53 protein-coding genes, 3 tRNA genes, 1 pseudogene and 1 other annotated feature (2 of these 58 cut by a window edge) are annotated in these 56769 nt (G+C 72.6%); of the genes and pseudogenes, 25 read left to right on the top strand and 32 right to left on the bottom strand.

Features of this window, described 5'->3' with window-relative positions:
• A protein-coding gene (locus tag HDA33_RS09600) for a glycerophosphodiester phosphodiesterase family protein (protein WP_184172819.1) crosses the window boundary here: on the bottom strand, window positions 1–136 show its start. It extends 716 nt beyond the left edge of the window; the window shows 136 of its 852 coding nt (coding positions 1–136); the start codon lies at window positions 134–136; the stop codon falls past the left edge of the window.
• Window positions 137–597: 461 nt separating this feature from the next.
• Here HDA33_RS09600 and HDA33_RS09605 point away from each other — a divergent pair, with 461 nt between their 5' ends.
• From HDA33_RS09605 to HDA33_RS09620, 4 genes are all read left to right on the top strand, one after another.
• Window positions 598–1719: a hypothetical protein gene (locus HDA33_RS09605; protein WP_184172821.1), complete on the top strand. Its 1122-nt coding sequence runs from the start codon at window positions 598–600 to the stop codon at window positions 1717–1719.
• Between the two features lie 390 nt (window positions 1720–2109).
• Window positions 2110–3210, top strand: a complete 1101-nt coding sequence (locus HDA33_RS09610) for a hypothetical protein (protein WP_184172823.1) — start codon at window positions 2110–2112, stop codon at window positions 3208–3210.
• A gap of 149 nt (window positions 3211–3359) precedes the next feature.
• Window positions 3360–3908: an NYN domain-containing protein gene (locus tag HDA33_RS09615; protein ID WP_184172825.1), complete on the top strand. Its 549-nt coding sequence runs from the start codon at window positions 3360–3362 to the stop codon at window positions 3906–3908.
• A gap of 16 nt (window positions 3909–3924) precedes the next feature.
• Window positions 3925–4107, top strand: coding sequence for a VOC family protein (locus HDA33_RS09620; protein WP_184172827.1), 183 nt, complete (start codon window positions 3925–3927; stop codon window positions 4105–4107).
• Window positions 4108–4138: 31 nt separating this feature from the next.
• Here HDA33_RS09620 and HDA33_RS09625 read toward each other — a convergent pair whose 3' ends face one another.
• Window positions 4139–4600 carry an Lrp/AsnC family transcriptional regulator gene (locus tag HDA33_RS09625; RefSeq protein WP_184172829.1) on the bottom strand — a complete coding sequence of 154 codons (462 nt, stop codon included), beginning with the start codon at window positions 4598–4600 and terminating at the stop codon, window positions 4139–4141.
• Window positions 4601–4720: 120 nt separating this feature from the next.
• On the opposite strand from HDA33_RS09625, the gene HDA33_RS09630 reads away from it, so the two are divergent.
• The 3 genes from HDA33_RS09630 to HDA33_RS09640 are packed head-to-tail and all read left to right on the top strand — an operon-like array spanning window position 4721 to window position 7910.
• The gene (locus HDA33_RS09630; protein WP_184172831.1) at window positions 4721–6154 is read left to right on the top strand and encodes a DUF6421 family protein; all 1434 of its coding nucleotides are present in this window, start codon (window positions 4721–4723) and stop codon (window positions 6152–6154) included.
• 3 nt (window positions 6155–6157) lie between these two features.
• Window positions 6158–6835: an SDR family NAD(P)-dependent oxidoreductase gene (locus HDA33_RS09635; protein WP_184172833.1), complete on the top strand. Its 678-nt coding sequence runs from the start codon at window positions 6158–6160 to the stop codon at window positions 6833–6835.
• A 1-nt stretch (window position 6836) separates the two neighbouring features.
• Window positions 6837–7910, top strand: a complete 1074-nt coding sequence (locus HDA33_RS09640) for a threonine aldolase family protein (protein WP_184172835.1) — start codon at window positions 6837–6839, stop codon at window positions 7908–7910.
• A 74-nt stretch (window positions 7911–7984) separates the two neighbouring features.
• On the opposite strand, the gene HDA33_RS09645 is transcribed toward HDA33_RS09640, so the two are convergent.
• Window positions 7985–8833 (bottom strand): Cof-type HAD-IIB family hydrolase, encoded by an 849-nt coding sequence (locus HDA33_RS09645; RefSeq protein WP_184172837.1) that lies wholly within the window; start codon window positions 8831–8833, stop codon window positions 7985–7987.
• Between the two features lie 74 nt (window positions 8834–8907).
• On the opposite strand from HDA33_RS09645, the gene HDA33_RS09650 reads away from it, so the two are divergent.
• Window positions 8908–9996 (top strand): malate dehydrogenase, encoded by a 1089-nt coding sequence (locus tag HDA33_RS09650; protein WP_184172839.1) that lies wholly within the window; start codon window positions 8908–8910, stop codon window positions 9994–9996.
• A gap of 86 nt (window positions 9997–10082) precedes the next feature.
• On the opposite strand, the gene HDA33_RS09655 is transcribed toward HDA33_RS09650, so the two are convergent.
• On the bottom strand, window positions 10083–11003 hold the full coding sequence (locus HDA33_RS09655; RefSeq protein WP_017489016.1) for a carbohydrate kinase family protein: 921 nt from the start codon (window positions 11001–11003) through the stop codon (window positions 10083–10085).
• 126 nt (window positions 11004–11129) lie between these two features.
• Between HDA33_RS09655 and HDA33_RS09660 the strand changes: the two genes are divergently transcribed.
• Entirely contained in the window at window positions 11130–12467 is a 1338-nt protein-coding gene (locus tag HDA33_RS09660) for a solute carrier family 23 protein (RefSeq protein ID WP_184172841.1), read from the top strand.
• Window positions 12468–12587: 120 nt separating this feature from the next.
• On the opposite strand, the gene HDA33_RS09665 is transcribed toward HDA33_RS09660, so the two are convergent.
• The 3 genes from HDA33_RS09665 to HDA33_RS09675 form a co-directional block, all read right to left on the bottom strand.
• Window positions 12588–13616, bottom strand: a complete 1029-nt coding sequence (locus HDA33_RS09665) for a hypothetical protein (protein WP_338104324.1) — start codon at window positions 13614–13616, stop codon at window positions 12588–12590.
• Window positions 13574–14299, bottom strand: a complete 726-nt coding sequence (locus HDA33_RS09670) for a dienelactone hydrolase family protein (protein WP_184172843.1) — start codon at window positions 14297–14299, stop codon at window positions 13574–13576. The genes HDA33_RS09665 and HDA33_RS09670 overlap by 43 nt, the downstream gene beginning before the upstream one ends.
• Before the next feature lie 102 nt (window positions 14300–14401).
• A complete protein-coding gene (locus tag HDA33_RS09675) occupies window positions 14402–14953 on the bottom strand; it encodes a YceI family protein (protein WP_184172845.1) in 552 nt (183 codons plus the stop codon).
• A 338-nt stretch (window positions 14954–15291) separates the two neighbouring features.
• Here HDA33_RS09675 and HDA33_RS09680 point away from each other — a divergent pair, with 338 nt between their 5' ends.
• Both HDA33_RS09680 and HDA33_RS09685 read left to right on the top strand, forming a co-directional pair.
• Complete coding sequence (locus tag HDA33_RS09680) at window positions 15292–15957, top strand: phospholipase A2 family protein (RefSeq protein ID WP_184172847.1); 666 nt, start codon at window positions 15292–15294, stop codon at window positions 15955–15957.
• 8 nt (window positions 15958–15965) lie between these two features.
• Window positions 15966–16241, top strand: coding sequence for a hypothetical protein (locus tag HDA33_RS09685; protein ID WP_184172849.1), 276 nt, complete (start codon window positions 15966–15968; stop codon window positions 16239–16241).
• Window positions 16242–16334: 93 nt separating this feature from the next.
• On the opposite strand, the gene HDA33_RS09690 is transcribed toward HDA33_RS09685, so the two are convergent.
• The gene (locus HDA33_RS09690) at window positions 16335–17615 is read right to left on the bottom strand and encodes a Glu/Leu/Phe/Val family dehydrogenase (protein ID WP_158493174.1); all 1281 of its coding nucleotides are present in this window, start codon (window positions 17613–17615) and stop codon (window positions 16335–16337) included.
• A gap of 474 nt (window positions 17616–18089) precedes the next feature.
• Between HDA33_RS09690 and HDA33_RS09695 the strand changes: the two genes are divergently transcribed.
• Window positions 18090–19055, top strand: coding sequence for an HpcH/HpaI aldolase/citrate lyase family protein (locus HDA33_RS09695; protein WP_184172851.1), 966 nt, complete (start codon window positions 18090–18092; stop codon window positions 19053–19055).
• Window positions 19056–19166: 111 nt separating this feature from the next.
• On the opposite strand, the gene tctA is transcribed toward HDA33_RS09695, so the two are convergent.
• From tctA to HDA33_RS09710, 3 genes are read right to left on the bottom strand one after another with little or no spacing between them, the layout of a single operon-like run.
• Entirely contained in the window at window positions 19167–20672 is a 1506-nt protein-coding gene (gene tctA, locus HDA33_RS09700) for a tripartite tricarboxylate transporter permease TctA (protein WP_184172853.1), read from the bottom strand.
• A 1-nt stretch (window position 20673) separates the two neighbouring features.
• On the bottom strand, window positions 20674–21234 hold the full coding sequence (locus HDA33_RS09705; RefSeq protein ID WP_184172855.1) for a tripartite tricarboxylate transporter TctB family protein: 561 nt from the start codon (window positions 21232–21234) through the stop codon (window positions 20674–20676).
• Window positions 21231–22004 (bottom strand): tripartite tricarboxylate transporter substrate binding protein, encoded by a 774-nt coding sequence (locus HDA33_RS09710; RefSeq protein ID WP_338104326.1) that lies wholly within the window; start codon window positions 22002–22004, stop codon window positions 21231–21233. Before HDA33_RS09710 ends, HDA33_RS09705 begins: the two co-directional genes overlap by 4 nt.
• A 114-nt stretch (window positions 22005–22118) precedes the next feature.
• Between HDA33_RS09710 and HDA33_RS13100 the strand changes: the two genes are divergently transcribed.
• Window positions 22119–22424 (top strand): SdpI family protein, encoded by a 306-nt coding sequence (locus HDA33_RS13100; protein WP_420826927.1) that lies wholly within the window; start codon window positions 22119–22121, stop codon window positions 22422–22424.
• 378 nt (window positions 22425–22802) lie between these two features.
• Here HDA33_RS13100 and HDA33_RS09720 read toward each other — a convergent pair whose 3' ends face one another.
• Window positions 22803–23522 carry a TIGR02391 family protein gene (locus HDA33_RS09720; protein ID WP_184172859.1) on the bottom strand — a complete coding sequence of 240 codons (720 nt, stop codon included), beginning with the start codon at window positions 23520–23522 and terminating at the stop codon, window positions 22803–22805.
• A gap of 126 nt (window positions 23523–23648) precedes the next feature.
• On the opposite strand from HDA33_RS09720, the pseudogene HDA33_RS09725 reads away from it, so the two are divergent.
• Both HDA33_RS09725 and erm read left to right on the top strand, forming a co-directional pair.
• Window positions 23649–24901: pseudogene (locus tag HDA33_RS09725) on the top strand (IS3 family transposase).
• Window positions 23927–24057, top strand: a sequence feature (AL1L pseudoknot). (Overlaps the previous pseudogene by 131 nt.)
• 132 nt (window positions 24902–25033) lie before the next feature.
• Complete coding sequence (gene erm / locus HDA33_RS09730) at window positions 25034–25891, top strand: 23S ribosomal RNA methyltransferase Erm (RefSeq protein ID WP_184172861.1); 858 nt, start codon at window positions 25034–25036, stop codon at window positions 25889–25891.
• On the opposite strand, the gene HDA33_RS09735 is transcribed toward erm, so the two are convergent.
• Both HDA33_RS09735 and HDA33_RS09740 read right to left on the bottom strand, forming a co-directional pair.
• Window positions 25864–26682, bottom strand: coding sequence for a class I SAM-dependent methyltransferase (locus tag HDA33_RS09735; RefSeq protein ID WP_184172862.1), 819 nt, complete (start codon window positions 26680–26682; stop codon window positions 25864–25866). The two genes, erm and HDA33_RS09735, sit on opposite strands and share 28 nt — an antisense overlap.
• Before the next feature lie 201 nt (window positions 26683–26883).
• Window positions 26884–26967, bottom strand: a tRNA-Leu gene (locus tag HDA33_RS09740).
• A 251-nt stretch (window positions 26968–27218) separates the two neighbouring features.
• On the opposite strand from HDA33_RS09740, the gene HDA33_RS09745 reads away from it, so the two are divergent.
• Genes HDA33_RS09745 through HDA33_RS13035 form a run of 7 tightly spaced genes read left to right on the top strand, consistent with a single transcriptional unit; the run spans window position 27219 to window position 37822 of the window.
• Window positions 27219–28118 carry an FhaA domain-containing protein gene (locus tag HDA33_RS09745; protein WP_184172864.1) on the top strand — a complete coding sequence of 300 codons (900 nt, stop codon included), beginning with the start codon at window positions 27219–27221 and terminating at the stop codon, window positions 28116–28118.
• Window positions 28115–28711 carry an FHA domain-containing protein FhaB/FipA gene (locus tag HDA33_RS09750; RefSeq protein WP_184172866.1) on the top strand — a complete coding sequence of 199 codons (597 nt, stop codon included), beginning with the start codon at window positions 28115–28117 and terminating at the stop codon, window positions 28709–28711. Before HDA33_RS09745 ends, HDA33_RS09750 begins: the two co-directional genes overlap by 4 nt.
• A gap of 2 nt (window positions 28712–28713) precedes the next feature.
• Entirely contained in the window at window positions 28714–30594 is a 1881-nt protein-coding gene (locus HDA33_RS09755; protein WP_184172868.1) for a PP2C family protein-serine/threonine phosphatase, read from the top strand.
• Window positions 30591–32030, top strand: a complete 1440-nt coding sequence (locus HDA33_RS09760) for an FtsW/RodA/SpoVE family cell cycle protein (RefSeq protein WP_184172870.1) — start codon at window positions 30591–30593, stop codon at window positions 32028–32030. Before HDA33_RS09755 ends, HDA33_RS09760 begins: the two co-directional genes overlap by 4 nt.
• Entirely contained in the window at window positions 32027–33475 is a 1449-nt protein-coding gene (locus HDA33_RS09765) for a peptidoglycan D,D-transpeptidase FtsI family protein (RefSeq protein WP_184172872.1), read from the top strand. Before HDA33_RS09760 ends, HDA33_RS09765 begins: the two co-directional genes overlap by 4 nt.
• Window positions 33472–35478 (top strand): protein kinase domain-containing protein, encoded by a 2007-nt coding sequence (locus HDA33_RS09770; protein WP_184172874.1) that lies wholly within the window; start codon window positions 33472–33474, stop codon window positions 35476–35478. Before HDA33_RS09765 ends, HDA33_RS09770 begins: the two co-directional genes overlap by 4 nt.
• Window positions 35479–35512: 34 nt before the next feature.
• The gene (locus HDA33_RS13035; protein WP_184172876.1) at window positions 35513–37822 is read left to right on the top strand and encodes a protein kinase domain-containing protein; all 2310 of its coding nucleotides are present in this window, start codon (window positions 35513–35515) and stop codon (window positions 37820–37822) included.
• Between the two features lie 22 nt (window positions 37823–37844).
• Here HDA33_RS13035 and HDA33_RS09780 read toward each other — a convergent pair whose 3' ends face one another.
• The gene (locus HDA33_RS09780) at window positions 37845–38510 is read right to left on the bottom strand and encodes an anthranilate synthase component II (RefSeq protein ID WP_017488923.1); all 666 of its coding nucleotides are present in this window, start codon (window positions 38508–38510) and stop codon (window positions 37845–37847) included.
• A 150-nt stretch (window positions 38511–38660) separates the two neighbouring features.
• Between HDA33_RS09780 and HDA33_RS12765 the strand changes: the two genes are divergently transcribed.
• Window positions 38661–38978: a cell division protein CrgA gene (locus tag HDA33_RS12765; RefSeq protein WP_158493711.1), complete on the top strand. Its 318-nt coding sequence runs from the start codon at window positions 38661–38663 to the stop codon at window positions 38976–38978.
• A 576-nt stretch (window positions 38979–39554) separates the two neighbouring features.
• Here HDA33_RS12765 and HDA33_RS09790 read toward each other — a convergent pair.
• Entirely contained in the window at window positions 39555–40286 is a 732-nt protein-coding gene (locus tag HDA33_RS09790) for a rhomboid family intramembrane serine protease (RefSeq protein ID WP_221432993.1), read from the bottom strand.
• A 265-nt stretch (window positions 40287–40551) separates the two neighbouring features.
• Window positions 40552–41082: a peptidylprolyl isomerase gene (locus tag HDA33_RS09795; protein WP_026106995.1), complete on the bottom strand. Its 531-nt coding sequence runs from the start codon at window positions 41080–41082 to the stop codon at window positions 40552–40554.
• 218 nt (window positions 41083–41300) lie between these two features.
• Here HDA33_RS09795 and HDA33_RS09800 point away from each other — a divergent pair, with 218 nt between their 5' ends.
• On the top strand, window positions 41301–42533 hold the full coding sequence (locus HDA33_RS09800) for a hypothetical protein (protein ID WP_184172879.1): 1233 nt from the start codon (window positions 41301–41303) through the stop codon (window positions 42531–42533).
• A gap of 138 nt (window positions 42534–42671) precedes the next feature.
• Here HDA33_RS09800 and HDA33_RS09805 read toward each other — a convergent pair whose 3' ends face one another.
• Window positions 42672–42899 carry an amphi-Trp domain-containing protein gene (locus tag HDA33_RS09805; protein ID WP_184172881.1) on the bottom strand — a complete coding sequence of 76 codons (228 nt, stop codon included), beginning with the start codon at window positions 42897–42899 and terminating at the stop codon, window positions 42672–42674.
• Window positions 42900–43054: 155 nt separating this feature from the next.
• Between HDA33_RS09805 and HDA33_RS09810 the strand changes: the two genes are divergently transcribed.
• Entirely contained in the window at window positions 43055–44095 is a 1041-nt protein-coding gene (locus tag HDA33_RS09810; RefSeq protein ID WP_184172883.1) for a nucleoside hydrolase, read from the top strand.
• Here the strand turns inward: HDA33_RS09810 and HDA33_RS09815 are convergent.
• From HDA33_RS09815 to dnaA, 14 genes are all read right to left on the bottom strand, one after another.
• Window positions 44047–44811 carry a queuosine precursor transporter gene (locus HDA33_RS09815; RefSeq protein WP_338104329.1) on the bottom strand — a complete coding sequence of 255 codons (765 nt, stop codon included), beginning with the start codon at window positions 44809–44811 and terminating at the stop codon, window positions 44047–44049. The two genes, HDA33_RS09810 and HDA33_RS09815, sit on opposite strands and share 49 nt — an antisense overlap.
• Window positions 44812–44860: 49 nt before the next feature.
• Window positions 44861–45385, bottom strand: coding sequence for a hypothetical protein (locus HDA33_RS09820; RefSeq protein ID WP_184172887.1), 525 nt, complete (start codon window positions 45383–45385; stop codon window positions 44861–44863).
• Window positions 45386–45643: 258 nt separating this feature from the next.
• Entirely contained in the window at window positions 45644–45838 is a 195-nt protein-coding gene (locus HDA33_RS09825) for a hypothetical protein (protein WP_184172889.1), read from the bottom strand.
• Between the two features lie 267 nt (window positions 45839–46105).
• Window positions 46106–46315 (bottom strand): hypothetical protein, encoded by a 210-nt coding sequence (locus HDA33_RS09830; protein ID WP_184172891.1) that lies wholly within the window; start codon window positions 46313–46315, stop codon window positions 46106–46108.
• An 86-nt stretch (window positions 46316–46401) separates the two neighbouring features.
• A tRNA-Ala gene (locus HDA33_RS09835) sits at window positions 46402–46477 on the bottom strand.
• A 51-nt stretch (window positions 46478–46528) separates the two neighbouring features.
• A complete protein-coding gene (locus HDA33_RS09840; protein ID WP_184172893.1) occupies window positions 46529–46681 on the bottom strand; it encodes a hypothetical protein in 153 nt (50 codons plus the stop codon).
• Window positions 46682–46738: 57 nt separating this feature from the next.
• Window positions 46739–46812: transfer RNA gene (locus tag HDA33_RS09845), tRNA-Ile, on the bottom strand.
• Between the two features lie 149 nt (window positions 46813–46961).
• A complete protein-coding gene (locus HDA33_RS09850; protein WP_184172895.1) occupies window positions 46962–47459 on the bottom strand; it encodes a DUF3566 domain-containing protein in 498 nt (165 codons plus the stop codon).
• Entirely contained in the window at window positions 47456–50245 is a 2790-nt protein-coding gene (gene gyrA / locus HDA33_RS09855) for a DNA gyrase subunit A (RefSeq protein ID WP_184172897.1), read from the bottom strand. Before gyrA ends, HDA33_RS09850 begins: the two co-directional genes overlap by 4 nt.
• 121 nt (window positions 50246–50366) lie before the next feature.
• Window positions 50367–52511 carry a DNA topoisomerase (ATP-hydrolyzing) subunit B gene (gene gyrB / locus HDA33_RS09860; protein ID WP_420826919.1) on the bottom strand — a complete coding sequence of 715 codons (2145 nt, stop codon included), beginning with the start codon at window positions 52509–52511 and terminating at the stop codon, window positions 50367–50369.
• Window positions 52512–52872: 361 nt separating this feature from the next.
• On the bottom strand, window positions 52873–53436 hold the full coding sequence (locus HDA33_RS09865) for a DciA family protein (protein ID WP_158493154.1): 564 nt from the start codon (window positions 53434–53436) through the stop codon (window positions 52873–52875).
• The gene (gene recF, locus HDA33_RS09870; protein WP_338104330.1) at window positions 53429–54742 is read right to left on the bottom strand and encodes a DNA replication/repair protein RecF; all 1314 of its coding nucleotides are present in this window, start codon (window positions 54740–54742) and stop codon (window positions 53429–53431) included. Before recF ends, HDA33_RS09865 begins: the two co-directional genes overlap by 8 nt.
• 21 nt (window positions 54743–54763) lie before the next feature.
• Entirely contained in the window at window positions 54764–55879 is a 1116-nt protein-coding gene (gene dnaN / locus HDA33_RS09875) for a DNA polymerase III subunit beta (RefSeq protein ID WP_184173914.1), read from the bottom strand.
• A gap of 743 nt (window positions 55880–56622) precedes the next feature.
• On the bottom strand, window positions 56623–56769 hold the end of the coding sequence (gene dnaA / locus HDA33_RS09880) for a chromosomal replication initiator protein DnaA (RefSeq protein ID WP_184172900.1). The gene runs 1404 nt beyond the window's last position; 147 of the gene's 1551 nt are visible here — the last part of the coding sequence; its start codon lies off the right edge, out of view; its stop codon occupies window positions 56623–56625.

Below are 56769 nucleotides of genomic sequence, written 5' to 3' on the forward strand. Positions count from 1 at the left end.
CGGCGAGCGAGTTCTCCCGCCCGACGTCGGCGCCCCGGTGCGCGAACCCCAGCGGCCAGCCCTCGCGCCCGGGGACGGAGTCGGCGAGGTAGGCGGGGGCGGGGCGGTGCCGGGACGACGGCGGACGGCGGGTCACGGGGCCAGGGTAGCGGGGGCGGAGCGGGCCGGTGGAGGGGTGGGAGGAGGGTCGGTGGGGTGGTGGGAGGAGGGGTCAGAGAGTGATGGACGCCGCGGGAGATCCCGAGCTGTCCTGCATCTGGCCGTTATGAGGCCCGGAATCGCCCTCATCACGGCCCTTTGCAGGACAGCTCGGACACGAAGCGGCCATTTGCAGGACAGCTCCGGCACCATTCGGAGAACGCGCGGACCTTGCGCGCACCGGACGCGAGACGGACGGTTCCCTCGCGATGGCGCACGATGGGACGCATGGGGGATGACAACGCACGCATGATCCGACGCTTCCGCAGCAGCTCGACGAGGCGGCCGCTCCACAGGTCCCTGACCCGCCGCGGCAACCGATCGAGCAGGAGGCTCCACACTGACGATCGGGTGTCATTGCCTCCGAGTTCCGTCGCAGGGTTGTTCCTAGGACCCTTTTTGGCCACGCATCTCTTCGCTTGGGGACTCTTCGCTTTTGTCTATCTGATCGCACACCCGGGAGGCGGTTCCGTCTTCACCGCCTCCATGTGGAGATTCACCACCGATGTGGCGGTGAACACCGGTCTGGCCATGGAGGATTCGCTCCTGGCCCTGACCTCCACGGGCGTGACCGTGACGGTCGCCTTGTACATTCCGGTGGCAGCCGGGCAGTTGGTCAGCCCCCGAGGCGGCGGTGAAACCCAGCGTCGCCTCGGAAGCCTTGCTCTCGCGACGTCGGGTGTGTTCGCGGGTATCACGACGGGGGCGTACATCGCATCGATGACCCACGGGGCCCACCCGGCATCGATGATTCCCGAGCTCCTCCTCCAAGGGCTCATGATCGCCCTGTCGCTTCAGCTGGGAACGCATCTCTTCGACGATCGGGAAGAACTGCCATCGCGCTTGGAGGACGACGAACGCAGACTCGAGATGCAGCTCAGCGACGCCGCCCGGAACTCGCTGTCAGACGACATCCAAGGAAAGCTGGGCGGTGACTTCACGCTCCCTTCGATGAACCAGTGGGCGAAGGCCGCCCGCACGCTGACCCTCCGACGAACCCTGCGTCTGATCATCTGGGTCTTCGGTTACCTACTGGCCGGTGCATTCCTCGGCGCGTTGACGTTCGCGTGCACCTCACTGGTGCTGGAGCGCGAATGGGATGCCAGGATCGTCGCCTTGGGCGCGGTCATCGGGGTCTACGCGTATGTTGCCAGTGGGATGATCACCTCCCACGACCAGTCCACTCCAGTCTTGAGCTGGCTGGTACGAGCCGCGGGAGCCACCGTCTGGCTCCTGTTGCTCGCGAGTGGTCTTGTGCTCCTGGCCCCATCGTCCTCGCAAGGCAGCGTTTCCTTGGGCATCGCGGTGCTCGGAGTCATCCATGTCCTGTGGCGGCGAAGGTCCCCGGGCGAACAGGGTCTGGGGCTCTCACCCTTCATGCTCTCGCATCGCGTGAACACAACCCTCGCTGAAGAAGCACTCACCAGCGTGTGGTCCAGGCAGCTTCACGCCGGCATCCTGCCGCGTCCCCTTCTCGGGACGACCTGCCGGACTTCGCCCTTGAGGGATGCTGCTCGCTGAGCACTCCTCTCCCCCGCAGCGTGGACCGCTTCCCGGATCAGGAAGGACCAGCCACAGCTCTCGAAGGACGAGCTCCTTCGGGCGACGCTGGAGCACTACGGCCAGAAGCGCTTGACCGAACAGATTCGCGCCCATCTGAACGCCGTCCATGCACTCATGGACTCGATAAGCGGCGGGACGCGGTAACCCTGTCCTGCATCTGGCCGTTATGAGGCCCGGAATCGCCCTCATAACGACACTCTGCAGGACAGCTCGGACAGGGAACGGCCATCTGCAGGACAGCTCGGCCTGGGGGCCGCGAAGAGCCCGCGCCTAGACTGGCCGCGACCCCTCGGCCCACCCCCACGCACCCACACCCCACACCCCACACCCACCCCAGGAGCCCCCGCCGTGCCTCGCGTCTCATCCCGCCCGCACACGGGCCGCGACCGCCTGGTCTGGGTGGACGTCGCGCGCGGGATCGCGCTGGTCTCCATGTTCGTCGCGCACGTGGCGCCCTCGGGCGGCCCGGCGGGCGTCCTGAACCTCTCCGAGCACCTGACTGCGGCGCTGTTCGCGGCCCTCGTGGGCGTCTCAGCGCGCCTGGAGGTGCAGGGCCTCGGCGTCGGCCGCGCCCTCGTGCGCGCGATGGTCCGCGCCGCCGCCCTGCTCGGCGCCGCCTGGCTCACCGCCCTCTTCGACGCGGCGGTCGTGGACGTGCTCACCCACCTGGCCGTCATCACCGTCCTCATGGCGCTCCTCGCGGCCCTGCCCTTGGCCGTGCACCTCGTGCTCGCGCTCCTCGCCGGCGGCGGCGGGATCCTGCTGACGGCGGCCGGCACGCTCGCCGTCGCCGACGCCCTCGCCCCGGCCGCGCGCGCCCTCGGCCTGGACCCCGCGGAGCTGGTCCCGGCGGTCGCCGGCTTCCTCACCGCCGGCCCGTACCGCCTCACCGCGTTCCTCGCGTGGGCGCTGCTCGGCGCGGTCCTCGTGCGCACGGTCCACGTCACGACGACGGCGCTCCCCCGTTCCGGCCGCCTCGTCGGCCTGGGCTGGGGCGTCGGCGGGGTGGTCCTGGCCGGCCTGGTGATCCTGCTGTCCCGGGTGCAGACCGGGGCCGCGCCCGTGCCCTACGCGGGCACCGCCGCCGAGATCCTCGTGGACACGGGCCTGGTGCTCGGCGTGCTGGGCCTGTGCGCCGCCGTCGTGCCGTCCCGGCCCTCGCCGGCCACGGACCTGCTGGCCGTGCCGGGCTCCATGACCCTCTCCGTGTACGTGGCGCACCAGGCCTACCTGGGCTGGGTGCTCACGGCCGGCCCCGGCCCGTGGGTCGACGGGCGCGGCGCGGACGACACCTGGTTCAACCTCGCCTCGCTCCTGGCCGGCGGGATCCTGCTGCCGCTGCTGTGGCGGGGCCTCGTGCGGGTCCGCCCCTTCCGCGCCGGCCCGCTCGAGGGGATCGTCCGCCTCGTCACCGACCCGATCGGGCGCCGCTCGAGGGGAGAGCACTGATGGGCCGCCGCGCCGACGCCCCCGCCGGGCCGGGCCGCGCCGTCGTCGTGCCGACCACGATGTCCTCGCCCGCACCGGCCTCCGCCCCCGTCCACACCCCCGCGCCCGCGCCCGCGACCTCGTCCGCCCCAGCGGGTAGCCTCGGGCAGGTGAGCGAATCCACCACGTACCTGCTGGTCGACGGCGAGAACATCGACGCCACCCTCGGCACCTCCATCCTGCAGCGCCGTCCCCAGCCGGACGAGCGCCCGCGGTGGAACCGCCTCCTGTCCTTCATGGGCGAGCACTGGGACCAGCCGGTCAAGGGCCTGTTCTTCCTGGCCATCGACGGTGACATCCCCGTGCCCTTCGTGCAGGCGCTCACCGCGATCGGCTACAAGCCGATCATGCTGCGCGGCGCCGGCAAGGTCGTGGACATCGGCATCCAGAAGACGATGGAGGCCCTGCAGGAGCGGGACGACGACGTCGTCCTCGTCAGCCACGACGCCGACTTCGCCCCCCAGCTCACGGACCTCGCCGCCACCCCGGACCGCCGGACCGCGATCATCGGCTTCGAGGAGTTCCTCTCCCACGAGCTGCGCCGGATCCCGGACGTCGAGTTCTTCGACCTCGAGTACGGCGTGGGCTCGTTCGACACGCCGCTGCGCCGCCTGCGCGTCATCGACATCGACGAGTTCGACCCGCTCGAGTTCCTCTGACCGAAGAAGGCCCGCCATGGCCCCGCGCCCCACGCCCATCCGCTCCGTGCTGCAGGTCTTCGCGCTCGACTGCCCGGACCCGCCCGCGCTGGCCGAGGCCGCAGGCGCCCGCCGGCACCCGGTCCAGCCGGCCGAGGACGGCTCCTGGGTGGTCTTCACCGACCCGGCGGGCCACCTCTTCTGCCTCTGCCAGGCCTGACGGCCCGGTGCCCGGGGTCAGGCCCCCGGCGTCACTCCCCCGCGTCCGGCAGCGGCAGCATCGGCCGGTGCTCGTAGAACGTCTGCAGCACCACGGTGGTCCGCGTGTTCACGGAGGCGGTGTGCCGGATCTCGCTGACGAGGGCCTCGAGCTCCCGGGGCGAGCCCACGCGCACGAACAGCATGTAGGCGGCATCCCCGGCCACGGAGTGGCAGGCCTCGATCGCGGCGATGGGCTCGAGCAGCGCGGGGGCGTCGTCGGGCTGGCGGGGGTCCAGCGGGGTGATCTCGATGAACGCGGCGAGCGGCTTGCCCACGGCCTCGGGGTCGAGGATCGCCTGGTAGCCGGTGATCACGCCCGTGGACTCGAGCTTGCGCAGGCGCGCCTGCACGGCGGAGGCGGAGAGCCCCACCCGTTCCGAGAGCTGGGCCAGGGTGGCGCGCGGGTCGCGGGAGACCTCGGCGGCCAGGCGTGCGTCCACGGGGTCGTCCATGCGCGGAACGCTAGCAGGCGCGGTCGCCCTGTTTGACACCACCCCATCCCGCCGTGGATTCTTCTGGCAGTGACACCCGTCACCGGAAATTCTCCGCCCAGAGCGCGACAGGAGGCGACCATGTCCACTTCCCTGCACCCCCCGCAGGCCGTCATCGGCGAGCCGGAGGTCCTCGAGGACGTGCGCGCCGACGTCGTCTCCCACCCGGCCTGGCTGCGCCTGAAGGCCGCCGCCACCGCCCTCCAGGGCCTGCAGGCCAAGGACGGCTCGGTCCCGGACCCCGCCGACCACCCCACCGCCGGCGGCCACGTCGAGACGATCACGGCCGCCGTCGCCGAGCTGGCCCCGCTGTTCCCGCACGACGCCGCCTACCTCGCCGCGCTGCCCCGCGACTTCGCGCGCTGGCGGGACGGCGGCTTCGGCGTGCCGGACTTCCTGGACTCCCTCGTGGCCTTCCAGCCGCAGGAGCACCGCGTGGACGGCATCCGCCACCTCGCTGTGTTCCCCATGTACACGCAGAACGGCTCGTCCTCCCGGCACGTCGAGGCGCTGCTGGTGGAGGCCATCTGGCCGGAGTTCATCGCGGAGCTCGAGGCCGGGGACTACGGCAACCGGCTCTTCCTCTCCCTGCGCCTGCTCGACTTCACCCCGGGCTACGAGACCAACTCGGCCGTCCTCTTCCCGGAGACCGTGGCGATGCGCGAGATCCCCACCTTCACGTGGGGCGCCATCTTCCAGGACCGCGAGGCGGCCCGCTTCCGGCGCGTGGTGGCCGCGGCCGCCGAGATCACCCGCCTGGACCTGCCCCAGGACGCGGCGGAGCTCGTCGCGGACCAGGACCTGGCCGAGCAGACGTTCGTGATGTGGGACCTCATCCACGACCGCACGCACATGCGCGGGGACCTGCCCTTCGACCCGTTCATGATCAAGCAGCGCATGCCGTTCTTCCTCTACACGCTCGAGGAGATGCGCTGCGACCTCACAGCGTTCCGCGAGTCGGTCCGGATCGAGCGCGAGCTCTCCGCGCGCGCCACGGCCGGTGAGGAGCTGACGGCCGTCGAGGCGCAGACGCTGCGCCACGCGAAGCTGGTCCAGTACGCGGTGCTCTTCGACCGCGTCTTCCGCTTCGCGCTCACCGGCTCCCGCGTGCGCAACTACGACGGCCTGGGCGGCCAGCTGCTCTTCGCGTGGCTGCACCGCCGGCACGTGGTCCAGTGGCGGGACGTGAAGCTCACGATCGACTGGGACCGCCTGGCCGAGGCCGTCGTGGAGCTCGGCGACGCGATCGACCGCCTCTACTGGGAGTCCATCGACCGCCCCAAGACGGTGCACTGGCTCAAGGCCTACGAGCTCGTCGCCTCCGTGGTGGCCCCGCATCCCGCCTCCGTGTGGGCCCAGGGCCTGCCCCGCGAGGTGCTGGCTGGCCCGCCGAAGGAGATGACGGACCTCGTGCTCGACGACGAGTTCCCGCTGTCCATGTTCTTCGAGGCGCTGGACAAGAAGCTGCGCGGGGTCATCGAGTCCACCGCCGGCATCCGCGCCGCGGACGCCTGAGCCGTGGGGACGCTGACCGGACGCACCGTCCTGATCTCCGGCGCCACGAGCGCCTCCGGGCTCGCGGCCGCGCGCGCCCTCCTGGCCGCCGGCGCGGACGTGGTCGCCACGGGCCGCAGCCCGGAGCGGCTGGCGCCGCTGGCCGCCCTCGGCGCCCAGACCGCCGCCCTGGACCTCACCGACGAGACGGCCGTGCGCGGCCTCGTCGAGGACCTGCACGCCCGCGGGGTCCGCGTGGACGGCCTGCTGCACCTCGTGGGCGGCTGGCGCGGCGGCGGCGGGCTCGCGGGGCAGTCCGAGGAGGACTACCGTGCCCTGGAGTCCTCCCTCACCGCGCTGCGGCACGTGAGCCGCGCCCTCGACGACGACCTGCGGGCGTCCTCGGCGGGCCGGCTGGCGATCGTCTCGTCCACGGCGGTCGCCCGCCCCCTGGCCGGCGGGGCCGCCTACGCCGCGGTGAAGGCCGCCTCAGAGGCCTGGACCCGCGCCGTGGCGCAGGGCTGGGCCAAGGCCGCCCGCGACGCCGGCACGGAACTGCGCGGCGCGGCCGTGGTGCTGCGGGTGACGTCCCTCGCCGGGCTGGAGGACCGGCTCGCGGAGCAGTTCGTCCGCCTGTGGTCCGCCGACGCGGCCCAGCTCAACGACTCGATCCTGGCCGTCCAGGAGAAGGAGACCGCCTGACATGCAGCAGATCCACGACCCGGCCTCCCGGGGCTTCGCCTCGGACAACTACTCGGGCGTCCACCCGGAGGTGCTCGCCGCGATCGCCGAGGCCAACGGCGGCCACCAGACGGCGTACGGCGAGGACGCGTACACGGCGCGCCTGGCGGAGGTGGTCCGCGGCCACTTCGGCGAGGACGCGCAGGTGTGGCCGATGTTCAACGGGACGGGCGCCAACGTCGTCGCCCTGCAGTCCATGCTCCCGCGCTGGGGCGCCGTGATCTGCGCGGACACCGCGCACATCCACGTGGACGAGGGCGGCGCCCCGGAGAAGTCGGCCGGGATCAAGCTGCTGACCGTGCCCACCCCGGACGGCAAGCTCACCCCCGAGCTGATCGACGTCCAGGCGTGGGGCTGGGGCGACGAGCACCGGGCCCAGCCCCTCGTCGTCGCGATCACCCAGTCCACCGAGCTGGGCACGCTCTACACCCCGGAGGAGATCCGGGCCATCACCGAGCACGCGCACGCCCGCGGCATGACCGTGTTCCTGGACGGGGCGCGCCTGGCCAACGCCGCGGCCGCCCTGGACCTGCCGCTGCGCGCGTTCACCACCGACGTCGGCGTGGACGTGCTCTCCCTCGGCGGCACCAAGAACGGCGCGCTCGGCGCCGAGGCCGTGGTGGCCCTGAACCCCGCCGCGACCACGGGCATGACGTACCTGCGCAAGAGCCAGATGCAGCTGGCCTCGAAGATGCGCTTCGTCTCCGCGCAGCTGCTCGCCCTGTTCGACGGGGACCTGCACCTGCGCACCGCGCGCCACGCCAACGCGATGGCGCAGCGCCTGCAGGACGCCGTCGCCGCCGGCATCGCGGACGGCTCGCTGCCCGGGGTCGCCCTGACCCAGCGGGCGCAGGTGAACGCGGTGTTCGCCACGCTGCCCGCGGGGGTGGCCGACCGGCTGCGCCGCTCGTTCCGGTTCTACGACTGGGACGAGGCCAAGGGCGAGGTCCGCTGGGTGTGCAGCTTCGACACCGCCGAGGAGGACGTGGACGCGTTCGTGGCGGCGCTGCGCGCCGAGCTCGCCCCGGCCGACTGACGCCCCGGCACCCCGGCCGGCCGGCCTGAGCCGCCGGACGACGACGGCCGCCCGCCTCGCGGGCGGCCGTCGCCTCACTCGGCGGGCAGCTCCAGGAGGCGCTCGATGGCCTGGGCGACGCCGTCGTCGTCGCACTCGCCGACCACGGCGTCCGCGACCGCGAGCAGGGACTCGTGCCCCGAGGCCACGGCCAGGCCGAGGCCCGCCCAGGCGAGCATCTCCGTGTCGTTGGGCATGTCCCCGAACGCCACCACGTCCCGCGCGTCCACGCCGCGCCGGGCCGCGAACTCGGCCAGCGTGGCCGCCTTGTGCACGCCGGGGGCGGCCATCTCCACGAGGGACACCCCGGGCGCCGAGTGGGTGGCGTTGAGCAGCTCGCCGAGCTCCTCGCGCGCGGCGGCGAGGAAGACGTCCGGGTCCATGGTGGAGGAGCGGGCCATCAGCTTCACCACATCCACGTGGCCGGGCAGCACGGCCTCGAGCCGCTGGGCGGTGCGGAAGCCCTCCTCCAGCTCGCCCCGCTCGGAGAACGCGGACTCCCAGAAGAAGCCATCCAGGGTCTCGGCGCCGAAGGCGGCGGAGCGGTCCAGGGCGCGCAGCCGGCCGACGGCGTCCCACACGGCGTCCCGGTCCATCGGGTGGTGCAGCAGGACCTCGTCCGTGGCGGTGTCCACCACCACGGCGCCGTTGGAGCAGATCACGGGGCCCACCTGCCCGAGCTGCTCGCTCAGGGCGCCCAGCCAGCGCAGGGGCCGGCCGGTCACGAACACCACCTCGACGCCGGTCTCGTGCGCCTCCTGCAGCGCCGCGACTGTGCGCGGGCTCAGGTACCCCGAGCGGGTGTGCCGGTAGCCGATGATCGTGCCGTCCAGGTCGGTGGCGATCAACCGCGGGCGGCGCGGAGGCAGGGGCAGGGCGCGCATGCGCTCCAGTCTAGGTGCGGGCCCGACGCCGGGCGGGGCTGTTCTCCGCGGGCGTGCGCGGGCACCATGGGCGGGTGAGCACCGTTTCCGCGCCCTCGCGCGCCCCCCGCACCGTGACCGTCACCGGCGCCGCCGGGAACATCGGCTACGCCCTGCTGTTCCGCATCGCCGCCGGCGGCATGCTCGGCCCGGACACCCCCGTCCGGCTGCGCCTGCTGGAGATCCCCGCCGCCCTGCGGGCCGCGGAGGGCACGGCCATGGAGCTCGCCGACGCCGCGTTCCCCCTGCTCGCGGACGTGGAGGTCACGGACGACCCCGCCGTCGCGTTCGACGGCGTCCAGCACGCGATGCTCGTCGGCGCGCGCCCGCGCACGAAGGGCATGGAGCGCGGGGACCTGCTCGAGGCCAACGGCGGGATCTTCGGCCCCCAGGGCCGGGCGATCAACGACCACGCGGCGGACGACGTGCGCGTCGTCGTCGTGGGCAACCCGGCCAACACCAACGCGCTGATCGCCGCCGCCCACGCCCCGGACGTGCCCGCCGAGCGGTTCACCGCCCTCACCCGCCTGGACCACAACCGGGCCGTGGCGCAGCTGGCCGCCCGGGCCGGCGTCGCGGTGACGGACGTGGCCGGCGTGACGATCTGGGGCAACCACTCGGCCACCCAGTTCCCGGACCTGACCCACGCCCGCGTGCGCGTGGACGGCGGCTGGCGGCCGGCGCTCGAGGTCGTGGACCCGGCGTGGGCGGCCGAGGAGTTCGTGCCCCGGGTGGCGAAGCGCGGCGCGGAGATCATCGAGGTGCGCGGGGCCTCCTCGGCGGCCTCGGCCGCGAGCGCGGCCGTCGACCACATGCGCGACTGGACCCTCGGGACGGACGCGGGGGCGGACGGCACCGGGACGGACGCCGCCCAGCCGGGCGCCGGGACGGACGCGGGCCCGCGCTGGACCTCCGCCGCCGTGGTCTCGGACGGCTCCTACGAGGTGCCCGAGGGGCTGATCAGCTCGTTCCCCGTGACCTCGGACGGCGGCGCCGCGTGGCGGATCGTCCCGGGCCTGGCCCCGGACGAGTCGCTGCTGCCGGGGACGGGCGGGCGGCTGGCGGCCACGGTCGCCGAGCTCGAGGCCGAGCGGGACGCGGTGCGCGGGCTCGGCCTGCTCTGAGCCTGGCGGAGCCGGGCTGCGACGGGCCGGGGCGGGCACGCCGAGCCGAGGGGCCGGCGTCGTCCCGGCCCGGGCCGGAGCGGACTTCAGTCCGCGAGCTCGTCCCGCGTGGGCGGGTCGGCGCCGGGCCGCGAGGCCGTGATGGCCGAGGCGCGGGAGGCGTAGATCAGCACGGACTCCACGTCCGCGGGGTCCATGGCGTGCAGGCGCTCCCGGTTCTCGGCGCCGAGCAGGGAGCGGTCGTCGAGGGCGGCCAGGAGGGCGGCGGTGAAGGAGTCGCCGGCGCCCACGGTGTCCGCCACGTCCACGGGGACGATCGGCCGCTCCACCACGCCGTCCCGCGTGACGGCCACGATGTCCTCGGCGCCGCGCGTCATCACCACGAGCGCGGGGCCCATCCGCTGCCACGCCTGCAGGGTCTCCACCAGCGGGCGGGCCGGGTACAGCCAGGCGACGTCCTCGTCCGAGGCGTGCACCACGTCCGCCAGGCGCACGGACTCCTCGGCGCGGGCGCGGGCGAACGCCCGGTCCGGGACGATGCTGGGGCGCACGTTGGGGTCGTAGCTGATGGTGGTGTCCGCGGAGATCCGCTCGAGCAGGGACATCACGTCGGCGTCGCCCGGGGCGAGCATGGTGGCGATCGAGCCGGCGTGCATGTGGCGCAGGCGCCCGCCCGCGGCCGCGGCGAACTCCTCGGCGAGCTCCTCGGCCGGCGGCAGGGTCCAGTCCAGCTCGAACTCGTAGCTGGCGGCGCCCGTGGGGTCCAGGCGCGCGGTGGCCTGCGAGGTGGGGGCGGCGTCCTGCTCCAGGAGGCAGCGCACGCCGTTGTCCCGCAGATGGGAGGCGATCATGTCCCCGTGCTCGTCCCGGCCGAAGCGGCCGGCGAAGAGGACGGGACGGCCCAGGCGGCTCAGGCCCACGGCCACGTTCAGGGGGCTGCCCCCGACGTGCACGCGGGGGGTCGCGGTGTCCGAAACCACGACGTCGACGAGCGCCTCTCCGATCACACCACAGTAGTCAGCCACGGCTCCACGATACCCTAATCACCGTCGCGGAACCGGGGCCGCACGGAGCCTTCCCGTTGCCCCTTGAAGCGTCCACCTCCCTCGTTTCCCTACCCCTGGCAGGCGACCGTGTCCTCATCCCCCTCCCGCCCCGCCCCCGGCTTCGGCTGGCGTCTCCACGGCGACGGCCGCACCATCACCTCCGGCACCGTGGTGGCCCCCGACGAGCGGCTGAGCTGGCCGCGGACCGTCGGCATCGGCGTCCAGCACGTCATGGCCATGTTCGGCGCCACCGTGCTCGTGCCCGCGCTGACCGGCATGCCGGCGACGACGGCGCTGCTGTTCTCCGGCGTCGGCACCCTGCTCTTCCTGCTGCTCACCGGCAACCGGCTGCCCTCCTATCTGGGCAGCTCGTTCGCGTTCATCGCCCCCATCACGGCGGCGACGACGGCCGGCGGCGTGGGCGCGGCGCTCGGCGGCGTCCTGGTCACCGGCGTGCTGCTGGCGGTCATCGGCCTCATCGTCCACCGGGCGGGCACGGGGTGGATCCACGCCCTGATGCCGCCGGCGGTGATGGGCACGATCGTCGCGCTGATCGGCCTCAACCTCGCCGGCGCCACCACCACGGCCATGCAGGAGGTGCCGCTGACCACCTTCGGCACCGCCCTGGCCATCGTGCTCACCGCCGTGCTGTTCCGCGGCCTGCTCGGGCGCCTGTCCATCCTGGTGGGCATCGTCGTCGGGTACCTGCTCGCCCTGGCCCAGGGCCAGGTGGACTTCACCGCCGTGGGCGAGGCCGGCTGGCTGGGCCTGCCGCCGTTCCACGCCCCGGAGCTGCACTGGAACCTGGTGCCGCTGTTCCTGCCGGTGGTGCTGGTGCTCGTGGCGGAGAACATCGGGCACGTGCGCACCGTGGGCCTCATGACCAAGCGGGACCTGGACCCGCTCACGGGCCGCGCGCTGATCGCCGACGGCCTGTCCACCACCCTCTCCGGCCTCGGCGGCGGCGTGGGCACCACCACGTACGCGGAGAACATCGGCGTGATGGCCTCCTCGCGCGTCTACTCGACGGCGGCGTACTGGGTGGCCGGCCTCACCGCGATCGCCCTCGCGTTCCTGCCGAAGTTCGGGGCCGCCGTCGCCACGATCCCCGCCGGGGTGGCCGGCGGCGCCGGCATCATCCTCTACGGGATGATCGGCGTGATGGGCGTGCGCATCTGGGTGCAGAACCGCGTGGACTTCTCCAACACCATCAACCTCATGACGGCGGGCGCCGGCCTGATCATCGCGATCGCCGACCCGCAGCTGGTGCTCGGCGGGCTCGTGTTCGGCGGCATCACGCTCGGCACGATCGCCGCGCTCGTGGTGTACCACCTGATGACCGCGATCGCGCGGGGGCGCGGCACCGAGCCGGTCTCCGAGGACGACGACGCCTACGAGGCCTCCGAGGCCGGCCGCCTGGGCTGACCGGGACGCCTCTTTCACACGACGAGTCCCGCACAGTTGGGCTTAAATCGGGCGTTTGACCCCAACTATGCGGGACTCGTCAAAGTTGCCGGGGGTGAGCACTGAGGTTGGCGGGCCCGGTCAGCGGGAGCTGTTGCCCCGCCGACCGCGGGCCACGCCCACGAAGGACTGCACGAGCTCGGAGTCGGCCTCCTTGAGCCAGGCCAGGGCGACGTCCCAGCCGGGGTGGCGGGCGGCGTCGTCGTCCTCCGCCTCCCCCGGACCGGCGGCGGCCGTCCCGGCATCCCCGGCGTCCGCCTCGACCTCGGCGCGCGTCGCGGCGGCCTCGCGGTCGGCGCGGGACATGCCCACGGTGTCGTCCAGGGCGGAGGCCAGCGGGAGCACCACCACGTCCTTGCGCCCGAACATGCGCGCCACGGACATGGGCAGCACCACGTGGCCCGCCCCGGACGCGGCGATCTCCAGGGCCATCCGCTCGCCCGCGCCGGGCAGCTCGGCGGAGTCGAGAGGATCCTCGACGGGCGCCGCGGCGAACCGGGCGGGGTCCAGCTCCTCGTGCGAGTCGAGCTCGGCGAGCGGCACGGGGCCGTCCGCCTCGGCGTCCCACGCGGCCAGCAGGTGGTCCCTGCCCACGCACACCACGGGCAGCTCGGCGTACACGCCCACGAGGTGCACGCGCCGCGGGTCCACGCCGGCGGCGCGCAGCATCTCCTCGGCCTCGACGTCGCGGCGGCGCCGCACGTAGCCCAGCTGCGGCAGGGGGTGCCGCGGCATCCCGGCGTCGTCGTGGGCCAGGTGGGCCAGCTGGGAGGCCTCGTCGTGGTTCACGAGCTGCACCACGCGCTGCCGGGTGGTGAACCGGTCCACCCACGTGGACGGCGTCGCCCCGGGGATGGTGGCCAGGAACAGGGTCTCGGGGGGCGCGGCCAGGTCCGCGGGCGCGCTCGGGGCACGACGGCGGCCCTCGCCCCCGGCGCGGGAGCCGGACCCGGCCCGCTGGGGACCGCCGCCCTTGGCTCCGGCGCGGCCGCCCGTGCGGGTGGAGCGGGCGGGCCCGCCCCGGCTGGCGCGCTGGCGTCCTGCGCCGCGTCCGCCTCGTGCGCCGCTCAGCGGACCTTCTCCTTCAGGAAGGCCACGGCGCGGCCCCACGCGAGGGCGGCCGCCTCGGGGCGGTAGTTGCCCTGCGGGTCGTCGTCGTTGTGGAAGGCGTGGGGGGCGTCGTAGTAGAAGTACTCGACCTCGGCCCCGGACTCGTCCCGGATCTGCTGCTCCTGCTTCTTGGCGTCCTCGACGGAGAACATGGAGTCCTGCTCGCCGTAGTGGCCCTGGATCGCGGCCTTCACGCCCGCGAAGTCGCCGGGCACGCCCTGGCCGACGCCGTAGAACGGCACGGCCGCGGAGACCTTCTCGCCCTGCTGGGCGGCCAGGGCCAGCACGAAGCCGCCGCCCATGCAGAAGCCGATCGCGCCGACCGTCGTAGAGGTGACCTCCTCGCGGGCCAGCAGCCAGTCCACGGCGCCGGCCAGCTGGCGGGCGCCCTCCTCGGCGGGCAGCTTCTGCATCATCTCGCCGGCCTCGTCGCCGTCGTGGGCGATCCAGCCGCCGTAGAGGTCCGGGGCGAGGGCCACGAAGCCCTCGGCCGCGAGCCGGTCGCAGACGTCCTTGATGTGGTCCACGAGGCCCCACCACTCCTGGATCACGATCACCGCGGGCCCGGAGCCGGACTCGGGCAGGGCGAGGTAGCCGTGGCCCACCTGGTCGCCGTCGCGGGAGGCGTCCTTGGAGGGCAGGTCGAACGTCGTGTTCTGGTGCGGGGTCTTCGAAGCCATCATGGGCCCCACACTACGAGCAGACCGGGCCCCTCATCGAGGGGCCCGGTCCGGGGGATGCGTCTCAGTCAGACGGGTGCACAGCGGTCTGTGCGGCGCTCAGGCTCAGGCCTGGGCGTCGGCCTCGGGCAGCACGAAGGCGGCGCCGATCTCGAGCTTCACCTTGTCGGAGACCAGCACGCCGCCGGCCTCGGTGGCGGCGTTCCAGGTGAGGCCGAAGTCCTTGCGGGAGATCTCGCCCTTGGCCTCGAAGCCCACGCGGGTGGTGCCGAAGGGGTCCACGTCCTGGCCGCCGAGCTCGGCCTCGAGCTCCACGGTGCGGGTGACGCCGTGCAGGGTCAGCTCGCCGACCAGGGTGAACTCCTCGGCGGCGCCGCGGACCTCGGTGGAGCGGAAGGTCATGGTGGGGAACTGCTCGACGTCGAAGAAGTCGCCGGAGCGCAGGTGCTGGTCGCGGCCCTCGTTCTTGGTGTTGATCGAGGCGACGTCCACGGTCACCTCGACGGAGGAGGCGTTGAAGTCCTCGGCGACGACGAGCGTGCCCTCGACGGCCGCGAAGGTGCCGCGGACCTTGGAGATGCCGGCGTGGCGGACCACGAAGTCGACGTCGGAGTGGGCGGGGTCGAGGTTCCAGGTGCCGGTGGTGATCTGAGCCATGGGGTGCTCCTTCGGGGAGAGGTTTCGGGTGGTTCCGTGCTGCGTCCGGGGGGCGGGGTCCGGCCTGGTCTCCAGGCGTCCGGTCCGTGGCCTCCGGTCTCAGGAATCATTCAAGCATTAACCCTCGGGGTCGTCCAGCGATAAATGCTTGAAATTGCAAAGAGTGATGAACGTCACCATCCGGCGGCGGGTCCCGGCCGTCGCCGTGGGCCGGGACCGTTCCGACGAACGTCGCACGGGGACCCGACCCAGGTCTCTCCTGCCGGCGACGCGGCGTCCCTAACGTCCCGTGTGGCGGCCCGATCCGCGGCCGCGCCCCTCCACGTCAGGAACCCGTCATGCCCCACCGACCGCCCCCGTCCTCCCCCTCGCCGCGGCGGGGCCGACCCCTCCGGGGCCTGCGCGGCCTCGTCGCCGCCGGCGGGGTCGTGCTGCTGCTCGGATCCGCCGTGCAGCCGGCCGCCGCGCAGCCGGCCGACACCGCGGCGCAGTCGGCCGCCGTCGCGCACGCACCGTCGACGACGGCCACCGCCGCCTCGACGCCGCGGCTTCCGCGCGTCGCCGCCGTCCGCGAGCTGGACGCGCGGATCGCCGAGGCGGGCGCCTACCTGTCCCGCGGGTCGGACGGCGTCCTCCGCTTCGACGCAGCGGCCGCCGCCGCGGACGGCGCCTCGGCGGACGTCCTCGAACTCGGGGCCGTGATGAACCAGATGGCCGGCCCCGCCTCCTCCGGGCCCCACGCGCAGGCGAAGCTCAGCCTTCCCATCTGGGGCAACTGGTGCGGGCCCGGCCATGGCGGCGGAACGCCGATCGACGTCCTCGACTCGATCTGCCGCACCCACGACCGGTGCTACGGCGCCCGCGGCTACTTCGCCTGCTCGTGCGACCGTGAGATCGTCAAGAACATCCGCGCCAACGTCCACCGGATGGGCTCCCGCGAGAGCCTCGTGGCCGCGGCCGTGGCCACCTACTTCACCTACTGCCTCTGCAACCCCCTGAAGTGAGCCCGACCATGACCTCCGCGACCTCTTCATCGCCGGCCTCGCCCGCCCCGGCGGCGGCCTGCCTCGTCCTGACCCTGGCGGCCACGGCCGCGCTGCCGGACTGGAGCGGCTCGGGCGTCGCCCGGCCGCTGTGGGCCCTCCTCCTCCCGGCCGCGCTGGGGCTGGCCGGCGCCGGACTCGCCCTGCGGGCACGGCGGCCGGGCTGGGCGGCGGCGTGCGCCGCCGTCGGCCTCTGCGCCGTGCCCGCGCTGATCGTCGTGACCACGATCGTCTCCGGGCCCTGACCCCGCCGCGGGCCGGGCTCGGGCCGGCGATGCGCGGGCCGTGCCCGGGCGGGCTGTGCCCGTGCGGGCCTCAGGCGGGCGCGCCGACGACGATCACGGGTAGAGCCCGCGGGTGCGGTGCGCCTCGGCGACCCGCTTGACCGCGAGCACCGTGGCCGCCTCGCGCAGCGTGAGGTCGTGCTCCCGGGCCGCGGCCTGCACCGCCTCCCAGGCCAGCACCATGCGCCGCTCGAGGCGCTCGGCCACCTCCTCGCGGGTCCACCAGTAGGCCTGGTTGGCCTGCACCCACTCGAAGTAGGAGACGATCACGCCGCCGGCGTTGGCCAGGATGTCCGGGGCCACCAGCACGCCGTTCTCGTTGAGGATGCGGTCGGCCTCGCCCGTGGTGGGGCCGTTTGCGCCCTCCACCACCACGCGGGCGCGCACCCGGTCCGCGTTCTGGGCGGTGAGCACGCCCTGCACGGCGGCGGGGACCACGAGGTCCACGTCGGACAGCAGCAGCTCGTCCGCGTCCATGGCCTCGGTGCCGGGGCAGTCCACCACCTTGCCGGTCTCGGCCACGTGCGCGGACAGGGTCGCGAAGTCCACGCCGTCCTCGCACCGGACGGCGCCGTACTGGTCCGAGACGGCCACGACCCTCACGCCGGCGGCCGCAAGCAGCTCCACCGTGCCGGCGCCGACCTTGCCGAAGCCCTGGACCGCCGCCGTCGCCCCCTGCGGATCGATGCCGCGGTCCCGCAGGGCCGCGAGCGCCACGTGCACCACGCCCTCCGAGGTGGCGGAGGCGCGCCCGAGTGAGCCGCCGAGCGAGACGGGCTTGCCGGTCACCGCGCCGAGCGTGGTGTGCCCGACGTTCACCGAGTAGGTGTCCATCATCCAGGCCATGGTCTGCTCGTCCGTGCCCATGTCCGGCGCGGGGATGTCCACCTCGGGGCCGATGATCGGCTGGATCTCCGAGGTGTAGCGGCGGGTGACGCGCTCGAGCTCCGCCTTCGAGTACTTGCGCGGGTCGATGGACACGCCGCCCTTCGCGCCGCCGTAGGGGACGTCGACGAGCGCGCACTTCCAGCTCATCCACATGGCCAGCGCGCGCACCTCGTCCAGGTCCACGTCCGGGCTGAAGCGCACGCCGCCCTTGGCGGGGCCGCGGGAGATGTTGTGCTGCACGCGGTAGCCGCGCAGGACCTCCACGGCGCCGTCGTCGCGACGCAGGGGGATGGAGACGGAGAGCTCGCGGCGCGGGGCCGCGAGGGTCTGGTGCAGGCCCTCGTCGTAGCCGAGCGTGCGCACCGCGGCGGCCAGCTGGGCCAGCGCGTTGTCGAGCGGGGAGGACGGGGCGGCTGCGGCCTCGTCCGGGGCGGGGATCCTCGTCATTGAGCGTCCTCGAGTCGGGGTCGGTTCATGGAACGGCCCGGGAGGACGCACGGGCGGCCGCGCGCCGTTGCGCGGCCGGCGTCCTCGCGGGCTCCGCAGAACGGTACGGCCCGCCCCGCACCGCGTCACCCCCTTCGGGCCGGGTCCGGACGGGTCGGCGCGAGGGCCGCCCCGCGGTGGACTTTCCGACGGCGTGGCCCGCGCGCGGGACGGTTCCGTCGCCGGAGGGTGACGTGGCACACACGGGCGTGTACTGTGCCTGGTAGCGCCGCACACCCGCGGCGCCCTTCGGCGTCCATCCCGCGCCGCTCCTGCTGGGCCCACCTGGTCCGTCCCCCGGTCGTCCGCCGCGCGAGGCACCCTGCCCGCGGCCCGCACGTCCCGACGCCGCCAGTCCCCGCCCGGATCGCCGTCCCCCTCTCGCCCCTGCGCGAGAGGCAGGCTCCGGCGCCCGCCCCGTGAAGGAGCCCTTTCATGACCGTGACCCTGCCCGCCGCGATCACCCCCTCCCCCGCGTTCCAGGCCGTGCCCGGCCAGCGCATCGACCCGGAGCTCGCCCGCTCCTGGCTGCTGGTCAACGCCGCCCAGCCCGAGCGGTTCCAGCCCGCCGAGGACTCGGCCGCGGACATCGTCATCCTCGACATCGAGGACGCCGTGGCCCCCAAGGACAAGGACCGGGCCCGCGCGGACGCGCTCGCCTGGCTGACCTCCGGCCACACCGGCTGGGTGCGGCTCAACGGGTACGGCTCGAAGTGGTGGGAGGACGACGTCGCGGCGCTCGCCGAGGCCCTGCCCGCGCACCTGGGCGGGCCGGTGGCCGAGGGCGGCCTGGCCGGCGTCGTGCTGGCGATGGTGGAGTCCACGGACCACGTGAACGAGACCGCCCGCCGCCTGCCCGGGGTGCCCGTGGTGGCGCTCGTGGAGACGGCGCGCGGGCTGCAGCGCATCGACTCGATCGCCGCGGCGAAGGGCACGTTCCGCCTGGCGTTCGGCATCGGCGACTTCCGGCGCGACACGGGCCTGGGCGAGTCGCCGATGGCGCTGGCCTACACCCGCTCCCAGTTCACGATCGCGGCGAAGGCCACGGGCCTGCCCGGCGCGATCGACGGCCCCACCGTGGGCTCCACCGGCGTGAAGCTCGCCGAGGCGACGGCGGTGACCGCGGAGTTCGGCATGACCGGCAAGCTGTGCCTCGCGCCGGAGCAGTGCGCGGCCGTGAACGAGGGGCTCAGCCCGTCCCAGGAGGAGCTGGCGTGGGCCCACGAGTTCCTCGCGGACTTCGAGGCCGACGGCGGCGAGATCCGCAACGGCTCCGACCTGCCCCGCAAGGCGCGCGCGGAGAAGATCCTCGGGCTGGCCGCCGCGTTCGGCGTGCACTCCACGCGGTACCCGGACCAGGACAACGCGATCACGGCGCCGTCGGACACGTACCACTACTGAGCGGGGCCGCCGCCCACCAGAAACGCGGGTTGAGTTGTCACGGGTGCGGAGGCCGCACACCGGTGACAACTCAACCCGCGTTGCCTCGGGGGGCGCGGATCCCGCCTCCGCTCACACGTCCTGACGCGTCCGGCGCACGACGGCGGCCCGCACGGAGAACGCCAGCATGATCGCCAGGATCCCGTAGATCACCCACGTGATGGGGGTGGAGACGAGCACGGCCGGGTCGCCCACCGAGCTGAGCAGGGCGTCGCGCAGGCTGGTCTCCGCGAGCGGGCCGAGCACCATGCCGATCATCAGCGGCGCCAGCGGATAGCCGTACCGCCGCATCAGGAAGCCCAGCACGCCGATCCCCAGGAGCATCAGCAGGTCGAACACCGCGCCCGTGGTGGCGTAGATGCCCAGCCCGCAGAACAGCGTGATCCCCGCGTAGAGGTAGTGCTTCGGGATGAGCAGGAGCTTGGCCCACAGCTGCGCGAACGGCAGGTTGATCGCCAGCAGCACGATCATTGCGATGAAGAAGCTCGCCAGCAGCGCCCACACGAGGTCCGGGCTGCGGTCGAACAGCAGGGGGCCGGGCTGCAGCCCGTACTGGCGGAACGCCGCCAGCATGATGGCCGCCGTCGCGGAGACGGGCAGGCCGAGCGTGAGCAGCGCGCCCATCGCCATGCCGGTGGTCGAGTTGCCCGCGGCCTCCGGGGCCGCCAGCCCGCGGATCGCGCCGCGGCCGAACTGCGGATTCGCCCGGCGCCGGTCCAGGCGCCGCTCGGCCGAGTACGCCAGGAACGTCGGCACCTCGGAGCCGCCCACCGGCACGATGCCGAACGGCAGGCCGATCGCCGTGCCGCGCAGCCACGCCGGGGCGGCCTCACGGAACTCGGCGCGCGAGAGCCACGGCCGGCCGGTGCGCCGGATGCGCAGGTCCTCGTGCTTGCGGCGCACCCGGGAGGCCACGTGGAACACCTCGCCGAGCGCGAGGATCGCCACCGTGACGGTCACGAGCGGGATGCCGTCGAACAGCTGCGGGGAGCCCATCGTGAAGCGCTCGGTGCCGGTCACCGCATCGATCCCGACGACGGCGATCCCCAGTCCCAGCACCAGGGAGGCCAGGCCGCGCAGCACCGAGTCGGCGACCACCGAGGAGGTGGCCACGAACGCGAAGAGCGCGAGCGCGAAGTACTCCGCGGGGCCGAAGCGCGTGGAGAACTCCGCCAGCACGGGGGCGAGGAGCACGACGCACACCGAGGCCACCATGCCGCCGATGAAGGCGCCGAGCGCCGCCGTCGCCAGGGCCTGGGCCGCCCGGCCGTCCTGGGCCATGCGGTGGCCCTCGAACGTGGAGGCGATGGCCGAGGCCTGGCCGGGGGTGTTCATGAGGATGGCCATGGTGGAGTCGCCGAAGAGGCCGCCGAAGTACACGCCGGCGAACATGATGAACGCGGCGGTGGGCTCGAGGGCGAAGGTCATGGGCAGCAGCAGGGCCACGGCCATCGAGGAGCCCAGTCCGGGCATCACGCCGACCGCGGTGCCGAGCAGACAGCCCAGCACCACCCAGAACAGGTTCATGGGGGTGAGGGCTCCGGCGAAGCCCTCCATGAGGAGTCCGAAGGTCTCCATGTCAGAAGCCACCTCCCAGGATGCCCGAGGGCAGGGTCAGGCCCAGGGCCACCGCGAAGCCGAGGTAGGCCAGCGAGGAGACGAACAGGGCGACGAGGATGTCGAACAGGGGGTGCGGGGCGCCGAACGCGCGCGTGATGCACCAGAACAGCAGCGCCCCGGCGAGGATCCACCCCAGCCAGGGCAGCAGGACGGCGAACGCGAGGAAGCCGAGGAAGCACCAGGCCAGCGCACCGAAGTCCGAGTGGAACAGGGTCAGCGGACCGGCCGCCTGGCCGACCTCGCCGTCCGCGTCGGCCTGACCCTCGGGGGCCTGGCGCACCCGCACGACCTCCACCGCGAGCGCGACGGCGATCACGAGGCCCGCGACCGCGAGGATCAGCGGGAAGAAGTCCGGGCCGGGGAAGTCGGCGCCGTCGGTGTCCATGGCCAGGGATCCCAGCAGCAGGTAGAGGCTGAACGCGGCCAGCACGGCCGGCATGACGAGCGCGGAGAGCCCGGCGGCGCGCCCCCAGCGGGAGGGGGCGTCGGCGGCGGGCCGGACGGTGGATGCGTGGCTCACTTGATCTCCTCCGTCAGCGTGCCGATGCGCTCCTTCTCGGCGGCGATGAACTCCTCGAGTTCGGTGCCGGAGAGGGGCACGGGGTTCCAGTAGTTGCGCTGCACCGCCTCCTTCCACTCGGGGGTGTCGACCGCCTCGGCGATGAGGGTCTCGAGCTCGGTGCGCTCCTCCGCGGAGACGCCCGGCGGCACGAACAGGGCGCGCCAGTTGGTGAGCGTGACGTCGTAGCCCTGGGAGCGCAGGGTCGGGATCTCCTCGACGCCGGCCAGCGGCTCGGCCGCCACCACGCCGAGGGCGCGCAGTCGGCCGGCCTGGACCTGCGGGTAGATGTCCGCGAAGCCGCCGGCGGAGGCCTGGGCGGTGCCGTTGAGCAGGGCCTGGATGGCCTCGCCGCCGCCGTCGGACGGGATGTAGGTGGTGTCCGCGACCGGCACGTCGGCCGTGCGGGCGATGTCCGCCATGACGAGCTGGTCGAAGGAGCCGCCACCGGTCCACGCCACGTGGGCGGGATCGGCGCGCCAGGCGCTCACCAGGTCGTCCATGCTCTGGTACGGCGAGTCCGCCGGGACCACCACGAGGCTGTACTCCTCGACGACGCGGCTGACCGCGGTGACCTGGGAGAGCTCGGGGCCGGTGCCACGGGCCGCGTGGGCGGCGATCTGGCCGGTGCCGCCCACCATGAGGTTGTTCGCGTCCTCGAGCGTGGTCAGCTGACCGAGGGCGATGTTGCCACCGGCGCCGGGGATGTTGACCACCTGGACGTTGTTCACCAGCCCGTTGACACGAATACGTTCTATTCTAGTAGCAGTCCATTCATCTGAAACGAGGGAAGTCTCATGGACGTGGGAATCATTGGAAGTGCACTGTCCATCATGCTCGGCATCATGTGTGCAGTCGTGGCTGTGACAACGCGTAGTGGAGCTGTTGGGGCAAATCGCATCTTCGGTCTCAAGACCAAGAACACCCTCCGCAGCGAGCATGCATGGCAGAGCGGCCACCACGCGGCGCAGCCCTGGATGTGGGCCGCGTTCTTCATCGGAGTGAGCGGGGGTGCTGGCGCATTGCTCGGGTTGTCCCTCGGACACATTGATGCAGCACAGCTCGCAGCGTGGATCGCTTGCGGTCTCACCGTCCTTGCGCTCGTCCTGGGGACGCTCCGTGCTGATCGGTCGGCTGCATCAGCCCGGTGATACACGGAGGCATCTGTCAGACATGTCGGCACTTCGCGAAATCATCATGAAGTGCCACGGTGCGGGGTCAGTCGCCACCGACATGTCTGCTCCCCGGTTTTGGCTCCACTGAAGCATCCGGCGCGATCGCGGCCTCGTTCGAGGGGCCGGTCCTGAGCACGAAGAAGCCCCCAGGAGTCTCTCTTGAGTCTCCCGGGGGCTTCCCGGTTGGAACGTACAAACCGTTCCGTGGCCTTCTTACAAACGGCCCTCGGTGGGCCGTTTGTAAGACCCCCTGAGCCGCTAGATCATGCGGATCGCGGCGAGTCCCAGGGCGGCCGTTCCCACGCTAAGGGCGGCGTTTTCCCACGCCCTCACACACCTACCGCTGACCTGGAACTACGCTTCTCCAGCCAAGCGGTCCTCGATGAGCGTGGCATGCTCGTGCCGCAGTTGGGTGAGGAGGAGGCTCCCGAGGCCCAGCACACCGATGGCGTAGCGGCGGGCATCGTCCCGTTCGTTGATGTGATGCCTGTCCACGTTCGACAGTGCCTGCGCGAACCCCATGGCAAGACCTCGCCAGCCCTCCCATTCCCCCGCTTGGCGGCCGCACCGAAGTTCGCTGTCGTTGACGAACACAGCCGCCATGAGCCCCTTGCCCACGAGGACCTCACCATTCTTGCCCGTAGGATCGCCTGCCCACTTGCGGATAGTGGCTTCCACGAAGATGGCCGTCTGAGAAGAAACCTTCTTCCAGTCCTCTGCCTCAACAAGGTCGCGTACGTGATCCCATAGGTCGGGATCGAAGGAGCGCCCAGCCACAGGCTCATCGGCTCCCTCAACCTGCGAGTGGAGTCGGTAAAGAGCGGCGTCGATGATGCCGCGGGCACGCCCGATACCCGCGTAACGGACCTGCGCATGCTCCGCCCTCGTGGTGTAGGAGGAGACCACCCTCAGCGTGTAGCGGTTTCCGTATAACTGTTCAAGGAGGTCCTGGGCGTCGGACACCGAGGCCTTAATGACCCCACGAACTTTGGCCTTCCAGGCGGTGAAGGCAGGGCCACCATCACGCACGTCCGAGGTCTCAGCATCGGCCCTCAAGTCCTCAAGGGCCTGCATGGCTCGTTCCGCTAGCACTTGTACCCACTCCTGTCATCGCCCATCTGTAGTTGCGTCCCGGGATGGGGAAGAACTGAATCGCCCCGGGTCTGGTGGAGGCTCTGATCCAACGGAAGGATGCAGAGCATGCCCGCACCACGGAAGTACCCCGACGAGCTCCGCGAACGCGCCACGCGGATGACTCTCGAAGCCCGCCAAGACCCCGCCACGAGAACCGGGGCATTCCGGCGCGTAGGAGAACAGCTCGGGATCAGTCCCGAGACGCTGCGCAACTGGGTCCGCCAAGCCGAGATCGACCACGGCCACCGCCCCGGGATCACGACCAGCGAAGCCGCCCGGGTGGCCGAGCTGGAGAAGGAGAACCGTGAATTACGGCGGGCGAACGCGATCCTGCGCTCGGCATCGGCTTTCTTCGCGGCGGATGCTCGAGACGCCCACAGCGCTGATCGTGGACTACATCGATGAGCACAAGCACGAGTTCGGTGTCGAGCCGATCTGCACCACACTCTCCGCAGCGGGCACGCAGATCGCACCGAGCACGTACTACGCCGCGAAGACACGTCCTGTCTCGGCCCGCCGTCTGCGCGATGAGCAGCTGCTCGTTGAGATCCGGCGGGTGCACGAGGCCAACTACGGGGTCTACGGGGCCCGGAAGGTCCACGCGCAATTGCGTCGGGAGGGCATCCAGGTGGCCAGGTGCACGGTCGAGCGGCTCATGCGAGCCGCAGGCCTGCGCGGGATCAGCCGGGCAAAGGGCCCGCGCACGACAGTGCCGGGCCGGGGACCGGATACCCGCCCAGATCTGGTGCCGCGCGATTTCACCGCAGCCGCTTCGAATCAGCTGTGGGTCGCTGACATCACCTACTGCCGCACCTTCACTGGATGGGTGTCTGCCGCGTTCATCATCGACGTGTTCTCCCGCTGGGTCCTGGGGTGGCAGCTGTCGAAGTCGTTGCGTACTGACCTGGCGCTGGACGCGTTGGAGATGGCGTTCTGGACGCGTCAGCGTGTCGGCCAGGACGTGGCCGGGCTACGGCAGACCCCACCGCGATAAAGGAGTCCAGTACGTCGCGGTTCGCTACACCCAGCGGCTATCCGAGGCCGGCGCGGTCGCATCAGTCGGCTCGACGGGGGACTCCTATGACAATGCCCTCGCCGAGGCGTTCAACTCGCTGTTCAAGGCGGAGCTGATCCGGAACACGGGGCCATTCAGGTCCATCGAGGACCTGGAGATCGCGGTCGCGGAGTACATTGACTGGTTCAACCATCGTCGTGTGCACGGCGAGATCGGGCTGGTCCCTCCGGTGGAGTTCGAGGACGTCTACCATCATGAGAATCCCGTGCTGGCGCCTGCCGGGACGGCACTTATGCGCCTCTAACAAACCCGGGGCGATTCACCCAGTGACCAGGTACTCTGGGACTGCAGCATGCTTGATCCATGCGCCCTACGGCTGGTGCGGAACCGCACCACTCAGAGGGACGCCACCACGAGAAGCCACGGAGGGAGCGCCATGAGCCGGACTCAAACGTCGCGCGATGAGCGTCGACGGACGCTCTCGCAAAATTTTCTGGTCACTCCGAGATCCATCTCCAGATTCCTGGACGCCGCCGAACTGGAGCGTGACGACGAGGTGGTGGAGGTTGGCGCTGGCTCAGGCGCACTTACCGGGCTACTCGCCGACCGCTGTGCGCGCCTCGTGGCCTACGAGGTCGACCGAAGCTGGTCGAGCAAACTTGAGGCGGAAGTCGCCCGTCGGACGAACATCGAGATCGTCTACGAGGACTTCCTCTCGGCTGTCTTGCCGACCGGCCCAATCAAGGTGGTTGGAAACATCCCCTTTGGGGCGACGTCGGCGATCGTTGACCGAGTGTTGAATCTCGAAGCGGTCAGGTCGGCAACGTTTATCACCCAACTCGAGTACGCCAAGAAGCGTACTGGTGCGTACGGCCGTTGGAGCCGCCTGACGGCCACGACCTGGCCGGAACACGAGTGGGAGCTACGTGGACGGATCCCCCGGACCGACTTCCGGCCAGTTCCCCGGGTCGACGCTGGGGTCTTGCACCTGCGCCGTCGCGACTCTCCGTTGATCGAAACTGGCCGGATGCGGGCGTACACCGCGATGGTCGAGCTCGCGTTCAGCGGCGTCGGCGGGTCGGTGAGGGCGTCGCTGAGTAAGAAATACCCCTCGGCCTTGGTGCGCGAGAGCCTCGGTGCTGCAGGGGTGCCGGCAGACGCGGTCGTGGCCTACGTATCCCCGGACCAGTGGGTTACGGTCTTCCGCAGTCTCGTCGGTACGACGTCCGCCACATCGGCGAATGCGGCGAAGCATCGGCGTAGACCTCAGCCCTCGCGGCGAAAGACGAGGTGATGGTGCCGGGCTATCGCCCGGTACTCCTCACGCTCGGCGGCGAGAAGTTCGGCCTCGACCATATCGGTCAACCAGCCAGGCTCGTGCTTGCGGTGCTCGTCAGTCATCACCTCGTTGAAGACCCGGATTCCGTAGAAGCCCACGGGCGTGAACCCGGCCGCCACAATCTCATCGACGACCGCCGTGGTATCTACTGGAGGCGCGGCAACGTGCTTTCCGGGCATGCCTAGTCGCAGGCCTTGCCCGCGCAGGTCGGCGAGCAACGCCCGAGGATCCTGGGTGCGCACGGCTGTCGTCAAAGGCACCGCTACCGGGTTGGCCACCAACAGCGACACGATCCCGCCGGGACGCGACCGGCCGGCGAGTGCTCGGGCGAAACCCGTCCGGTTGGCGACGTACTCGAGGACGTTGTGCGCTGTAACTACGTCATAGAACTCCGCGTGCTCGCCTAACGCGGCCTCGGCTGGTTCGTGAAGCACGAGCGACTCCCATGAGCGCGCAGACGTCACCCCGCGCAACGCGTCGGTCGCCACCGCCACCATGTCCGGATTAACGTCTGCAATCCTGATGGTGTGACCGCTGATCGCCGCCCGCATTGCGAGGCTGCCGTCCCCGCAGCCTACGTCGAGCCACTTCGAGCTCGGGCGAACGAACGGTTCCAGAGTGCGCCATACAAGTTCAATCCGCAGCTGGTGCCAGGGCTCCCGCATCATCGTGGCGTAATCCGACGCTCGACCGCGCAACGACCCAGCTACGTCACTAGCCTTGCCGCGACCGGGCCATGCGCTCATGAAGGGTTCCTCAACTCGTGACGATTCTATGCCCGCGATGCCCCACCGGGGCCAACGGGAGCGCTCCCTCGCGCCAACGGCCCCGTCCGGCCCCGCCACCCGGGCATGAAGAAGCCCCCGGGAGACTCTTCCGATTCTCCCGGGGGCTTCCCGGTGGGAACGTACAAACCGTTCCGTGGCCTTCTTACAAACGGCCCTCGGTGCGCGAGGGGGGACTTGAACCCCCACGTCCTTGCGAACACTGGCACCTGAAGCCAGCGCGTCTACCAATTCCGCCACTCGCGCGAGCGGCTTCCTGCTCTCGGCTCCGGACATCCGGCGACCGTCACAGGCAGCGAGGAATACTCTAACCCCCGCCCGCCCGGGTGTGCAAATCGGCCCCGACGCCCACCCCCGCGTCCCCGCCACGCCCGTGGCTCGCCCCCCTCCGGCACCTCTCCCACCCGCGCTCCACCCCGCAGAATCCCGCTGTTCTCGGCGGTCTCCCAGCCCGGCCCGTAGTATCGGGACGGACAACTGTGGAAAGGGGCCCCGTCGTGGGACTTCTGGACAACCTCGAACGCGGCCTGGAGCGGGCCGTGCGCTCGGCCTTCTCGGCCGGCGGTCCGCGGGCGGTCAAGCCGGTGGAGATCGCCTCGGCCCTGCGACAGGCGATGGACGACGAGTCGTTCGCGCTGTCCGAGGGCCACACGGTCGCGCCCAACAGCTACGTGGTCCACTTCTCCCCCGCCGACTTCGAGCGTGCCCGCTCGTGGGGGTCCACCCTCGCCAGCGAGCTGTGCGATGAGGTCATCCGCCACGCCGACTCCCAGGGCTATGCGCTGCCCGGCACGGTCCGGGTCGCCTTCCACCCGGACACGGACGTGCGCGCCGGGGACCTGCGCGTGGTCACCGGCCTGGACGACGGCTCGCTCCCCGCCCCGGCCCCCCACGACGACGGCGCCTCGCCCGCCACCGCCCACGGCCCGGGGGCGTCTGCCACGGCGCCGGACCGACTGGTCGAGGACCTGCCGGCGGCCGCACCCCGTGAGCGCTCCCCCGCCCCGCGCGTCGGGCCCCGTCCGGCGCCCCGCCGGGCCGCCGCGCCCGCCCACGCCGACCAGCCGACCGTCGTGATGGGCCGCCCCGTGACGGAGCCCTCCGGCCCGGCCCTCGAGCTGGACGGCCGCATGCTCCCCTTGGACGGGGACGACCTGATCCTCGGCCGCTCCGCCGAGCGTGCCGACCTCGTGATCCCGGACTCCTCGGTGTCCCGCGAGCACCTGCGCCTGCTCACCGTCGGCTCCACGGTCACGCTGCTGGACCTGGGCAGCCGCAACGGCGTGCTCGTCAACGGCCGCCGCGTGGACGGTTCCGTCACCCTGCGCGACGGAGACGTGGTGACCGTCGGCCAGACCGAGCTGCTGTTCTTCAGCGGGACGGGGGGCCGCGCATGAGCGAACTCGCCGTCGCCGTGCTCCGCATGGGCCTGCTGCTGGCCCTGTGGGTGCTGATCATCTCCATCATCATGGCGCAGGGCCGCGACCTCGTGGTCGGCCGCCGCAACAAGACCCGCCTGGAGCAGGCCCAGCGCGACGCCGGTCTGGTCACCGCGGTGCCCGGCTCGGCCGCCGTCGGGCGCTCTTCCGCCTCGGCCCCCGCCTCCACCGGTGCCCCGCCCGCCACCGCCCCCGCCGCGCCGGCCGCGTCGGCCCCGGTGACCCCCGCCCCGGCCGCGCCCACGACGCCGGCGCCCCGGCTGGCCCGGACGTTGCGCGTGGTCGAGGGTCCGAAGGCCGGGCAGACCATCGCCCTGGAGGGCCGCCCCCTGCTGATGGGCCGCGCCCAGGACGCCGACCTCGTGCTCGTGGACGACTACGCCTCCGGCCGCCATGCCCGCCTGTTCCCGCAGGGCACCCGCTGGTTCCTCGAGGACCTGGGCTCCACCAACGGCACCTACGTGGACGGCGACCCCGTCACGCGCGCCCTGCCCGTGGGCCCCGGCACCGCCATCCGGATCGGCAAGACGGTCATGGAGCTCGAGGCCTGAGCATGTCCCTGGTCCTCCGCTACGCCGCCCGCTCCGACGTGGGCCGAGTCCGCGCCAAGAACGACGACTCGGCCTATGTGGGGCGCCACCTGGCCGTGCTCGCGGACGGCATGGGCGGGCACGTGGGCGGCGACGTGGCCAGCGCCTCCACGGTGCTGGACCTGGCCCCGCTGGACGCGGTGGGCTACGAGGACCCGGCCACGGTGCTGCCGGACGAGATCCAGAACGCCAACCTGATCCTCAACGAGCTGGTGCACGCCAACCCCAAGCTCGCGGGCATGGGCACCACGTGCACGGCGTGCCTGCTGGCCGGGACCACCCTGCACGTGGCGCACATCGGCGACTCGCGGGCCTACCGGCTCGCGGACGGCGAGTTCACGCAGGTCACCCGGGACCACACGTTCGTGCAGAAGCTCGTGGACGAGGGCCGGCTCGAGGCCGGCGAAGCCCCGTTCCACCCCAACAAGAACGTGCTCATGCGCGTGCTGGGCGACGTGGACGCCTCCCCCGAGCTGGACGTGTTCGAGGTGCCCGTGGCGCCCGGGGAGCGTTGGCTGCTGTGCTCGGACGGGCTCACGGACGTGGTCTCCCCGGAGCGCATCCACGAGGCGCTGCGGGACACGGAGTCGCTCAACGCCGTGGTGGACCACCTCGTGGACCTGACCCTCAAGGGCGGCGCCCCGGACAACGTGACGATCGTGGTCTTCGAGATCGCCGAGGGCACGGAGGAGGAGCTGGCCCCGATCCCCGAGGTCCACCTCTCCGAGCAGGCCCTCGCCGCGGCCCGCCCCGCGGAGGTCGGCCCGGTCTCCGGGCGCCTGCTGCGCGAGGACCTCGACGCGCGGCCCCACCTGCTCGTGGGCGCCGCCTCCAACGCCGTGAAGACGGACCGCATCCCCGTGGTCACCCGCAACTCCACGCGCCGCCGCGCGGCGGTGCTCCTGGGCGAGAGCCCCGTGCCGGAGAACCGGCCCCGGCGCACCGCGGCCGTCCTCACGGACGGGCCCGCCTCTCCCGACGCCGGCACGCACCCGGGCGCGCCCGCGGCGCCGTCCGCCCCGCAGTCGGCGGGCGCCGCGACCGACGCCGGCACCGCCTCAGGAGCGACCGGCCCGTCCGCGGGCGGCGCGACGCCGACCGGGGCCGCCGCCCTCGCCGGCACGGCCGCCGGAGCCGCCGCCGGGACCTCCGCCGGCGCCCCGGCCTCCTCGGACTCCGCCCCGCACTCCGCACCCCGCTCCGGCTCCCCCGCCGATCCGACCCCCGGCACCCCGGACGGCGCGGCCGCCGACGCCTCCGCGCACCCCGCGCCCGCCGCGGGGGACGGGACCGCCGCGCGCCGCCGTCGTCGTGGGAAGCGAGCGGACAAGCCCGTGCAGTACCGCCGCGGCTGGTTCATCCCCGTGTTCACGGCCCTGCTGGCGCTCACGCTCGGCGTGGTGCTGGCCTGGGGCTACCTGTGGACGCAGACCCAGTACTACGTGGGGGCCAACGACGGCCGGATCGCCGTGTACAAGGGCGTGCCCCAGCGGCTCGGCCCGTTCGACCTGTCCCACGTGGACCGGCAGACCGAGCTGACCGTGGACGCCCTGCCCGCCTACGCGCGGGACCGCGTCGAGGCCGGCATGGCCGCCCGGGACCTGGCCCACGCCGAGCAGATCGTCACCGAGCTGCGCGACTCCCTGAACCCGGACGCGCCCGCCCCCGCCGGCGAACCCGCGGACCGCGCCCGGCCGAGCGCCTCGCCCTCGGGCAGCGCCTCGCCCTCCGACGGCGCGTCGCCGTCGGGCTCCGCGACGCCCTCCGGCACCGCCACGCCCGCCGCGACCCCGGCCACGAGCCCCTCCCCGACCCCGTCCGCGACGGGAGGTGGCACCCCGTGACCGAGGTGATCTCCCCCGCGCGCCCGCGCCGCAACACCGAGCTCGCCCTGCTGCTGGGCGCCCTGGCCATCGCCGTGGGCGCCGACCTGCTGGGCATGGTCGGCACCGGCGCGACCGTCGACTCCACCGCCTGGGTGCCGCTGGGCGTGTTCGGCGCCGCCACCCTCGTGCTGCACGTGGTCCTGCGCCTGCGCGCCCCCTACGCGGACCCCTTCATGCTCCCGGTGACCGCCCTGCTCAACGGGCTGGGCATCGCCGTGATCCACCGGCTCGGCCAGGACGCGGCGCTGGCCAACTCGACCTCCCAGCTCGTGTGGTCGGTGCTGGCGGTGCTGGTGGCCTCCGCCCTCGTGTTGCTCGTGCGGGACCACCGCCTCCTGCGGCGCTGGCCCTACCTGTTCCTCGCGGCCTCCGCGATCCTGCTGCTGCTGCCGCTCGTGCCCGGGCTGGGCCTGAGCATGTACGGCGCGCGGATCTGGATCGACGTCGGCTTCGGCACCTTCCAGCCCGGCGAGGTCGCCAAGATCACCCTGGCGATCTTCTTCGCCGGCCACCTCTCCGCGAACCGCGACCTGATCCTGCTGGCCGGCCGCCGCGTGGGCCCGCTGACCTTCCCGCGCGCGCGGGACCTCGGCCCGCTGCTGGTCGCCTGGCTCGTGGCCCTCGGCGTGCTCGTGTTCCAGCGGGACCTCGGCTCGGCGCTGCTGTTCTTCGGCATGTTCATGGCGATGCTCTACATCGCCACCTCGCGGTTCTCCTGGATCCTGCTGGGCCTGGGCCTGATCGCCCTGGGCGCCGTGCTCGCGTTCCTGTTCATGCCGCATGTGACCGCCCGCTTCGAGATCTGGCTCAACGCGTTCGACCCGGAGATCTACCACCGCGACTTCGGCGGCTCCTACCAGGTGGTCCAGGGCCTGTTCGCCATGGCCTCGGGCGGACTGATGGGCACCGGCCTGGGCGCGGGCAACCCCACCCAGGTGCCGCTGTCCTTCTCGGACATGATCCTGGCCGCGATCGGCGAGGAGCTGGGCTTCGTGGGGCTGGCCGCCGTGCTGGTGCTCTACCTGCTGCTCGTCACCCGCATGATGCGGGCCGCCCTCGGGGTGCGCGACGCGTTCGGCAAGGTGCTCGCCTCCGGCCTGGCGTTCACCATGGCCTGGCAGGTGTTCGTGGTGATGGGCGGCGTGACCCTCGTGCTCCCGCTCACCGGCCTGACGACGCCGTTCCTCGCCGCCGGCGGCTCCTCGCTGCTGGCCAACTGGATCATCGTGGGGCTGGTGCTGCGCATCTCGCACGCCGCCCGCCGCCCCGCCGTCGTGGACGCGATGGTGAACGCCTCCGGCCCCGGCGCCGGCCACCTGGACCCGGGCGCCTCCCTGCCCGCGGGCGCCGTCCCCGCCGCCGCGCCGCGCCCCGAGGGGGGTGAGGCCCGGTGAACGAGGCGATCCGACGCACGTGGACCGTCATGGCGGTCATGCTCCTGGTGCTCGCCCTCGCGGCGTCCGTGATCCAGGTGGTGGCCGCCGACCGGCTCAAGACCCACGCCCTGAACTCGCGGCAGATGGTCCTGGACTTCGGCGCCCCGCGCGGCCCGATCCTCGTGGACGGCGCGCCGATCGTGGAGTCCGTGCCCGCGGACGACGCGTACAACTACCAGCGCGTCTACCACGAGCCGGAGCTGTACGCCCCGCTCACGGGCTTCTACTCGCTGACCTACGGCACGGACGGTCTGGAGCAGGCCATGGACGACGAGCTCTCCGGCACCTCCACCTCGCAGTTCGTGGACCGGGCCGTGGAGATCATCACCGGCGCCACCCCCGAGGGCGACCAGGTGGAGCTGACGATCGACCCCGAGCTGCAGCGCGTCGCCTTCGACTCGCTGCCCGAGGGCGTGCGCGCCTCCGCCGTGGTCACCGACCCCACCACGGGGCGCATCCTCGCCATGGCCTCCCGGCCCGGCTACGACCCCAACGGACTCGCCTCCCACAGCCGGACGGCGGCCCAGGAGGCGATGATCGAGATCCAGGACGCCCCCGGCCTGAGCCCGCTGCTGAACCGGCCCACGGAGCACACGGTCTCCCCGGGCTCCACGTTCAAGCTGATCGACGCGGTGGCCATGCTCGAGTCGGGCGACTACGCCCCGGACCAGGTCCTGGACGTCCCCGCGCAGTGGACGCTGCCGGGCACGGACACCACCATGACCAACTACCGGGGCGGGCCCTGCAACGACGTCGGCCGGGCCAGCCTGACCTACATCCTCGCCCAGTCCTGCAACACGCCCTTCGCGATGGCCGCCGTCGAGCTGGGCCAGGACCGGATCCGCGACGTGGCCGAGCGCTTCGGCTTCAACGAGGAGGGTGAGATCCCCCTGCCGGTGGCGGCCTCGAACTTCCCCGAGGACCTCACGGACGACCAGCTGGCGATGTCCGCCATCGGCCAGTTCGAGGTCCAGACCACGGCGCTGCAGATGAACATGGTGGCCGCGGGCCTCGCCAACGACGGCGTGGTCATGGTCCCGCAGCTGATCGAGGCGGTGCGCCGGCCGGACCTGACCACGGTGGAGGAGTTCCGGCCCCGGGAGCGGGGCCGGGCCACCAGCCCGGAGGTCGCCCGGCAGGTGGAGGGGATGATGGTCTCGACCGTGGAGGAGGGCAGCGCCCGGGGGGCCCGCTCGGACCTCATCCGGATCGCGGCCAAGACGGGCACGACCGAGATCGACGGCAGCGAGGACGTGCACACGTGGATCACCGGCTTCACGCCGGACGACGACGGCCCGCAGGCGGCGGTGACGGTCGTCGTCGAGAACGAGAACGAGTACTTCGGACACCAGACAGCGGTGGAGAGCATGCAGAGCATCATGGAAGCGGTGGTCACGGAATGAGGCCGACAACGGGCATCACCCTCGGCGGCAGGTACCAGCTGACCGATCGCATCGCGATCGGCGGCATGGGCGAGGTCTGGAAGGCGCGGGACAAGGTCCTGGGCCGGATCACCGCCGTGAAGATCCTCAAGGAGGAGTACACGGGTGACCCCAACTTCCTGCGCCGCTTCCGGGCGGAGGCCCAGCACACCGCGCTGCTGAACCACCCCGGCGTCGCCAACGTCTACGACTACGGCGAGGAGAAGGGCTCCGCCTACCTCGTCATGGAGCTCGTGCCGGGCCAGCCCCTGTCCGCGATCCTGGAGAAGGAGAAGGTGCTCTCCCCGGAGCGCACCCTGCGGATCATCGCGCAGACGGCGGCCGCGCTCTCCGCCGCCCACGCGCAGGGGCTCGTGCACCGCGACGTGAAGCCCGGCAACCTCATGATCACGCCCACGGGGCGGGTCAAGGTGACGGACTTCGGCATCGCCCGCCTGGCGGACCAGGTGCCGCTCACCGCCACCGGCCAGGTCATGGGCACCGCCCAGTACCTCGCGCCGGAGCAGGCCACGGGCCAGCAGGCCACGGGCTCCTCCGACCTCTACTCGCTGGGCATCATCGGCTACGAGGCCCTCGCCGGGCACCGCCCGTTCACGGGCGAGTCGCAGATCGCGATCGCCCTGGCGCAGGTCAACGACGCCCCGCCGCCGCTGCCCTCGACCGTGCCCGCGCCGGTGCGCGCCCTGATCATGTGCATGCTCTCGAAGGACCCGAAGGAGCGCCCCACGGACGCCACCGCGGCCTCCGAGGCCGCGGACGCGCTGCGCCGCAAGGACACCCGCGCCGCGGTGGAGGCCGTCCCGAGCCTGGCCGCGTTCCTCGCCGCGGAGGGCGTGGCCGACCCCTCGGGCGCCGAGACCGCGCCCCTGGACTACGACGGCATGCGCACCGCCCACCCCCGCCCCGAGGGCACCCGCGCGGACGGCACCCCGGCCACCGCGGCCCTGCCGGTGACGGCGGCCCAGCCCCGCACCGACGACGGCGCACGCGGCTCCGCGGCGACGGCCGCCGGTGCGGCCGGCCTCGCCGGCGCCGCCGCGGCGGGCGCCCGCCCGGCGGACGAGGAGATCGCGGCGGTCCGCGACCCGCAGACCCGCCCGTCCGACGTCGTGCCCGAGGCCCCGCACGCCGACCAGGGCTCGGCCCCGGTGAAGCGCCGACGCGCGAACCGGTGGCCCGTGTTCGCTCTGCTCGGGCTGGTCCTGTTCGCCCTGCTGGGCGCACTGCTGTGGCCGTGGATCACGGGCGACCGCACCCCGGGCGGGTCCACCCCGTCCGGCACCTCGCAGGCCTCCTCCGTGTCCGTGGACCCGGAGGCCTACAAGGGCCGCCCCGCGGCCGAGGTGCGCGCCGAGCTGGAGCGGCTCGGCCTGGTCGTGCGGGAGGAGGACCGCGACGCGCGCAGCCCGAGCGGCACCGTCGAGGAGGTCAACCCCGTGGGCTCCCTGCAGCGCGGGGAGACCGTCACCCTGGCCGTCTCCACGGGCCAGGGCGTCATCCCCGATGGCCTCGTGGGCCAGCCGGTGGACAGCGCGATCCAGCTGCTGCGCGACCGCGGCTTCACCGTGGACCGCGTGGACGACCCGAGCGCCGACGGCGCCGAGGGCGAGGTGGTGCGCGTGGTGCCCGGCGAGGGCCAGCGGCACCGCTACGACACCCACGTGCAGCTGATCGTGGCCGGCGGGGCCGGCGGCGACGAGCCCACCCCGACGCAGGAGCCCTCCGAGCCCACGGAGCCCACCGCCGAGCCGAGCGACGAGCCGACCACCGAGCCCACGTCGGAGCCCACGGAGGAGCCGACGACGGAGCCCACCACCGAGCCCACCGAGGAGCCGACCGAGGAGCCCACCACCGAGCCGACGTCGGACCCCACGGGCGAGCCGACCGGCGAGCCCACCGCGGATCCCACCGACGACGCGGGCGGCTCGGCCTCCCCGACCGCCGAGGAGAGCCCGACCGCCTGAGGCGGCGGGACGGGGAAGGCGCACAGGCGGCCACGTGGAAGAGCAGTGGACCCTCAACGGGCGGTACCGGATCGACGCGCTGATCGGTCGCGGCGGGATGGCGGACGTGTTCCGCGGCACCGACCTGCGCCTGCACCGGCCCGTCGCCGTGAAGCTCATGCGCCGCGACCTGGCGCGTGACCCGCACTTCCAGGCCCGCTTCCGCAAGGAGGCCCGCTCCGTGGCCTCGCTCAACCACCCCTCGATCGTGTCCGTGTACGACACGGGCGAGGTCTCCCTCGAGGACGGCCACCACCCCGTGGACTGCCCGTACCTGGTGATGGAGCTCGTCACCGGGCGGTCCCTGCGCGAGGTCCTGCACGCCGAGGGCGCCGTGGGCACCGAGCGGGCCGTCATGTGGACCCGCGAGGTGCTGGAGGCGCTCGAGCACGCCCACCAGGAGGGGATCGTCCACCGGGACGTGAAGCCGGCCAACGTCATGGTCACGGACGCCGGTTCCGTGAAGGTGATGGACTTCGGGATCGCCCACGCCCTGGCGGACACCTCCGCCACCACCTCCCAGACCCAGGCGGTGGTGGGCACGGCCCTCTACCTGGCCCCCGAGCAGGCGACCGGGCGCACCGTGGACGGGCGCGCGGACCTCTACGCGACCGGCTGCGTGCTGTTCGAGCTGCTCACCGGCCGTCCGCCCTTCACCGGCGACACCCCGCTGGCCGTGGCCTACCAGCACGTGCGCGAGGCGCCCCCGGCCCCGTCCGAGGTGGACCCGGACCTGCCGCGCTCCTTCGACCCCGTGCTGCTGCGCGCCCTCGAGAAGGACCCCGAGGACCGCTTCCCCACGGGCGCGGCCTTCCGGGAGGCCCTCGAGGCCGCCGCCGCGGATCCCCACGCCGCCGTCGACGCCGACACCGCGGCCCTCGATCTCGTGCGGGCGGGTGCCGCGGGGGCGGGCGGCGCCGCCGTGGCCGCCGCTGCCGCCGGCCGGGAGGTCCGCCGCGACGGGGCGCGCGACGGCGCGGACGTGCCCACGGCCGCCGTCCCCCTGACCCCCGCGCCGGCCCCGGCCGCGCCCGCCGAGCCGGCCGAGCCCCAGGCGGCGAACCACGCCGTGGCCGGGGCCGGGCTGCCCGGCGCCGCCTCCGCCGCCCAGCTGGCGGCCGCCGCCTCCGTGGACGGCCAGCGCCCGGACACCGGCTCCCACGCCACCGTCGCGGGGCCCACAACGCCCCGCCCCGAGACCCCCGCCCGGCCGGCCCCCGCCGCCGCTCCCGCCGCCCGACGGCGCGGCAGCGGGCGGCGCAGCCTGCAGGTCGCCGGGCTGCTGCTGGCCGGCGTCGTCGTGCTGATGGCCCTGCTCGCCGCCCTGCTGGCCTCCACCCTGCGCGGCACCGTGGAGGTCCCCGCCACCGTGGGCCTGACGCAGGAGCAGGCCGAGGCCGCCCTGGAGGACGCTGGCCTCGTGCCCCTGGTCTCCTCGACCCACAGCTCCGAGGCCCCCGCCGGCACCGTCATCAGCAGCGACCCGCCCGAGGGCACCGAGCTGGACCGCGGCACCCAGGTGGGGCTGCGCGTCTCCCGCGGCCTCGAGGGCGTGGTCCTGCCCGGCAGCCTGCGCGGCCTCTCCGAGGACGCGGTCCGGCGGGAGCTGCAGCGGCTCGGCCTCACCGTGTCCTCCGTGCAGTACCAGGACGACGGCCGCCTCGAGCGGGGCATGCTGGCCCGCACGGACCCGGCGCTGTCCACCTCGGTCCCGCCCGGCTCTTCGGTGGTGCTGCACCTGTCCAGCGGCACGGTGCGCGTGCCGGACGTGGTGGGCATGAGCGCGGAGGACGCGCGGCGTCAGCTGGCCCTGAGCGCCCCGGAGCTGCGCGTGCGGATCCAGGACGAGGACGGCGCGGCCACGGAGACCGGCACCGTGGTCTCCCAGGACCCCGGCGCGGACGCGCGCGTGGACAACCGTTCCTCGCTCACGCTGACGGCGTCCACGTGGGTGGAGCCCACCGCCGAGCCGACCCCGCCGCCGTCGCCCTCCGCGGAGGTCCCGCCGCCGGTGCGCCCGAGCGCGCCGCCGTCCTCGAGCACGCCGCCGTCCTCGAGCGCCCCGCCCTCCGAGGAGCCGGAGCCCTCGGCGTCCCCAACGCCCACGCCCTCCGAGACCGTGGACCCGACGCCGTCCGACTCCCCGTCGCCCTCGCCGTCCCCGGACCCCACGACGCCGACGCCGAGCCCGACCCGGACGACGACGCCCACCGAGGACCCCTCGCCGACGCCGACGCTCTCGGACCCGGCGCCGACCCTCACGCCGGATCCCGAGCCGTCGATCGACCCGCCGCCGTCGGACTGATCCGGGGCGGCGCCGTCGGCGCTCAGTCCCCGCGGACGAGCGGGGAGAGCCGGCCGCCGCGGTCGGCGGCGCCGGTCAGCCCCACGGACTCGAGCCAGTTGCCGAGCATCCGGTAGCCGCCCTCGGTGAGGACCGACTCGGGGTGGAACTGGACGCCCCACAGGGGGGCGGAGCGGTGCGCCAGGCCCATGACGACGCCGTCCTCGGTCTCCGCGGTGATCTGGAGGACCGCCTCGTCCACGGTGGAGCGCACCGCGGCGAGCGAGTGGTAGCGGGTGGCGGTGAAGCGCTCGGGCAGCCCCGCGAACATGGGGTGGTCGCCGTGGCGGACCAGGGACGTCTTGCCGTGCATCAGGGACTCGGCGTGGGTGACGGTGGCCCCGAACGCCTCCGCGATGGCCTGGTGGCCCAGGCACACGCCGTAGAGCGGGCGGCCGCCGTCCGCGGCGGCGCGGATGAGGTCGAGGGAGACGCCGGCGTCCGCGGGGGCGCCGGGGCCGGGTGAGATGAGCACGGCGGTGTGCTCCGCGGCGAGCTCGAGGGCGCGGGCGGCGTCCACCTCGTCGTTGCGGATCACCGTGGTGCGGGCGCCGAGCTCCTCGAGATAGCCCACCAGGGTGTAGACGAAGCTGTCGTAGTTGTCGACGACGAGGACGGAGACCTCGGGGCTGGGCACGGTGCCGCTCATTCCTCCCCGCCGCGTGGGAGCGGGGTGCATAGACTGGCCGGGCACGCCGCTGACCCCGGTCCTGGGCTGGTCAGCAGGATACCGCGCCCGTCTCGGCGCCCGCCGGGCGGGACGCCCCACCACCGCACCCCCACTCGAGGAGACAGACCCGTGGCAGCACCCTCCGGCAAGCGCAAGGACTCGGCCCGTCGCAAGCACGAGGAGCTCGAGGACGCCCGCCGCGGCGCTCGCCGGGGCTCGTCCGCGGTGACCACGGACCTCGGCGACGTGGATCCGGGCCCCAAGCCCCTCTCCCCCGTGTACAAGGCCGTGATGTTCGGCCTGATGATCGTGGGCCTGCTGTGGATCGTCGTCTACTACCTCACGCAGGGGCTCTTCCCCATCGTGGCGATCGGCGGCTGGAACATCCTGGTCGGCTTCGGCATCGCCCTCGTGGGCTTCCTCATGATGTCCCGCTGGAGCGAGTGAGGCGGCTCGGGTTCGGCCCGAGCGGGTGCTGACCACGGCCCTGCGCGAAGGGACCGGGTGAGGTCCGGCGCGGGGGTCCGCGAGGGACCTGAGAGTGGGCCTGCGCGGCCGCCGACACGGAATCACACGCGTGTAGTTCTCCACACCGGTGGACAACCCTGTGGACAACGCAGGCCCGGCTCCGTGCGGGAGGCGGGCACCTCATCCACACTGTCCACACCTGTGGACAACTCTGTGGGTACTCGTGCACACCCCCTTGTGGACAACTCCCGGAAGCCGGGGACGCCCGGCTGACCCGCCGCCGTCGGGCCGGTGTCCGGCGGGCCTCCCAGGCCGCACGTCGCCGTCGGAATCCCCCGCCACCGCACGCGCCCTCCTCCGCAGCCCCGCCGGCAGCGCGCCTCCCCCGCCGCGTTGCGCTCACGACGCGCCGCGTGCGATGCGGCCGGACGGCGCGTCGTGAGCGCAACGCACCGCAGCCGGAGGGCCTGAGACACCACCGGGCCACACGCCGGCGGGCCGGGGCCGGAGCATCGCGCCCCCGCCCCGGCCCGCTCGGCCGGCTCCGCCCGTCCCCTACCGCAGGACGGCGTCCAGCCCGATCCGGTCGGCGCCGAGCACCGTGAGCACGGCGAGGAGCGCGGCCACCAGCACCAGGCCGGCCGCCTGCGCGCCCGCCGAGGGGGCCGACGCGCGGCCGGGCCGCAGTCCGCCGGCCAGCGAGTACACCAGGGCGACGACGGCGCCCGTGATCAGCCCGCCCACGTGGACCTGCCATGAGATGCCGGGCAGCAGGAACGAGATCACGAGGTTCAGCCCGATCAGCACGGCGATCGAGCGCACCTGCCCGCCCCGCACTCGGGTGACGAGGAACAGGGCCGCGAACATGCCGTAGACCGCGCCGGAGGCGCCCACCACGGGCTGCAGCGGGTCGGAGACCCACAGGGCGAACACTGCGCCGCCCACGGCGGAGAGCACGTAGAGCGCCGCGAAGCGCCACCAGCCCAGGGCCGGCTCGAGCACGCGGCCGATCACCCACAGCGCCAGCATGTTGAGGATCAGGTGGGTGGGTCCGGAGAGGTCGTGGACCAGCGCGTAGGTGGCCATCCGCCACGGCTCCAGACCGAACGGCGACGTGTAGAGACCCGCGTACCAGAGCACCTCGGTCACGCCCGGGACCGTGTCCCGGGTGGCCCACTGGGCCACGTACGCCGCCACGGTGACGGCGATCAGCGTCCAGGTGACGGGCGCGGCGGCCAGGCCGGTCCGTCGTCGGGCGGGGGCGCCGCGAGCGGCGGCGCCGGCCATGCTCACCCCACCGGGGCCGGGCCTCCCGACGGCGGCGGGGGACGTCGTCGTGCCGGCGGGGGCGCCGCCCTGGGCCGCGCAGTCCACGCAGAGGGGGCCGGCCGCCGGGCCGGGGCGCTGGCAGTCGAGGCACGCCGGGCGCCGGCACGAGGAACAGCGCACATACGCCGCACGGCCCGGATGCCGCGGGCACACCGGGGGTGTGCCGTGCGCGGTGTCCGGGCCGTGCGGGTCAGACGGGGTGGAGCTCACCGAGCGGGGCCGCTCAGGCCTCGGCGATCTCGACGGACTCGATGACGACGTCCTCGAGCGGGCGGTCACGCGGGTCGGTGGCGACGGCGTTGAGGCGGTCCACGACCTGCTGAGACTCCTCGTCCTTCACCTCGCCGAAGATGGTGTGCTTGCCGTTGAGCCAGCCGGTGGGCACGGAGGTGATGAAGAACTGCGAGCCGTTGGTGCCGGGGCCGGCGTTCGCCATGGCCAGCAGGTACGGGCGGTCGAACTGCAGCTCGGGGTGGATCTCGTCGCCGAACTGGTAGCCGGGGCCGCCGACGCCCATGCCCAGCGGGTCGCCGCCCTGGATCATGAAGTCCTTGATGATGCGGTGGAACACGGTGCCGGAGTACAGCGGGGCGCCGTTGTTCTTCTCACCGGTCTGCGGGTGGGTCCACTCCTGCTCGCCGGTGGCGAGGCCCACGAAGTTCTTCACGGTCTTCGGGGCGTGGTTGCCGAACAGCTCGACGACGATGTCGCCCTGGTTCGTCTTGATGGTCGCGATGTGCGTTGCGTTTGCCATGCGCGCCATTGTTCCATCCGGGGCCGGACGTTGGCGCGGGCCCGCCGTCCGCGGCGGCGGCTTCCGCGCACGGCGTACGTGCGGCGCGGCGTCCCGGGGACTGTGCCAGCGGCGGGGCGGCCCACTAGGCTGTGCCTCAAGGACCGGAGCGCTCCGGCACCCGGTTCGGGAGGCCGGTGCGCTCACGCATCATCCGACGACACGGGAGACACAACACCATGGCCCGCACGACCCTGAACGACGAGATCCAGCACGACGGCGACGCGGACACCTTCGTGACCCGCCAGGCCGAGAACCTGCGCCACTGGGCCGCGCCCAAGCTCGAGGCCGCGCGCACCTGGGGCGAGTACGGCGCCGCCTTCACCGGCGTGGGCGCCTCCGTGGCCGCCGAGGAGGGCCGCCGCGCCGCGCACGACGCGAAGCAGGAGTACGGCCCGCGCGTCGAGAAGCAGGCCAAGCGCGCCGGCGACGCCGTGGCGGACCGCTACGCGAAGCTCGCCCCGGCCGTGGCCACCGGCGCCGGCGTGCTGCAGGACGTCCTGCACCGCCTGCAGGAGCAGGCCCAGGAGGCCGGCCACGAGGCCCAGAAGCAGTTCGCGGACGCCCGCAAGGACGCCGAGAAGGCCGCCGAGAAGGGCCGCAAGCGCGGCGCGAAGAAGGTCAAGCAGGTCCGCCGTGCCGGTCGCGGTGCGCGCAAGGACGTGACGAAGGCCGCCCGCGGCGCCCGCAAGGACGCCCGTCAGGCCGGCTCGCTCCTGGCCGACCGCGCCGGCCAGGCCGGCAGCGCCGCCGCCGCGGGCGGGCTGACCCTCGCCGGCGCCCTGGCCGCCGCCGTGAACGCGCTGCAGGAGCAGGGCGAGAAGCTCGCCCCGCAGGTGCAGGCCCGCCTGTCCGATGCCGGCGACTACGCGCAGCGTCGCAAGGAGGAGGTCGTGCCCCTGGCCGCCGCCCGCCTCGCCGACGGCGCCGCCCACGCCCGCAAGACGGCCCACGACGTGCAGGTGCCGGACGCCGTCGAGCAGGCCCTCATCGCGCTGACCGGGGACAAGGCGATCGTGCGCAAGCTGCGCAAGGGCGCCGAGCAGTACGCCGGCTCCGCCGAGAAGGGCCTCAACCGGGCCGCAGGCCGCAAGGCCCGCTCCGGCGGCCGCGGCTGGATCCTCGGCGGCATGGCCCTGGCCGCGGCCGGCGCCGGCTACGCCCTGTGGCGCCTGACCAAGCCGGTGCAGGATCCGTGGACCGCTCCGGTTCCGGGCCCGATCACCGCGAACATCCCCGTGGTGGAGGCGAACAACCCGTACGCCCAGCAGCAGAAGGTCGTGGCCGAGTCCGGCTCCGCCGCCGCCGGCGAGGGCGTCCGCGTGGACACCGCCGCCCCGGTCACCACCGCCGTGCCCGCCCAGGACCCGGTGGCCGAGGCCAACGCGAAGGTGCTCGGCACCGACCGCTGACCCGGACGCGCGGGCGGGACCCCACCGGTCCCGTCCGCGCCCGGTGGGACGCCGGACGTCCCGCAGAGACCACGACGCCGGGGGCGTCCTCCGATCAGGAGGCGCCCCCGGCGTCGTCGTGTCCGGCCGGGGCGGGGATCACCAGGACAGGCTGATCTCCAGCTCGGTCTCGCCGCCCTCTTCGATCTCGAGCTCGACCTCGAGCTCCACCTGGTCCGGGACGGTCACGACGACGTCGCGGCCGGCGTGCTCGATGCGCACCTCGTTCTGGCGGGAGAGCTGGTCGGCGAGCTCGCGCAGGCGGGCGGCGGCCTGCTCGCGGGTCATGGTCTCGGTGGTCTCGTGCTCGAAGATCTCGTCGCTCATGGCTGTGACGGTAGCGGGAGTCGCGCCGGACCTCAGCCCCCGGCCGACCGACGCGGGGCGACATCTCCGCCGGGCAGAACGGCGGTGATGTCGCTGGGCGTCGGTCGGGTCGGAGTGGAGGCCGGGGCGGAGTAGAGCGGGCTAGAGTGCGGCGGATGGGCGCACGCATCCTCGCGGACATGGACACCGGCATCGACGACGCCTGCGCGCTGCTGCAGCTGGTCGGCGCGGGGGCGGAGCTCGCGGCCGTGACGACGACGGGCGGCAACGCCACCGCCCGAGAGTGCGCGCTCAACACGGCGGCCCTGCTGGATCTGATGGGCCGCACGGACGTGGAGGTGGCCGTGGGCGCCGAGGCGCCCCTGCGACGTCCGCCCGAGAGCACCCCGGAGACCCACGGGGACGGCGGCCTGGGCTACGCCCGCCTGGCACACCGGCCCGAGCGGCTCTCGGCGCGCTCCGCCGTGGACGTCTGGGTCGAGGAGCTGCGCGCCCGCCCGGGCCGGACCACGATCCTGTGCACCGCTCCCCTGACCAATCTGGCCCTCGCGCTGCGCGCCGAGCCGGCGCTGCCCGAGCTCGCGGCCGGCGTCGTGATCATGGGCGGCGCCTTCTACTACCCGGGCAACACCACGCCCACCGCGGAGTGGAACACGTGGTGCGACCCGGACGCCGCGAAGGAGGTCTTCGCGGCGTTCGAGGGCCTGCCCGAGGACCGGCTGCCGCTGCTGTGCCCGCTGGAGACCACCGAACGGATCGAGTACACGCCCGCCCTGCTGGACGCGCTGCTCACGGGCGCCGGGCACGCGCCGGCCGGCTGGGCCGTGGACCGGGCCCGCCGGTCGGGCCCGCAGGCGGACACCGGCAGCCCGGTGCTGGACGTGCTGACCGACGCGCTGCGGTTCTACTTCGAGTTCCACCACGACTACGACCAGGGCTACGTGGCCCACCTGCACGACCTCTTCGCCGCCCAGGTGGCCCTGGGGACGGCTCAGATCCGGACGCAGGCGGCCGTCGTCGACGTGGAGGCGGACTCGGACCTGCTGCGCGGCACCACGGTGCACGACGACCGGCACATCTGGGGGCGGCGGCCCAACGCCCGCCGGGTCGTGGACGCGGACCCGGCGGGCGTGTTCGCGGCGTTCGCTCAGGCGGCGTCCGCGGCGGCCCGCGCGGGCGACGACGCCGGCCGGTAGGTGGGCTCGCTCGCCTTGACCCGGCGGATCACCAGCAGGGTGATCGGCACGATCAGGATCTCCACGAGCGTCTTGTAGAGGAACCCGGTGAACGTGTAGTTCGCCAGCTCGAGCAGCGTGATGGTGCCGGCGAACGCGATGGTGCAGAAGATCAGGGTGTCGAAGAACTGACCCACGATCGTGGAGAGGATCAGGCGGAACGCCACGTGGCGCTCCCGCATGCGCTCCTTGAGGCGGACCACGATGGTCGCGTTAATCAGCGAGCCGGCCAGGAACGCCACGAACCCGGCCACGGTGATCCGCAGCATGGGCGCGAGGGCCTGATCCCACACCTCGAAGCCCTCCACGGGAGTGGTCCAGGAGACCAACGTGTAAGTGAGGGCGGCGAGCACGAGCATCGCGAAGCCCAGGAGAATGGCCCGGCGGGCCCGGCGCCAGCCGTACACCTCGGCGAGGATGTCGCCGATGATGTAGGCGAACGGGAAGAGGAAGGCGCCGCCGTCGAAGATGAGGGGCCCGCCGCCGTAGAACACGTCCGAGAGGACGGGGACGGTGGGGCCGTAGAAGAGCTTGGCCGCGGTGACGCCGGAGAGGATCAGGAGGGCGACGAAGACGCCCACGAACAGGTCGTAGTGGCTCGCGGGCACCCGGGCGAAGGCCGGGGTGCCCTGCCCAGAGACGGGCCGGTCGGTGGTGGGGGTGTCGGTGGTGTTCACCGGACCATCCTGGCACCTGTGAGGCCCAGCGACTGGACGGCTCCCCGCCTCACCCGCCAACTCGCACAGCCACATGCTCCGCCAGACAAAGGAGCACTTCGCCGTGGTCCGTCGACGAATCGGGCTGGAGAGCCGGGTGCCGATGCCAGATGACGTCGCCTCCGGCGAAAAGTGATGCACGTGCCAGGACTCGGCTGTCATCCCCGATGCCGTTGTAGAGGGACCACCATTCGTAATGAACGGTGCCGAGATCTTTGTCGGCCTTCCGGATGAGAGCGGTCTCGAACCACGTGGAAGCAGAATGCCCTTCGCGGGAGATCTCAAAAGACCACAGTCCGCCGGCCTGCGACGCCGTTGCCCTTGCCCTCACCACAAAGGTCGGATCCAGCACAGACGTCAGCCGGTAGACACCGACGAAGGGGTCCTCACTGTCCCTTTCCACCTCCGAGATATCGAACCTCATCCGATCGGCCGGCGGCAGCGCAGCCGTGGGGAAGAACTCTTCAACCGTCAGGCGGGCTGCCGCACGTACGAGATCACCCTCCGGAGACCTTTCCGGAGTGACGGTCCACACGGCAGCCTCCTCATCCACGTGGAATGCTCCAATGACCGTTTGCTCGTCGAGCGGTCCCCGACGCACGGCACGAACCACGTAAGCATTCTCTCTGCGTGGTCTACGGGAGATGACCCAGGAGAGCGGCAGGCCAGGGAACGGGAAAAGTAGCGCGTCGAGAACGGCGGCGATACGCGCGTCACACGAAGAAGACACAGCGACTACTTTCTAGGTGATGACTCCATGATCTGACGAGAATCAATTTTCTTGATACTAGTATCATTGAGGGGTGTACCAGTACTTATCAGGAACCACATCTCCATTTGCGCGAATCGACGCGTGCACCCTCTTCCCGCTCGGTTCTTTCAGCTTGTAGGCCTTGCCTGCATGATTGGCAGTGTCCTTCTGAATAAACCAGGCATTGCCGCCAGGTTCATAAATTCTGTTTTCTTTCTTGACCGTGAAGCGTGACATATTGATCTTCCCTGGGGACGCAAAGAGTCGGCTCGGAATATATGACCCGCCGCCGACCCCACAAAGTGGGGAAAACTCTTCCGGCGTGTCGCGGGTTGAGAAAACAGGAGGCAAAATCTCATCTGCGGACGATTCAGGCTCCGAAGCGAGTGCTGGGAGCGAAGAAACTCTTTGAGTCCGCGATCAGGGGTGATGCGCAAGCTCGAATTGCAAGCGCGCCGGGTGCCGATATAACTCCAAGTACGAGTGCAACACTTACACTCGTACTCACAAGTCTGTGACGACCATGCATCCCATTACCCCCATCCCATGGTGATCTCCACCACGAGAGTAGGAGCCCAGAGACTTCTGGTCAACCAACAAGGCAACAAAGACGCCCACGAAGAGGTCGTAGTGGCTCGCGGGCACCCGGGCGAAGGCCGGGGTGCCCTGCCCAGAGACGGGTCGGTCGGTGGTGGGGGTGTCGGTGGTGTTCACCGGACCATCCTGGCACCTGTCCGCCCTGAAGCATGCAGAAGGCCCCGCCGGCGCCCGATCCCTCGGGCCCGACGGGGCCTTCCCCGTGGTGGAGGCAAGGGGACTCGAACCCCTAACCCCCTGCTTGCAAAGCAGGTGCGCTACCAATTGCGCCATGCCCCCGTGGGTCTGCTCCTCGTGCGCCTCGCGGCGTCCCGGGGATCAGGCCTGCGGCTACGCCGGCTCGACGCCCTCGGCGTCCTCCGGCAGGTCATCCGTGGCCGTGGCCCAGATGTCCTTGCCCTCCCGGTTCTGCTGCCAGAGGCGCGCCCCGTAGGCCGCGGCGGCGGCGCCGGCCACGAGGGCCACGCGTGCCAGTCGACCCATGAGGGGACCTCCGGAGACGAACGGAGCCCCAGCGGACCGGGGCTCTGTGGGTGGGAGTGGGCGTACCAAGACTTGAACTTGGGACCTCTTCGTTATCAGCGAAGCGCTCTAACCGCCTGAGCTATACGCCCTCACCGTCGTTCGCGGACGAATCCGTTCACAACAGGAGATGACTGTACCGGAACGCCGACGCCCCGCGCAAATCCGCGCGGGGCGTCGTCGAGACGGGGTGCTCGGGGCCGGGGCGACGACGCTCCCGGCGTCGTCCGGCCCCGCCGGCTCAGTCGTCCGTCAGGGTGACGCCCACGCCGCCCACGAGGGCAGCGCACACGTTGTAGAGCAGCGCAGCCACGGTGGCCAGGGCGGTCAGCAGGATCACGTTCAGCACCGCCAGCACGGTGGCCAGGGAGACCACGGTGCTCAGCGGGGCCAGGGACTGCACGGTGTACCGGCCGGACTCGGCGCCCAGGACGGTGCCGAGCGCGTCGTTGATCCGCTGGAACAGGCCGAGCGCGTCGGACAGCGAGTACAGGGCGACGGCGGCCACCACGGTGAGGATGCCCAGCGCCACGGACAGCAGGAACGCCAGCTTCAGCACGGACCAGGGGTCCACGCGGTTGAGCATCAGGCGGGCGCGGCGCACCTTGGCCTTGGGGACGGCACGGACCAGGTTCTCCTGCGAGGAGCCGCTGGCCTTGCGCACCGGGCGGGCGGACCGCTCAGCGGTCCTGCCCGCTCCCGCTGCCTTGCCGGGGCGTGACGACGCGGACGTGCTCACTGCTCTCCTCCGTCTGCACCCTCACCGTCGGCGTCCTCCTCGAGGAGGCCCTCCGGCGCTGCTGCGGGGTCGGTCGGGTCGATGTCTGCGTCCAAGCGTACATCCGCGTCCGCGGCGGCCCCGGCGGTGGCCTCGGCCCCCACCAGCGCCTCGGGCTCGCCCTCGGGCAGCACGCCGGCGGCGGCGGCGCTGCCCTCGGAGACCGGGTCCTCGGCGGCCTCGGCGTCCGCCTGGGCCTCCATCTCGTGCTCGTTGTTCAGGGTCACGGCCACGATCCGGTCGCGCTTGTCCGGCTTGGCGAAGATCACGCCCATGGTGTCGCGGCCCTTGGCCGGGACGCCGGCGACGGCGGAGCGCACCACCTTGCCGGAGGCCATCACCACGAGGACCTCCTGGTCCTCCTGGACCACGAGCCCGCCGGCGAGGGAGCCGCGGTCGTCCACGAGCTTGGCCACCTTGATGCCGAGGCCGCCGCGGTTCTGCAGGCGGTACTCGTCCACGTGGGTGCGCTTGGCGAAGCCGCCGTCCGTGACGGTGAAGACGTACCCGTCCTCCTCCACCACGTCCATGGTGAGCAGGGAGTCGTCGTCGCGGAACTTCATGCCGGTCACGCCCGAGGTGGCGCGGCCCATGGGGCGCAGCGCCTCGTCCGTGGCGGTGAAACGCAGCGACTGGCCGCGCCGGGAGATCAGGATCAGGTCGTCGTCGGGCGAGACCACCCGCGCGGAGACCAGCTCGTCGCCCTCGCGCAGCTTGATGGCGATCAGGCCGGCGGTGCGGTTCGTGTCGTAGTCCAGCAGCGGGGTCTTCTTCACGAGGCCGTTGCGGGTGGCGAGCACGAGGTACGGGGCGCGGTCGTAGCCGGTGAGCGGCTGGATCTGCGCGATCCGCTCGTCCGGCTGGAATGCGAGCAGGTTGGCCACGTGCTGGCCCTTCGCGTCGCGTCCGGCCTCGAGCAGCTCGTACGTCTTGATGCGGTACACGCGGCCGAAGTTCGTGAAGAACAGCAGCCAGTGGTGCGTGGAGACCGTGAGGAAGTGCTCCACGATGTCGTCCCCGCGCAGGGTGGCCCCGCGCACGCCCTTGCCGCCGCGGCCCTGGGAGCGGTACTGGTCGATCCGGGTGCGCTTGACGTAGCCGCCGCGGGTGATGGAGACGACCATCTCCTCCTCGGGGATCAGGTCCTCCATGGACATGTCCCCGTCGTAGCCGGCCATGATCTCGGTGCGGCGGTCGTCGCCGTGCTTGGCCACGATCTCGCCGAGCTCCTCGGAGATGACCTCGCGCTGACGCTGCGGGGACTCGAGGATGCGGTCGTACTCGGCGATGCGGGCCATCAGCTCGTCGTACTCGTCCTGGATCTTCTTCGACTCCAGGGCGGCGAGCTGGCGCAGCTGCATCTGCAGGATGGCCTGGGCCTGGACGTCGTCGATGTCCAGCAGCTCCTTGAGGGCCTCGCGGGCCACGTCGGCGGAGGCCGAGCGGCGGATGGTCGCGATGACCTCGTCCAGCATGTCCAGGGCCTTGAGCAGGCCGCGCAGGATGTGGGCGCGCTCCTCCGCCTTGCGCTTGCGGAAGGCGGTGCGGCGCACGATCACGTCGATCTGGTGCTTCACCCAGTGGTGCACGAACCCGTCGAGGGACAGGGTGCGCGGCACGCCGTCCACGAGTGCGAGCATGTTCGCCGAGAAGTTCGACTGCAGCTCGGTGTGCTTGTAGAGGTTGTTCAGCACCACCTTGGCCACGGCGTCGCGCTTGAGCACGATCACGAGGCGCTGGCCGGTGCGGCCGGAGGTCTCGTCGCGCATGTCCGCGATGCCGTTGATCTTGCCGTCGCGCACCATCTCCGCGATCTTCGCGGCGAGGTTGTCCGGGTTGGTCATGTACGGCAGCTCGGTGACCACCAGGCACGTGCGGCCCTGGATCTCCTCCACGTTGACCACGGCGCGCATGGTGATGGGCCCGCGGCCGGTCCGGTAGACCTCCTCGATGCCCTTGCGGCCCAGGATCTGGGCGCCCGTGGGGAAGTCGGGGCCGTGGACGCGGGTCAGGAGCGCCTCGAGCAGCTCCTCGCGGGTGGCCTCGGGGTTCTCGAGGTACCACTGCACGCCGGCGGCCACCTCGCGCATGTTGTGCGGCGGGATGTTGGTGGCCATGCCCACGGCGATGCCGGAGGAGCCGTTGACCAGCAGGTTCGGGTAGCGGGAGGGCAGGACGGCCGGCTCCTGCTGCTTGCCGTCGTAGTTGTCCTGCATGTCGACGGTGTTCTCGTCGATGTCCCGGACCATCTCCATGGCCAGGGGGGCCATCTTGGTCTCGGTGTAGCGCTGGGCGGCCGCGCCGTCGTTGCCCGGGGAGCCGAAGTTGCCCTGGCCGAGCGCCAGCGGGTAGCGCTGCACCCAGTCCTGGATGAGGCGCACGAGGGCGTCGTAGATCGCGGTGTCGCCGTGCGGGTGGTAGTTGCCCATCACGTCGCCCACCACGCGGGCGGACTTGTTGAAGGAGCGGTCCGGGCGGTAGCCGCCGTCGTACATCGCGTAGAGCACGCGGCGGTGCACGGGCTTGAGGCCGTCGCGCACGTCCGGCAGCGCGCGGCCGACGATCACGGCCATCGCGTAGTCCAGGTACGAGCGCTTCATCTCCGACTCGAGGTCGACGGGCTCGACCTTGTCGGCCGCGCCCTCGGGCAGCACGTACTGCTCGACCGCCACGTCCTGGCCGGTCTCGGGGGTCTCGGGGACCTCGGCGGACTCGTCCGGGGTCTGGGGGGTGGTCTCGTCGCTCACGCGGATCCTCTCGTGCTCCCCGCGGCGGCGGGGAGGGTGCTGGGCTCAGGAAGGGCTCGGGCCCGGGGTCACGACGACGGCGCACGCGGCGCCGGTGCGCCGTCGTCGTCCCCGGCGCGGCTCAGACGTCCAGGAAGCGGATGTCCTTGGCGTTCTGCTGGATGAAGTTGCGGCGGGACTCGACGTCCTCGCCCATGAGCATGGAGAACACGGCGTCCGCGGCGGCGGCGTCCTCCATGCTCACCTGCAGCAGGGTGCGGTGCTCGGGGTCCATGGTGGTGTCCCACAGCTCCTGGTAGTTCATCTCGCCCAGGCCCTTGTATCGCTGCACGCCGTTGTCCTTGGGGTAGCGCCAGCCCTTGGCCAGGCCGGCCTCGACGGCGGCGTCGCGCTCGGCGTCGGAGAACACGTAGTCGTGGGGCGCGTTGGACCACTTGATGCGGTACAGCGGCGGCTGGGCGAGGAACACGTGCCCGGCCTCGATCAGCGGGCGCATGTACCGGAACAGCACGGTGAGCAGCAGCGTGGTGATGTGCTGGCCGTCCACGTCCGCATCGGCCATGAGCACGATCTTGTGGTACCGCAGCTTGGAGATGTCGAACTCCTCGCCGATGTTGGTGCCGAACGCCGTGATCATGGACTGGATCTCGGCGTTGCCGAGGGCCTTGTCCAGGCGGGCGCGCTCCACGTTCAGGATCTTGCCGCGCAGCGGCAGGATGGCCTGGGTCTCCGGGTTGCGGCCCTGCTTCGCGGAGCCGCCGGCGGAGTCGCCCTCCACGATGTACACCTCGCAGCGCGAGGGGTCCTTCGAGGAGCAGTCCGCGAGCTTGCCGGGCATGCCGAAGGACTCCAGCGGCGACTTGCGGCGCGCGTTGTCCCGGGCCTTGCGGGCGGCCATCCGGGCGTGCGAGGCCATGATGGCCTTGCGGATGACCTCCTTGGCCGGGCCCGGGTTGCGCTCGAGCCAGTCGCCGAGGTGGTCCGTGACCGCCTTGGACACGAAGGCGCGGGCCTCGGAGTTGCCCAGCTTGGTCTTGGTCTGGCCCTCGAACTGCGGCTCGGAGAGCTTCACCGAGATCACCGCGGTGAGGCCCTCGCGGATGTCCTCGCCCGTGAGGTTGTCCTCCTTGGGCTTGAGGATCTCCTTCTCGCGGGCGTAGCGGTTGACCAGGGAGGTCAGCGCGGCGCGGAAGCCCTCCTCGTGGGTGCCGCCCTCGTGCGTGTTGATGGTGTTCGCGTAGGTGTGCACGGACTCCGAGTAGGCGGAGGTCCACTGCATGGCCACCTCCACCGCCATGGAGCGGCCGGCCTCGGCGTCCTCGGCCTCGAAGGCGATGACGTCCTCGTGCACGAAATCGACCTTCTTGGCGGAGTTCAGGTGCTGCACGTAGTCCAGCAGGCCGTTCTCGTACAGGTAGGTGACCTGGCGACCCTGCGGCGCCTGCGCGGCGGCCTCGTCCAGGCCCTGCTCGGCGTTCTCCTCGCCGGCGATCTCGTCGTCGACGACCTCGTTGTCCTCCTGGACGCGCTCGTCCGTGAGGGTGATGCGCAGGCCCTTGTTGAGGAAGGCCATCTGCTGGAACCGGGCCCGCAGGGTCTCCCAGTCGAACTCGATGGAGTCGAAGATCTCCGGGTCCGGGTAGAAGGTCTGCACGGTGCCGGTGGCGTCCGTGGCCTCGCCCTGGACCAGCTCACCCTGGGGCACGCCGCCGTCCGCGAAGGACATCCGCCACACGTGGCCCTGGCGGCGCACCTCGGTGTCCACGCGCCGCGAGAGCGCGTTGACCACGGAGATGCCCACGCCGTGCAGGCCGCCGGAGACGGCATAGCCACCGCCGCCGAACTTGCCGCCGGCATGGAGGATGGTCATGACGACCTCCACGGTGGGCTTGCCCTCGGTGGGGTGCAGGTCCACGGGGATGCCGCGGCCGTCGTCGGCCACGCGCACGCCACCGTCCGCCTGCAGGGTCACGTCGATCCCGCTGGCGTAGCCGGCCAGGGCCTCGTCCACGGAGTTGTCCACGACCTCGTACACGAGGTGGTGCAGGCCGCGGGGGCCGGTGGAGCCGATGTACATGCCGGGGCGCTTGCGGACGGCCTCCAGGCCCTCCAGCACGGTGATCGCGGAGGCGCCGTACTCGCCGGGCACCTTCCGGTCCTTCGCCGGCGCGGAGGTCTCGGGGGTCTCGGGGGCGGCGTCGGGGGACGGCGCGGCCGGCACGGCCGCCGGCTCCTCCGCGGGGTTCTCGGGCGTAGCGTCAACCACGGGTGGGGTCACTTCCTCGGACGTCGGCGGCAGGGCTGTCCCCGCGCGCGCGTGAGCGCGCGAGCCGGGGCAGGCCCGGTCCTCATGCGTGCGCTCGCGCTCGATCCGCGGGGTCGGGGGACGGACGACGCCGACCCACCGGTTTCACTGCTGTGAAGTCTACCGCGTGAGCGCCCGAGGGCCCGCATCGGCGGGGGTCCGGGGCGGCAGATCACCCCCTCAGCGGCCGTGGACGCCGCTCAGGAGGGGCGGGGGACGCCGCCCATGCCTCCCGGGCCGTCCGGGACCCCGTGAGCGCGCCAGAGGGGCGTCCACGGCCTCGCGGTCGGACGGGCCGGACCCGCCGCCGTCGGGCGTCGACTCACCCGTAGGTGTCGCGCGGGCCGCGGCCGCCGCGCACCGTGCGCGGGCCCTTGCGCCAGCTCGGGGCCTGGGGCCCGGCCACCTCGAGGCGCGTCACGACGCCGGGGCCGAGGGCGTCGTCGAACCGCTGGAGCAGGACGGGGGTCATCAGGCGCAGCTGCGTGGCCCACGCGGTGGAGCTCGTGCGGACCCGCACCACCGAGTCCTCGAAGCTCTCCGGGCGGCAGTGCAGCGCGATCTCCGGGCCCACGAGCTCATCCCAGCGGGTGAGCACCGAGCCCACCGCCACCGGCGTGGACCAGCCGCGGTCCCGGATGAGCCGGCCGAACACGCTGGACACCGTGGCGGGGTCCCGGTCCGCGCCGCCGAAGGGCCGGCGCCGCTCCTGCCGGTCCCGGCCCGTGCCGGCGGCGCCCGCCATGGCCCCGGCCAGCCCCGCCCCCGTGCCCCGCACGCGCAGGGGCGCCTCCCCGCGCTGCCGGGCGGCCTCGCGGACCCGGCGCAGCTGCACGAGCGCGAGGTCGGGGCGGTCCGGCTCGAAAGAGGCGGGCTGCTCAGCCATCGGGGTCGTCCTCGGCGGGGTCGGCGGGGGCCGTGACGTCGTCGGCGGCGTCGTCCGCGTCGTCGTCGGCGGCCTCGCCGGCACCGGGGGCCTCAGCCTCGACCTCGCCGGCGCCGCGCGGCGCCCGGATGTCCCCCTCCACGGGGGCCGCGGCCGGCACGGCCTCGGAGCCCTCCGCGTCCTGGCGGATGAGCACGCGCGGGCCGGCGAGCTCGGCGGGGACGTCCTCGAGCGCGGCGGCCGTGACGATCACCTGCTCGGCCCGGCCCACGAGCGCGGCCAGGCGGCGCCGACGGGCGGCGTCGAGCTCGGCGAACACGTCGTCGAGGATCAGCACGGGGCGGCCGTCGGGGTCGGGGTCGTCGGCCACGAGGACGTCGTAGGCAGCCAGCCGCAGCGCCAGCGCCAGCGACCACGTCTCCCCGTGCGAGGCGTAGCCCCGCGCCGGCGCCGGGCCGAGGAAGAGCGCGAGCTCGTCCCGGTGCGGGCCCACGAGGGTCAGCGCCCGGGCCTGCTCCTCGTCCCGTTGGGCGACGAGCGCGCGGCGCATGTCCGCGGCCAGCTCGGCCACGGGCGGCACCTCGGCGTGGGTGCCGCGGGCCAGCGGCACGGTGGACTCGTAGGCGTAGGTCGCGGCCTTGGAGCCGTTCGTCAGGGCCCCGTACATCTCGCGCAGCGGGTGGGCCAGCAGGCGCAGCACGTGCAGGCGGCCGTGCAGCAGCCGCGCGCCGGCGGCGCACAGGTGCTCGTCCCACACCTCGAGGGTGGCCTCCTCCTCGGGGCCCCAGCGGCGGGCCTTCCGGGCGGACTTGAGCAGGGCGTTGCGCTGGCGCAGCACTCGTTCGAAGTCCGCGGCGGCCTCGCCCAGGGCCGGGCGCAGCTGGACCATGAGCTGGTCCAGGAGGCGACGGCGGCCGCCCGGCTCGCCCGTGACCAGGTTCAGGTCCTCGGGGGCGAACACCACGGTGCGCAGGATGCCGAGGCCCTCCTTGGCCCGCACGGGGGCGCCGCGGTTGATGGCGACCCGGTTGGACCGGCCCGGCAGGATCTCCAGCTCGAGGGCCACGGTCCGGGAGCCGCGGTGCACGCGGCCGGCGATCCGGGCGCGGTCCTGGCCGAAGCGCACAAGCTGCGCGTCCGAGCTGACGCGGTGGGACTGGTGCGAGCCGAGGTAGCCGACGGCCTCCACGAGGTTCGTCTTGCCCACCCCGTTGGCCCCGAGCAGCACCGTGGACCCCGGGCCGAGCTCCAGGTCGGCCCAGCGGTAGGACCGGAAGTCCGCGACGGTCAGGTGGGACAGGTGCACGGGTGCCTCCGGCCCGGCGGATCAGGCGATGCGCACCGGCATCACGAGGTAGCGGTAGTCGGAGACGACGCCGTCCTCCTGGTTCACGCCGGTGAGCAGGGCGGGCTTGGGCGCGGAGGTGAACGCGAAGCGCACCTGCGGCTGGTCCACCACGGCCAGGCCCTCGGAGAGGTAGGACGGGTTGAACGCCACGGTGATGTCCTCGCCCTCGAGGGTGCAGGGCACGGACTCGTTGGCGGAGGCGTCGTCGCCGGTGCCGGCGTCCAGGGTGACCTGGCCGTCGGTGAACACCATGCGCAGCGCGGTGTTGCGTTCGGCCACGAGGGCCACGCGGCGGGAGGCCTCCACGAGGGCGGCGGTGTCCACGACGGCCTGGATGGGGCTGGTCTCCGGGAACAGCGAGCGGATCTTGGGGTACTCGCCGTCCACCAGCACGGAGGTGGTGCGGCGGCCGCCGGAGGAGAAGCCCACGAGGTCGGTGCCCTCGCCGAGCAGGATCTCCAGGTCGCCGCCGGCGCCGAGGGACTTGGCCACCTCGGTGAGGGTGCGGGCCTTGACCAGCAGCGAGGTGGAGATCGAGGGGTCCGCGGGGGTCCAGCGGATCTCCTTCATGGCCAGCCGGTAGCGGTCCGTGGCCAGGAACGTCATGGTGTCGCCCTCGATCTCCACCTTCACGGCGGTGAGGATCGGCAGGGTGTCGTCCTTCGAGGCGGCGACGGTCACCTGCGCCACGGCGTGCGCGAAGGCGGCGCCGTCCACGGTGCCGGCGGGGGCCGGCAGCTGCGGCAGGGCCGGGTAGTCGCCCACGGGCATGGTGGCCAGGGCGAAGCGGGAGGAGCGGCAGGTGACGACGACCTTGCCGCCGTCGAGCTCCACGGTCACCTGGGCGTGCGGCAGGGCGCGGACGATGTCGTTGAGCAGGCGGCCGGAGACGAGCACCTGGCCGTCGGTCTCCACGTCCGCCTCGATCTCCAGGCGCGCGGAGGTCTCGTAGTCGAAGCTCGCGATGGAGACGACGCCGGCCTCGGCCGTGATCAGCAGGCCCGAGAGCACCGGCACGGGCGGGCGCGGGGACAGGGAGCGGGCGGCCCAGGAGACGGCGTCGGTGAGGATGTCGCGTTCGACGGTGAACTTCACGAGCTGCACTGCCTCTCAGGCGGGGGGACGGCGGGGGTCTGCGGGCCCCGGCTCAGCGGCGACGCGCGGGCCTCAGCATAGGCGGTCCGCGAGGACGGTGTCAGGTCGAAGGCGAATGACAACGGTGTGATTCCGCGGATCCGAAGGGGCGCGGGCGCAGCCTGCGCCGTGGGGCTCGTCGGGCCGGTGTGCGGGGCGGAGATGATGTTGCTTGTCGGATTCTCTCAAGGGGGATCAGTAGTGGTGATAGCAGGTGTGGATCCTGTGGAGAACGTCCATCCTCGGCGAGATCATGCGGATCCGGGTGGGGGAACGCTGTGGACGCCGCTCCGTCGAGGGTGTGCACGGCGTGTGGAGACCGCCCGCGGCCCCACCCCCCGATCTGCACAGGCCGGCCTGGAGTCGTCCACGCTCATCCCCGGATCCACCCCCCGGTTGTCCACATCTATGTCCACAGTCCCCATCCACACCCCGCGAAGTCCGCGGAATCATGCGGTTTTCGACTGTGGACAGCTGTGGACATCTGTGGATCGCCGAATCACATCCCTGTGATTCACCAGGGTGTGCGCCGCCGTCGTCCCCAGGGGTGTGGACCCGCCCTCAGCGGCCTGATTCCGCCATCCACAGGTCGCCACGTTGTCCACAGGAGGGCGCCTTCTCCACAGGGTTGTCCACAGCGGTGGACAATGTGGAGGAACACTCGAGTCCCGGTCGAAGGTTCGAACCGGGACTCGGAGGGGTGGTCAGGCGCCCCGCTGCTTGCGCTTGATCTCGTTGGTGAGCTCGGTCACCTGGTTGTAGATCGTCCGGCGCTCGGCCATCAGCTCGCGGATCTTGCGGTCCGCGTGGATCACGGTGGTGTGGTCGCGCCCGCCCAGGACCTGGCCGAT

Source organism: Micrococcus endophyticus (genome assembly GCF_014205115.1).
GTDB lineage: Bacteria > Actinomycetota > Actinomycetes > Actinomycetales > Micrococcaceae > Micrococcus > Micrococcus endophyticus.

What these genes read in the sequence shown, in the direction of transcription:
- HDA33_RS09770 (WP_184172874.1), top strand. Translation starts at nt 33,472, where the DNA reads ATGAGGCCGACAACGGGCATCACCCTCGGCGGCAGGTACCAGCTGACC.
- erm (WP_184172861.1), top strand. Translation starts at nt 25,034, where the DNA reads ATGAGCCGGACTCAAACGTCGCGCGATGAGCGTCGACGGACGCTCTCG.
- HDA33_RS09640 (WP_184172835.1), top strand. Translation starts at nt 6,837, where the DNA reads ATGCAGCAGATCCACGACCCGGCCTCCCGGGGCTTCGCCTCGGACAAC.
- HDA33_RS09645 (WP_184172837.1), bottom strand. Translation starts at nt 8,833, where the DNA reads ATGCGCGCCCTGCCCCTGCCTCCGCGCCGCCCGCGGTTGATCGCCACC.
- HDA33_RS09670 (WP_184172843.1), bottom strand. Translation starts at nt 14,299, where the DNA reads ATGATGGCTTCGAAGACCCCGCACCAGAACACGACGTTCGACCTGCCC.
- HDA33_RS09735 (WP_184172862.1), bottom strand. Translation starts at nt 26,682, where the DNA reads ATGAGCGCATGGCCCGGTCGCGGCAAGGCTAGTGACGTAGCTGGGTCG.
- HDA33_RS09790 (WP_221432993.1), bottom strand. Translation starts at nt 40,286, where the DNA reads ATGGCCGGCGCCGCCGCTCGCGGCGCCCCCGCCCGACGACGGACCGGC.
- HDA33_RS09805 (WP_184172881.1), bottom strand. Translation starts at nt 42,899, where the DNA reads ATGAGCGACGAGATCTTCGAGCACGAGACCACCGAGACCATGACCCGC.
- HDA33_RS09675 (WP_184172845.1), bottom strand. Translation starts at nt 14,953, where the DNA reads ATGGCTCAGATCACCACCGGCACCTGGAACCTCGACCCCGCCCACTCC.
- HDA33_RS09690 (WP_158493174.1), bottom strand. Translation starts at nt 17,615, where the DNA reads ATGACGAGGATCCCCGCCCCGGACGAGGCCGCAGCCGCCCCGTCCTCC.
- HDA33_RS09680 (WP_184172847.1), top strand. Translation starts at nt 15,292, where the DNA reads ATGCCCCACCGACCGCCCCCGTCCTCCCCCTCGCCGCGGCGGGGCCGA.
- HDA33_RS09695 (WP_184172851.1), top strand. Translation starts at nt 18,090, where the DNA reads ATGACCGTGACCCTGCCCGCCGCGATCACCCCCTCCCCCGCGTTCCAG.
- HDA33_RS09620 (WP_184172827.1), top strand. Translation starts at nt 3,925, where the DNA reads ATGGCCCCGCGCCCCACGCCCATCCGCTCCGTGCTGCAGGTCTTCGCG.
- HDA33_RS09825 (WP_184172889.1), bottom strand. Translation starts at nt 45,838, where the DNA reads ATGTCACGCTTCACGGTCAAGAAAGAAAACAGAATTTATGAACCTGGC.
- HDA33_RS09795 (WP_026106995.1), bottom strand. Translation starts at nt 41,082, where the DNA reads ATGGCAAACGCAACGCACATCGCGACCATCAAGACGAACCAGGGCGAC.
- HDA33_RS09840 (WP_184172893.1), bottom strand. Translation starts at nt 46,681, where the DNA reads ATGGGTCGACTGGCACGCGTGGCCCTCGTGGCCGGCGCCGCCGCCGCG.
- HDA33_RS09625 (WP_184172829.1), bottom strand. Translation starts at nt 4,600, where the DNA reads ATGGACGACCCCGTGGACGCACGCCTGGCCGCCGAGGTCTCCCGCGAC.
- HDA33_RS09780 (WP_017488923.1), bottom strand. Translation starts at nt 38,510, where the DNA reads ATGAGCGGCACCGTGCCCAGCCCCGAGGTCTCCGTCCTCGTCGTCGAC.
- HDA33_RS09750 (WP_184172866.1), top strand. Translation starts at nt 28,115, where the DNA reads ATGAGCGAACTCGCCGTCGCCGTGCTCCGCATGGGCCTGCTGCTGGCC.
- HDA33_RS09755 (WP_184172868.1), top strand. Translation starts at nt 28,714, where the DNA reads ATGTCCCTGGTCCTCCGCTACGCCGCCCGCTCCGACGTGGGCCGAGTC.
- HDA33_RS09630 (WP_184172831.1), top strand. Translation starts at nt 4,721, where the DNA reads ATGTCCACTTCCCTGCACCCCCCGCAGGCCGTCATCGGCGAGCCGGAG.
- HDA33_RS09720 (WP_184172859.1), bottom strand. Translation starts at nt 23,522, where the DNA reads ATGCAGGCCCTTGAGGACTTGAGGGCCGATGCTGAGACCTCGGACGTG.
- tctA (WP_184172853.1), bottom strand. Translation starts at nt 20,672, where the DNA reads ATGGAGACCTTCGGACTCCTCATGGAGGGCTTCGCCGGAGCCCTCACC.
- HDA33_RS09800 (WP_184172879.1), top strand. Translation starts at nt 41,301, where the DNA reads ATGGCCCGCACGACCCTGAACGACGAGATCCAGCACGACGGCGACGCG.
- HDA33_RS09810 (WP_184172883.1), top strand. Translation starts at nt 43,055, where the DNA reads ATGGGCGCACGCATCCTCGCGGACATGGACACCGGCATCGACGACGCC.
- HDA33_RS13100 (WP_420826927.1), top strand. Translation starts at nt 22,119, where the DNA reads ATGTGTGCAGTCGTGGCTGTGACAACGCGTAGTGGAGCTGTTGGGGCA.
- HDA33_RS09865 (WP_158493154.1), bottom strand. Translation starts at nt 53,436, where the DNA reads ATGGCTGAGCAGCCCGCCTCTTTCGAGCCGGACCGCCCCGACCTCGCG.
- HDA33_RS09685 (WP_184172849.1), top strand. Translation starts at nt 15,966, where the DNA reads ATGACCTCCGCGACCTCTTCATCGCCGGCCTCGCCCGCCCCGGCGGCG.